Source organism: Arsenophonus endosymbiont of Aphis craccivora (assembly GCF_013460135.1).
Taxonomy (GTDB): Bacteria; Pseudomonadota; Gammaproteobacteria; order Enterobacterales; family Enterobacteriaceae; genus Arsenophonus; species Arsenophonus nilaparvatae.
Map to the genome: position 1 here is coordinate 1,437,170 of NZ_CP038155.1, position 57,671 is coordinate 1,494,840.

40 protein-coding genes and 13 pseudogenes (2 of these 53 running past the window's edge) are annotated in these 57,671 nt (G+C 39.7%); 27 read left to right on the plus strand and 26 right to left on the minus strand.

What is annotated here, in order from left to right; translation table 11 throughout:
• A protein-coding gene (gene clpA / locus E3U36_RS07405) for an ATP-dependent Clp protease ATP-binding subunit ClpA (RefSeq protein ID WP_180816059.1) crosses the window boundary here: on the plus strand, positions 1 to 1,161 show its 3' portion. It extends 1,125 nt beyond the left edge of the window; the window shows 1,161 of its 2,286 coding nt (coding positions 1,126-2,286); its start codon lies off the left edge, out of view; it ends in the stop codon at positions 1,159 to 1,161.
• 68 nt (positions 1,162 to 1,229) lie between these two features.
• Here clpA and infA read toward each other — a convergent pair whose 3' ends face one another.
• The 5 genes from infA to trxB all read right to left on the minus strand — a co-directional run bounded on the left by infA (position 1,230) and on the right by trxB (position 7,152).
• Positions 1,230 to 1,448, minus strand: a complete 219-nt coding sequence (gene infA / locus E3U36_RS07410) for a translation initiation factor IF-1 (protein ID WP_004244560.1) — start codon at positions 1,446 to 1,448, stop codon at positions 1,230 to 1,232.
• A 329-nt stretch (positions 1,449 to 1,777) separates the two neighbouring features.
• Entirely contained in the window at positions 1,778 to 2,494 is a 717-nt protein-coding gene (gene aat, locus E3U36_RS07415) for a leucyl/phenylalanyl-tRNA--protein transferase (protein WP_180816061.1), read from the minus strand.
• Positions 2,495 to 2,522: 28 nt separating this feature from the next.
• On the minus strand, positions 2,523 to 4,256 hold the full coding sequence (gene cydC / locus E3U36_RS07420; RefSeq protein WP_180816063.1) for a heme ABC transporter ATP-binding protein/permease CydC: 1,734 nt from the start codon (positions 4,254 to 4,256) through the stop codon (positions 2,523 to 2,525).
• A gap of 1 nt (position 4,257) precedes the next feature.
• Positions 4,258 to 6,030 carry a heme ABC transporter permease/ATP-binding protein CydD gene (gene cydD, locus E3U36_RS07425; RefSeq protein ID WP_180816064.1) on the minus strand — a complete coding sequence of 591 codons (1,773 nt, stop codon included), beginning with the start codon at positions 6,028 to 6,030 and terminating at the stop codon, positions 4,258 to 4,260.
• 156 nt (positions 6,031 to 6,186) lie between these two features.
• Positions 6,187 to 7,152, minus strand: a complete 966-nt coding sequence (gene trxB / locus E3U36_RS07430) for a thioredoxin-disulfide reductase (RefSeq protein ID WP_180816066.1) — start codon at positions 7,150 to 7,152, stop codon at positions 6,187 to 6,189.
• Between the two features lie 546 nt (positions 7,153 to 7,698).
• On the opposite strand from trxB, the gene lrp reads away from it, so the two are divergent.
• The 6 genes and pseudogenes from lrp (at position 7,699) to E3U36_RS07460 (ending at position 16,062) form a co-directional block, all read left to right on the plus strand.
• Positions 7,699 to 8,193, plus strand: a complete 495-nt coding sequence (gene lrp, locus E3U36_RS07435; protein ID WP_026822393.1) for a leucine-responsive transcriptional regulator Lrp — start codon at positions 7,699 to 7,701, stop codon at positions 8,191 to 8,193.
• Between the two features lie 120 nt (positions 8,194 to 8,313).
• Positions 8,314 to 11,439, plus strand: coding sequence for a DNA translocase FtsK 4TM domain-containing protein (locus E3U36_RS07440; protein ID WP_180817577.1), 3,126 nt, complete (start codon positions 8,314 to 8,316; stop codon positions 11,437 to 11,439).
• Positions 11,440 to 11,454: 15 nt separating this feature from the next.
• Positions 11,455 to 12,072 carry an outer membrane lipoprotein periplasmic chaperone LolA gene (gene lolA, locus E3U36_RS07445; RefSeq protein WP_180816068.1) on the plus strand — a complete coding sequence of 206 codons (618 nt, stop codon included), beginning with the start codon at positions 11,455 to 11,457 and terminating at the stop codon, positions 12,070 to 12,072.
• A gap of 1 nt (position 12,073) precedes the next feature.
• On the plus strand, positions 12,074 to 13,417 hold the full coding sequence (locus E3U36_RS07450) for a replication-associated recombination protein A (protein ID WP_180817578.1): 1,344 nt from the start codon (positions 12,074 to 12,076) through the stop codon (positions 13,415 to 13,417).
• Positions 13,418 to 13,527: 110 nt separating this feature from the next.
• Positions 13,528 to 14,820: a serine--tRNA ligase gene (gene serS, locus E3U36_RS07455; protein WP_180816069.1), complete on the plus strand. Its 1,293-nt coding sequence runs from the start codon at positions 13,528 to 13,530 to the stop codon at positions 14,818 to 14,820.
• Positions 14,821 to 15,207: 387 nt separating this feature from the next.
• Positions 15,208 to 16,062, plus strand: a pseudogene (locus E3U36_RS07460) (IS5 family transposase).
• A 56-nt stretch (positions 16,063 to 16,118) separates the two neighbouring features.
• Here E3U36_RS07460 and E3U36_RS07465 read toward each other — a convergent pair.
• Positions 16,119 to 17,188, minus strand: a pseudogene (locus E3U36_RS07465) (YcaO-like family protein); the annotation flags it as partial.
• 222 nt (positions 17,189 to 17,410) lie between these two features.
• Here E3U36_RS07465 and ansB point away from each other — a divergent pair.
• The 7 genes from ansB (at position 17,411) to E3U36_RS07500 (ending at position 25,503) form a co-directional block, all read left to right on the plus strand.
• The gene (gene ansB / locus E3U36_RS07470; protein ID WP_180817579.1) at positions 17,411 to 18,418 is read left to right on the plus strand and encodes an L-asparaginase 2; all 1,008 of its coding nucleotides are present in this window, start codon (positions 17,411 to 17,413) and stop codon (positions 18,416 to 18,418) included.
• A 125-nt stretch (positions 18,419 to 18,543) separates the two neighbouring features.
• A complete protein-coding gene (gene serC / locus E3U36_RS07475; protein ID WP_180816071.1) occupies positions 18,544 to 19,632 on the plus strand; it encodes a 3-phosphoserine/phosphohydroxythreonine transaminase in 1,089 nt (362 codons plus the stop codon).
• 113 nt (positions 19,633 to 19,745) lie between these two features.
• Entirely contained in the window at positions 19,746 to 21,047 is a 1,302-nt protein-coding gene (gene aroA / locus E3U36_RS07480; protein WP_180816072.1) for a 3-phosphoshikimate 1-carboxyvinyltransferase, read from the plus strand.
• 157 nt (positions 21,048 to 21,204) lie between these two features.
• The gene (gene cmk, locus E3U36_RS07485; protein ID WP_180816074.1) at positions 21,205 to 21,891 is read left to right on the plus strand and encodes a (d)CMP kinase; all 687 of its coding nucleotides are present in this window, start codon (positions 21,205 to 21,207) and stop codon (positions 21,889 to 21,891) included.
• A 168-nt stretch (positions 21,892 to 22,059) separates the two neighbouring features.
• Positions 22,060 to 23,733: a 30S ribosomal protein S1 gene (gene rpsA, locus E3U36_RS07490; RefSeq protein ID WP_180817580.1), complete on the plus strand. Its 1,674-nt coding sequence runs from the start codon at positions 22,060 to 22,062 to the stop codon at positions 23,731 to 23,733.
• A gap of 60 nt (positions 23,734 to 23,793) precedes the next feature.
• On the plus strand, positions 23,794 to 24,078 hold the full coding sequence (gene ihfB / locus E3U36_RS07495) for an integration host factor subunit beta (RefSeq protein ID WP_026822377.1): 285 nt from the start codon (positions 23,794 to 23,796) through the stop codon (positions 24,076 to 24,078).
• Between the two features lie 501 nt (positions 24,079 to 24,579).
• Entirely contained in the window at positions 24,580 to 25,503 is a 924-nt protein-coding gene (locus E3U36_RS07500) for an IS5 family transposase (protein ID WP_180816075.1), read from the plus strand.
• Positions 25,504 to 25,928: 425 nt separating this feature from the next.
• Here E3U36_RS07500 and E3U36_RS07505 read toward each other — a convergent pair whose 3' ends face one another.
• Complete coding sequence (locus tag E3U36_RS07505; protein WP_180816077.1) at positions 25,929 to 26,699, minus strand: ABC transporter permease; 771 nt, start codon at positions 26,697 to 26,699, stop codon at positions 25,929 to 25,931.
• Positions 26,696 to 27,640 (minus strand): ABC transporter ATP-binding protein, encoded by a 945-nt coding sequence (locus tag E3U36_RS07510; protein ID WP_180816079.1) that lies wholly within the window; start codon positions 27,638 to 27,640, stop codon positions 26,696 to 26,698. Before E3U36_RS07510 ends, E3U36_RS07505 begins: the two co-directional genes overlap by 4 nt.
• Before the next feature lie 164 nt (positions 27,641 to 27,804).
• Here E3U36_RS07510 and can point away from each other — a divergent pair.
• Positions 27,805 to 28,429: pseudogene (gene can / locus E3U36_RS07515) on the plus strand (carbonate dehydratase).
• A gap of 88 nt (positions 28,430 to 28,517) precedes the next feature.
• On the opposite strand, the gene hpt reads toward can, so the two are convergent.
• The 3 genes and pseudogenes from hpt to E3U36_RS07530 form a co-directional block, all read right to left on the minus strand.
• Positions 28,518 to 29,054 carry a hypoxanthine phosphoribosyltransferase gene (gene hpt, locus E3U36_RS07520; protein WP_180817581.1) on the minus strand — a complete coding sequence of 179 codons (537 nt, stop codon included), beginning with the start codon at positions 29,052 to 29,054 and terminating at the stop codon, positions 28,518 to 28,520.
• Positions 29,055 to 29,169: 115 nt separating this feature from the next.
• A pseudogene (gene cueO / locus E3U36_RS07525) lies at positions 29,170 to 30,747 on the minus strand (multicopper oxidase CueO).
• A 102-nt stretch (positions 30,748 to 30,849) separates the two neighbouring features.
• Positions 30,850 to 31,773, minus strand: coding sequence for an IS5 family transposase (locus tag E3U36_RS07530; RefSeq protein WP_180816081.1), 924 nt, complete (start codon positions 31,771 to 31,773; stop codon positions 30,850 to 30,852).
• A 264-nt stretch (positions 31,774 to 32,037) separates the two neighbouring features.
• Between E3U36_RS07530 and E3U36_RS07535 the strand changes: the two genes are divergently transcribed.
• The 3 genes from E3U36_RS07535 (at position 32,038) to speD (ending at position 34,214) form a co-directional block, all read left to right on the plus strand.
• Positions 32,038 to 32,418 (plus strand): YacC family pilotin-like protein, encoded by a 381-nt coding sequence (locus E3U36_RS07535; RefSeq protein WP_180816082.1) that lies wholly within the window; start codon positions 32,038 to 32,040, stop codon positions 32,416 to 32,418.
• Between the two features lie 105 nt (positions 32,419 to 32,523).
• The gene (gene speE, locus E3U36_RS07540; RefSeq protein ID WP_180816084.1) at positions 32,524 to 33,387 is read left to right on the plus strand and encodes a polyamine aminopropyltransferase; all 864 of its coding nucleotides are present in this window, start codon (positions 32,524 to 32,526) and stop codon (positions 33,385 to 33,387) included.
• Positions 33,388 to 33,413: 26 nt separating this feature from the next.
• Complete coding sequence (gene speD, locus E3U36_RS07545; protein ID WP_180816086.1) at positions 33,414 to 34,214, plus strand: adenosylmethionine decarboxylase; 801 nt, start codon at positions 33,414 to 33,416, stop codon at positions 34,212 to 34,214.
• Positions 34,215 to 34,345: 131 nt separating this feature from the next.
• Here speD and E3U36_RS07550 read toward each other — a convergent pair whose 3' ends face one another.
• Entirely contained in the window at positions 34,346 to 34,972 is a 627-nt protein-coding gene (locus tag E3U36_RS07550) for a TetR/AcrR family transcriptional regulator (protein WP_180816088.1), read from the minus strand.
• Between the two features lie 218 nt (positions 34,973 to 35,190).
• On the opposite strand from E3U36_RS07550, the pseudogene E3U36_RS07555 reads away from it, so the two are divergent.
• The 3 genes and pseudogenes from E3U36_RS07555 (at position 35,191) to E3U36_RS07565 (ending at position 39,004) form a co-directional block, all read left to right on the plus strand.
• Positions 35,191 to 36,415 (plus strand): annotated as a pseudogene (locus tag E3U36_RS07555) (Tm-1-like ATP-binding domain-containing protein).
• 78 nt (positions 36,416 to 36,493) lie between these two features.
• Positions 36,494 to 37,261, plus strand: a pseudogene (locus tag E3U36_RS07560) (phosphoenolpyruvate hydrolase family protein).
• 402 nt (positions 37,262 to 37,663) lie between these two features.
• Positions 37,664 to 39,004: an MATE family efflux transporter gene (locus tag E3U36_RS07565; protein ID WP_180816090.1), complete on the plus strand. Its 1,341-nt coding sequence runs from the start codon at positions 37,664 to 37,666 to the stop codon at positions 39,002 to 39,004.
• A 54-nt stretch (positions 39,005 to 39,058) separates the two neighbouring features.
• Here E3U36_RS07565 and yjiA read toward each other — a convergent pair whose 3' ends face one another.
• The 4 genes and pseudogenes from yjiA to E3U36_RS07585 all read right to left on the minus strand — a co-directional run bounded on the left by yjiA (position 39,059) and on the right by E3U36_RS07585 (position 42,886).
• Positions 39,059 to 40,027 carry a GTPase gene (gene yjiA, locus E3U36_RS07570; RefSeq protein ID WP_180816091.1) on the minus strand — a complete coding sequence of 323 codons (969 nt, stop codon included), beginning with the start codon at positions 40,025 to 40,027 and terminating at the stop codon, positions 39,059 to 39,061.
• A 35-nt stretch (positions 40,028 to 40,062) separates the two neighbouring features.
• The gene (locus E3U36_RS07575) at positions 40,063 to 40,266 is read right to left on the minus strand and encodes a YbdD/YjiX family protein (protein WP_180816093.1); all 204 of its coding nucleotides are present in this window, start codon (positions 40,264 to 40,266) and stop codon (positions 40,063 to 40,065) included.
• Positions 40,267 to 40,337: 71 nt separating this feature from the next.
• A pseudogene (locus E3U36_RS07580) lies at positions 40,338 to 42,490 on the minus strand (carbon starvation CstA family protein).
• Positions 42,491 to 42,712: 222 nt separating this feature from the next.
• A complete protein-coding gene (locus E3U36_RS07585) occupies positions 42,713 to 42,886 on the minus strand; it encodes a hypothetical protein (protein ID WP_180816094.1) in 174 nt (57 codons plus the stop codon).
• Here E3U36_RS07585 and E3U36_RS07590 point away from each other — a divergent pair.
• Positions 42,880 to 43,803: pseudogene (locus E3U36_RS07590) on the plus strand (IS5 family transposase). The gene E3U36_RS07585 and the pseudogene E3U36_RS07590 overlap by 7 nt on opposite strands.
• 41 nt (positions 43,804 to 43,844) lie before the next feature.
• Here the strand turns inward: E3U36_RS07590 and E3U36_RS07595 are convergent.
• Positions 43,845 to 44,212 (minus strand): annotated as a pseudogene (locus E3U36_RS07595) (hypothetical protein).
• Between the two features lie 227 nt (positions 44,213 to 44,439).
• Between E3U36_RS07595 and aac(6') the strand changes: the two are divergent.
• The 3 genes and pseudogenes from aac(6') to miaE all read left to right on the plus strand — a co-directional run.
• The gene (aac(6'), locus tag E3U36_RS07600; RefSeq protein WP_180816096.1) at positions 44,440 to 44,883 is read left to right on the plus strand and encodes an aminoglycoside 6'-N-acetyltransferase; all 444 of its coding nucleotides are present in this window, start codon (positions 44,440 to 44,442) and stop codon (positions 44,881 to 44,883) included.
• A gap of 334 nt (positions 44,884 to 45,217) precedes the next feature.
• Positions 45,218 to 47,779 (plus strand): DNA mismatch repair protein MutS, encoded by a 2,562-nt coding sequence (gene mutS, locus E3U36_RS07605; protein ID WP_180816097.1) that lies wholly within the window; start codon positions 45,218 to 45,220, stop codon positions 47,777 to 47,779.
• A gap of 2 nt (positions 47,780 to 47,781) precedes the next feature.
• A pseudogene (gene miaE, locus E3U36_RS07610) lies at positions 47,782 to 48,002 on the plus strand (tRNA isopentenyl-2-thiomethyl-A-37 hydroxylase MiaE); the annotation flags it as partial.
• Positions 48,003 to 48,004: 2 nt separating this feature from the next.
• Here miaE and rpoS read toward each other — a convergent pair.
• From rpoS to ftsB, 9 genes and pseudogenes are all read right to left on the minus strand, one after another.
• Positions 48,005 to 48,875, minus strand: a pseudogene (gene rpoS, locus E3U36_RS12675) (RNA polymerase sigma factor RpoS); the annotation flags it as partial.
• A gap of 54 nt (positions 48,876 to 48,929) precedes the next feature.
• Positions 48,930 to 49,994: a murein hydrolase activator NlpD gene (gene nlpD / locus E3U36_RS07620; protein ID WP_180816099.1), complete on the minus strand. Its 1,065-nt coding sequence runs from the start codon at positions 49,992 to 49,994 to the stop codon at positions 48,930 to 48,932.
• 154 nt (positions 49,995 to 50,148) lie between these two features.
• Positions 50,149 to 50,775 carry a protein-L-isoaspartate(D-aspartate) O-methyltransferase gene (locus E3U36_RS07625; protein ID WP_180816101.1) on the minus strand — a complete coding sequence of 209 codons (627 nt, stop codon included), beginning with the start codon at positions 50,773 to 50,775 and terminating at the stop codon, positions 50,149 to 50,151.
• Positions 50,769 to 51,530, minus strand: coding sequence for a 5'/3'-nucleotidase SurE (gene surE / locus E3U36_RS07630; RefSeq protein WP_180817582.1), 762 nt, complete (start codon positions 51,528 to 51,530; stop codon positions 50,769 to 50,771). Before surE ends, E3U36_RS07625 begins: the two co-directional genes overlap by 7 nt.
• A gap of 92 nt (positions 51,531 to 51,622) precedes the next feature.
• Entirely contained in the window at positions 51,623 to 52,546 is a 924-nt protein-coding gene (locus E3U36_RS07635) for an IS5 family transposase (RefSeq protein WP_180816102.1), read from the minus strand.
• Positions 52,547 to 53,423: 877 nt separating this feature from the next.
• A pseudogene (gene truD, locus E3U36_RS07640) lies at positions 53,424 to 54,480 on the minus strand (tRNA pseudouridine(13) synthase TruD).
• A complete protein-coding gene (gene ispF / locus E3U36_RS07645) occupies positions 54,446 to 54,958 on the minus strand; it encodes a 2-C-methyl-D-erythritol 2,4-cyclodiphosphate synthase (protein WP_180816104.1) in 513 nt (170 codons plus the stop codon). Before ispF ends, truD begins: the two are co-directional and overlap by 35 nt.
• A 23-nt stretch (positions 54,959 to 54,981) precedes the next feature.
• Positions 54,982 to 55,710 (minus strand): 2-C-methyl-D-erythritol 4-phosphate cytidylyltransferase, encoded by a 729-nt coding sequence (gene ispD, locus E3U36_RS07650; RefSeq protein ID WP_180816105.1) that lies wholly within the window; start codon positions 55,708 to 55,710, stop codon positions 54,982 to 54,984.
• Positions 55,711 to 55,803: 93 nt separating this feature from the next.
• Positions 55,804 to 56,097 (minus strand): cell division protein FtsB, encoded by a 294-nt coding sequence (gene ftsB, locus E3U36_RS07655; RefSeq protein ID WP_180816107.1) that lies wholly within the window; start codon positions 56,095 to 56,097, stop codon positions 55,804 to 55,806.
• Between the two features lie 480 nt (positions 56,098 to 56,577).
• On the opposite strand from ftsB, the gene E3U36_RS07660 reads away from it, so the two are divergent.
• Together E3U36_RS07660 and queD are read left to right on the plus strand one after the other, a co-directional pair.
• Positions 56,578 to 57,501, plus strand: a complete 924-nt coding sequence (locus tag E3U36_RS07660; protein WP_180816108.1) for an IS5 family transposase — start codon at positions 56,578 to 56,580, stop codon at positions 57,499 to 57,501.
• Positions 57,502 to 57,603: 102 nt separating this feature from the next.
• Positions 57,604 to 57,671: pseudogene (gene queD / locus E3U36_RS07665) on the plus strand (6-carboxytetrahydropterin synthase QueD) (it continues 296 nt past the right edge of the window).

Below are 57,671 nucleotides of genomic sequence, written 5' to 3' on the forward strand. Positions count from 1 at the left end.
AGTCCCAAAGCGATTAAAGCAGCGGTTGATTTATCAGTAAAATATATTACAGATCGCCATTTACCGGATAAAGCAATCGATGTTATTGATGAAGCGGGTGCAAGAACGCGTTTGATGCCACAAAACCGACGTAAAAAAACAATTGGGGTACAGGAGATAGAATCAGTTATTTCCCTCATTGCCCGGATTCCTGAAAAAACAGTTTCTTCTAGCGATAAAGAGCGATTGAAACATTTAGATAATAGATTGAAATTGCTAGTATTTGGCCAAGAGCAAGCTATTCAAACCCTCAGCGAAGCGATTAAAATGAATCGAGCGGGGTTAGGTAGTAGCCACAGACCTATTGGTGCATTTTTATTTGCTGGGCCAACGGGTGTCGGTAAGACAGAAGTCACTGTGCAACTGGCAAAGGCATTAGATATTAAATTGTTGCGTTTTGACATGTCAGAATATATGGAACGTCATACAGTTAGTCGGCTACTTGGTGCCCCACCAGGATATGTAGGCTTTGATCAAGGTGGTTTATTGACAGATGCGGTTATAAAACATCCTTATTCGGTCGTTTTATTAGATGAAATAGAAAAGGCACATTCTGATGTATTCAATCTTTTATTACAAGTGATGGATAATGGTACTTTAACCGATAATAATGGCCGTAAGGCTGATTTTCGTAATGTTGTCTTGGTAATGACCACTAATGCGGGTGTGCAAGAAACACAACGTAAATCGATTGGTTTTACTGAGCAGGATAATAGTACCGATGCATTATCAGAGATAAAACGAATTTTCGCGCCTGAGTTTCGTAATCGATTGGATGGCATAATTTGGTTTAATGGTTTAACACCAGAAGTTATTGCCCAAGTTGTTGATAAGTTTATTGTTGAGTTACAAGCGCAACTTGATGAAAAAGGTGTATCAATTGAAATCAGTAATGCGGCACGTCAATGGCTTTGTGCTACAGGCTATGATAAGGCTATGGGAGCCAGGCCGATGGCAAGAGTGATCCAGGATAATCTAAAGAAACCTTTAGCTAATGAACTTTTATTTGGGCAGTTGAGTTACGGTGGTGCGGTTAAGATCGATCTGAATAAGAAGACGCAAAAATTAACTTATCATTTTGAAGGTATGCATAAAACTAAACCAGAGAATGCAATAATTTAATTACAGATGGTTTATAACCATAGACGATATTCCAATCGTCTATTGCAAGAGCATGAGAGAAGAGGCGATCAACGGCTACGAAAGATGATTCTGCCTTTACTCAGATCATAAGGTGTTAACTCGACAGTCACTTTGTCGCCCGTCAGAATACGGATATAATTTTTACGCATTTTGCCAGAAATATGCGCAGTAACTACGTGTCCATTTTCTAGTTCAACACGGAACATGGTATTGGGCAGAGTATCTAATACTGTACCTTGCATTTCAATATTGTCTTCTTTGGCCATCTAATCCTCTGAGTTAATCACCAAGTTTTTTACGGGCAAGATAATGCCGAAAAACCCTCCTTATGTAAAGGAGTGTCGAGTTTAAAGTCACTTTTTCTTTTTATCAAGATACGAAAATTACAGCATTAAAGCTTAATAGTACAAAAATATACAACAAGTATACGGTTTGAACAACGCGAACGATAAAAAAATAAAATGTAATAATATCATAGCAAACCATCTAACTTAGTTTGCAATAGCATGAATGATTCTGTCACTTATATCTTCAAATTGATGCTAAATCAGCTATCTGTTGCCTTTGTTTAGGTAGAAAAATATTTTCCAGTTAATCATTCAAAATGATTAATTTCTTCTACACTGGGTAAACTTATGGTTTGCTTTAGCCAACATGCTTTATCGATAGGTTGATCGCGATATTGATAGAGATAATTTAAAAACTGTACTCGCGGGAGCTCTTTCACACCTAAAGAGGCGGTATATGCATTAATTATTTGACAATCAAACAGTTTTCCACCGAAACGCAGGAAATGGTGATAAAAAGCAATAAGTGCATATTTAGAACCGTCACTAACACGGCTAAACATCGATTCACCACAAAAAATTTTACCAACATTAACGCCATATAGTCCACCAACTAATTTTGTGTTGTACCAAACTTCAACGGAATGAGCAACGCCCAGTTGATGCAAAGCAGTATAGGCTTCTATTATTGGGTGGGTGATCCAGGTTCCTTCTTGCCGTTGTGCGCAGGCGGCAATAACCTGTTCAAAGTCATGATTTAGCGTAATGGCATAAGCGGTTTTTCTCATTCTTTTTTTAGTTGTTCGGCTAATGTTTATTTCTGCTGGCAAGAGAACTGCACGTGGATCTGGCGACCACCATAATGGAATTTCCGTTGGATTAAACCAAGGGAAAATCCCTTCATAATAGGCAGATTGTAATCTACCAACAGCCAGATCACCGCCGATAGCTAGTAAACCATTGGGTTCATGTAGAGCATATTCGGGCGCTGGAAAGATATAAGATCCATCATCAAGCTGAAACATATAACCGTCCTATTAACTAATTTTGTAATTATGCTAGTACTATTTGAGCTTGATAATATTGAAAATAGCGCCCTTTCAATTGTAATAATTCTGCATGGGTCGCTTGCTCAATAATTTTTCCATCATCCATCACATATATTTGATCCATTTTTTCCAGACCCTGTAAGCGATGGGTAATAACTAACAAGGTTTTGTCCTGGCAGTGCTGTTGCAACTGAATTAGTATCTGTTTTTCAGTTTTTACATCTAATCCTTCAGTCGGCTCATCTAATAAAATTATTGGCGCATCATAAAGTAGGGCTCTTGCGATACCTAATCGCCGTTGTTCGCCACCTGAAAGTTGTCGGCCACCTTCACCGATCCAACTATCGAGCCCTTGATTTTTAATCAGGCTGTCTAAACCGACTTGTTTTATTACTTTTGTCAGTAAGGTATCACTTGCATCATCTTTCGCTATTAGCAGATTATTACGTAAAGTATCACTAAAAATATGTGTTCGCTGTGGAACTACCGCCATTAATTTACGTAATGTTTTCTCATTATAGTGATTAATTGGGTGGCCATTTATCAAGATCTGGCCTGAGCTGACATCCCATGCACGGGTTAATAATTGTAACAGCGTAGATTTACCACAACCTGTCTTACCTAGTAGCGCAACATGTTCACCGGCATTGAGTGTTAAAGAGATATTTTTTAATGTCGGTTGCGGTTGTTGGGGATAACTGAAGTGCACTTTTTGCAATTTGATGTCAACCTGATTATTCGTTGTTATATCTGAAGCGGGAAATGTCACGGCGGGCTTCTGATTAATTAACTCCATTAAGCGATTTGCTGAAGTAACCACTTGCCCTAAATATTGAAATGCAACCGCCACCGGCCCAAGAACTTCAAACGCAGCTAAGGTACAAAAGACGAACAGAGCAATAAGCGCACCGGGTTTATGCTGTTCACCAACACCAGTTGCTGCCATCCACATTAATAGGGTTGCGGTAAGGCCGGAGATAAAAATCATAATAGATTGTGATATCGCGGTTAAGTTAGATTGCTGTTGTTGGCGTTTTAGCCAGTTGGTTTCTAGATCGGTCAATACTTGCCGAAAACGAGGTAATGCCCCAAAAACAGTTAGTTCCGCTTGTGCCTGAATAATATTGATTAAACAAGCACGATATTGGCTGCGAAATATAGTGAGATCGTGTCCAATAGATTTTCCCGCCTGATAAAAAAACCAGGGTAAGGTAATCAGCAAACACAGCATAATTGTGCCCAGAGTAAGGGCAAGAAATGAGTCTAATGTGCTTAATGCCAAAGTGAGTAAAATAGTAATAACCAAAGCAGCAAAAATGGGAGAAAGCACCCGTAGATACAAATGATCAAAGCTTTCGACATCAGCTACCAGACGATTAAGAATATCTCCTTGGCGATAGTGTGCGATACCGCCAGGTGAAAGCGGGAATAGTTTTTGAAATATAAATATCCTTAAATGTGCTAAGACACGAAAAGTTGCATCATGGTTAACCAACCGTTCGGCGTAACGGCTGGCAGTTCGGATAATTGCTGAGCCACGAAAGCCTGCTGCGGGTAGCATATAATTAAAGGTATACAGTCCGGCAGCGCCTGCAAGTGTCGTTCCGGCTAAAAACCACCCTGATAAAGTTAGTAGACTAATACTCGCCAGTACCGCAATAATGGTTAATATAATGTCAAGATTAAGTAGTAACCAATGACGACGATATAGCGCAAGAAAAGGGAGTAGTACACGCATATTATATCTCCTCTGCGTGATAAGTTAGCAGGCGGCTAAAAGCTCCTTTAGTCTGGCTTAGCTTGCTATATGTGCCTTGTTCAATAATTAAACCATTTTCCATCACCCATATTTGATCATATGCGGCAGCTTCTGCTAATAAATGTGTAACCAGCAAGGTTGTTTGTTTAGTCGAGGCCGCATTAAGTGCTGTCATCACCCGTTGCTCACTTTGCATATCAAGACTTGCTGCAGGCTCATCCAATAAAAGCAAAAGACAGGGATTTAATAACGCGCGGGCGACAGCAATTCGTTGTGCTTGTCCAACGGATAAGCGAGCGCCATTTTCGCCAATTTGGGTATCAACCCCCGTGGGTAGATGCTTAATAAACTCGGTTACATAAGCATTTTCCATTGCAATATTGACTGCGGCTGCAGCAGCTTCGGCTGAATAGAGACGTATATTGTCAATGATGGTTTGTGCCGGTAAATGGGGATTTTGGCCAACCCAGCTAAGTTGTTTGCGCCAATCAGCCATATCAAGATCTCTAAGTTCGATTCCATTAACCGTTAGCGATCCACGATAGGGTAGAAAACCCAGTAATGCATTTAATAGTGAACTTTTGCCAGCTCCGCTTTGGCCGACTAACGCGATGCGTTGGTTTGGCAATAGGGTGAAATTTAACGGGCCAGCCAGGCGTACATTGTCATGAGAAAAAATTTCTAGTTGCTGTGCTGTAATAGTTAATGGTTGAGCCGGCGTCATTAGCTGATTGTTTTGCGATAGTGGCGATGGTTGTTCTATGCTGGCTAATAATGTAAATAGAGATTCTGCTGCGCCTACTGCTTGTGCTTTAGCATGGTAATAAGTGCCTAAATCACGTAGTGGCTGAAAAAATTCCGGGGCGAGTATCAAAGCTAAAAAACCAGCAAAAAGGGTAACCGGTATGCCATAAGTACCAAAATGCAATTCGCCTAAATAAGAGAAACCAAAATAAACCGCGACAATGGCGATGGAGATTGACGTGAAGAATTCTAACACTGCCGAAGAGAGAAATGCCATCCGTAAGACTTCCATGGTTCTTTTACGAAACTCTTCGGTTGCTTGTTCAATATCTTTTATTTCTTTGTTGGCACGGAAAAAAAGTCGTAAGGTATCCAGTCCACGTAAACGATCGAGAAATCTGCCGCTTAATCGGGCTAAAGCAACAAAATTTCGTCGATTAACATCAGCGGCGCCCATCCCAACTAATATCATAAATAAGGGGATTAAAGGTGCGGTGATAAATAAAATTAAGCCAGCGGCCCAGTTAAGCGGGAAAATTGCAATCAGAATGATAATCGGGATCATAGCGGCTAAATACATTTGAGGTAAATAGCGAGCGTAATAATCCTGTATGTCCTCAATTTGTTCTAAGATGATAGTAGCCCAACTACCAGCGGGTTTATTTTTAACCCAAATAGGTCCTAATTGGTTAAGTTTATTTAGTACCATGCTACGGATCTGCTGGCGAACAATTTTGCCACAAATAAATCCAACACTTTCTCGTATAAAATTAATTATTGCTCTTACAATAAATACACAAATGAGTAATGAAAATTGAACAAGTAGTTGTTTTCTCGGTACATTGTCTATAATTAATGCTTGTAAAATGGTGGCTAAAAGCCAGGCTTGGGTAACGATAAGTAGGCCACTAATAATTCCCAATAACATGGATAAGCGTAGCCAGTGTTTTGCTGGTGCAGATTGTTGTTTCAACCATTTGACCAGTTCAGTTTGTTTTTGTTTATCCATAGTGATGATTTTATATACCGGCGTTAAGTTAATTATTACAACGGGTTGATGTTAATTTTATCTAATATCAACTTTAGAGGTATGTTACAGCTAAAAAGGCGCTATTTCGACAGCACCTGCTAAAGAACTTTATTAAATTATTATAATTTGTAACATTTATTTGCGGTATAACGCATCTAAATAACGTTCGGCGTCAAGGGCGGCCATACAACCAGTACCTGCTGAGGTAATCGCTTGACGATAGATATGATCCATAACATCACCGGCAGCGAAAACACCTTCAACTGAGGTTTGGGTCGCATTGCCTTTAGTCCCAGATTGCACTTGAATATAGCCATTTTCTAACACTAACTGATCGGCAAAGATACTTGTATTGGGCGTATGGCCAATAGCGATAAATACGCCAGTCACGGAAAGCATCTCTATGTTGTCATTTTGGGTTGAACGTAAATTGATTCCAGTGACACCACTATTGTCACCTAATACTTCATCGAGAGTAAAATTGGTATTTAATACAATATTGCCAGTTTTTACTTTTTCCATCATCCGCTGAATAAGGATTTTTTCGGCTCGAAATGTTTCACGTCGATGAATAACATGGACTTCTGAAGCGATATTTGATAGGTAAAGAGCTTCTTCAATAGCGGTATTCCCACCCCCCACAACAGCAACTTTTTGTTTGCGATAGAAAAAACCATCACAGGTGGCACAGGCTGAAACACCACGACCTTTAAAGGCTTCTTCAGAAGGTAAACCCAGATAGCGAGCTGAGGCGCCGGTAGCGATAATAAGTGCATCGCAGCTATATATTCCGTTATCGCCAGTCAGTTGGAACGGCCGTTGCTGCAGATCAACCTTATGAATTTGATCATTAATAATGTTTTCTTCTGCCGCAAATTTTTTAGTATGTTGCAGCATGCGGTCCATCAACACCGGCCCCATTAATTCGGAATGATCCCCAGGCCAATTTTCAACTTCGGTGGTTGTGGTTAATTGTCCGCCTGGTTGAACGCCGGTGATTAATACCGGACTTAAGTTTGCTCGGGCGGCATAAATTGCTGCTGTATAGCCAGCGGGGCCAGATCCTAGAATAACAACTTTACTATGATTGGTGGTGTTCATAGATGCTCCATTTTTTAAGAATATTTATTCAATGTGGCGATTGTAGGAGATTAGAAAAATTAAAAAAAGTAAATTGAATTAAAAGATGATAAGTAATAGTCATTTTTATTAGCTTGTCTTTAACATTTTATTAAGGCAGCAAGTCATGAAAAAAGATTATTTTTCGTGAAATAACGTTTTAAATTGAGAATTGTCCTTATGTCTTATTGACAATTAGTTAATAATACATTCGTTTCCATATGATGTTCTGATTTTTATTCATAATCTTTGACAATCGGTTGTGTATTTGAGAAAACATCTTGTAGGATTAATTACCTCATTTGATTAATTGAAATTGAACATCATTTAAACAAATAGATAAATATCCTACTTTTCATTATCAAATTGAAAACTAACCAGATGATTTATCTACAAGATGAATTATACTACTAAATACTAATGGTCAGGCCGAGTTTAACCTTATTGCATCTTTTCCAATTCAATCATAAGAAAAGAAAATAGGGAATGTAATGGGTATAAAAAAATAGATAAAAGAGAGATAACGAAATGATTGATAACAAAAAGCGTCCAGGAAAAGATCTTGATCGTATAGATAGGAACATACTGAATGAATTACAAAAGGATGGTCGTATTTCTAATGTAGAGCTTTCTAAGAGAGTAGGGTTATCACCAACACCTTGTTTGGAACGCGTGCGCCGGTTGGAACGTCAAGGTTTTATTTCAGGTTATACTGCTTTATTAAATCCACACTATCTCGATGCATCTTTGTTGGTTTTTGTTGAGATTACCTTGAACCGTGGTGCTGCGGATGTTTTTGAACAGTTTAATGCCGTTGTGCAAAAACTGGAGGGAATTCAGGAATGTCATTTAGTCTCTGGGGATTTTGATTATTTACTTAAAACACGTGTTCCTGATATGTCTGCTTATCGTAAATTGTTAGGAGAGACTTTACTTCGTCTTCCAGGTGTCAATGACACTCGTACTTATGTAGTAATGGAAGAGGTAAAACAGAGTAATCGTTTGGTCATTAAGACACGCTAATCAAATAGATGCAAAACTGGAAAAAGTTAGGTACACTCCTGTTTATGCATACAGTTTCAACGCTGAGCATTACTCAGCGTTGTTCCTTTCAATCAACAGGAAAAACCTGGAGTGTTAGTTTTGGGCCAGGAATATACAGAAGACAAAAATATTAAGTTAAAAAAGAGCAATAATGGCAAGATACTGACAGAGATTATTTTACTTATAATTACTATCTGGGCGATTTTTTTAGTGGTGGCCCTGATAAGTTTTCATCCTTCCGATCCTAGCTGGTCGCAGACCACCTGGAATGAACCGATTAAAAATTTTGCTGGTGGTATTGGTGCTTCGTCAGCGGATATTCTTTTCTCTGTTTTTGGCATTTTAGCCTATGCTATACCATTAGTTATGTTGTTAGGATGTTGGAATGTATTTAAAGATATTGATAACCAGAATTGTCTGAATTTTTTTGTCCTTTCCTTACGTCTGATCGGTGGGTTGGCGCTAATCATTACATCGTGTGCTCTTGCATCACTTAATATTGATGATTTACCTAATTTTTCCTCTGGCGGAATTATTGGTAGTGTTTTTAGTAATGCCATCTTGCCTTGGTTTAATATTTTAGGAACAACCTTAGCGTTACTTTGTATATGGGCAGTTAGTTTCACCTTATTTACCGGTTGGTCATGGTTGATGATTGCGGAAAAGATTGGCGCACTAGTTTTAGCAACCATATCACTAATCACTAATCGTACTCGTAGAAATAACAAGCGTCAGACAACAGAAGCTTATGTTTCACCTCATCCGGCTAAATTGTACGATGGCACCAATGTAGATTATATCGATCCCGATGATGTACTTTTTTCAGCTTCGCCAATTAGTCAGCTAGCGAAAGAGGAATTGAGCAATAATAAAAACCATGAATTGCATGGTGAAAAGGCATCCACTCTGATGCCTGATGAAACTGAAGTTGGTTTTGATATTAAATCAGCAACGCTGGACAAATATGATGAAGATATCTTTAGCAAACCTTCAGATATACCTGTTCCAATGGATGATGATGTTAATCTAAATAAATCGATAGATGCTAATACCGTTACTCAAGTTAGCGAGCAAGATAAAACCGCAAATTTAAGTGAAACATTAATATCATCGGTAACAAAAATAGATGCCGAGGTTGACCCTAGTACTGCTTTCACTCCAGTAAAATCGCAAATTAAAAAGGGAATTGGCCCAGAATTTCCACGTCCTAATCCTGTTCGTTTACCAACGCGACGTGAACTTTACGGCAATCGTTTAACGACACAAAAAGAGCAGGAATTGGCTGCTGAACAAAACGCTTATCAAAATTCAGTAACGCAACCGTATGGTGCTGAGTTTAGTATTGATGATTGGAATGAAGATAAATTACGTGAACAGTTTTTGCAGCAGCAGAATAAACGTTATGACACTGATATAACTAACAATCTTAATCAGCCAACAGATAGAATCGATGACAAAGACAAACCGATTACATCAGATGAGGCAGAATTAAATACATCAGTTGCAAGCCAGCCGCATATAGAGCATAAATGGCCATTGGCAGAAGATAGAGAGGTATCGCAGGAGCAACTAGCAAAAGAGGTCAGCGAAATACCGCTATCTACTAAGGATAAAAAGCAAAACGTCGAACAAACATTACCCGAGCAGGGAAGTCTTTTTCATCCTTTTCTGGTACTTAGTAATCAACCATTACCAAAACCCACGACACCGATGCCATCATTAGATCTACTTGCCAGTCCACCCGCCCAAAATGAGCCTGTTGATATGTTTGCACTGGAGCAAACATCCCGTTTAATTGAAGCGCGTTTAAGCGATTATAGGGTAAAAGCGGAAGTCGTTGGTTTTTCTCCAGGGCCGGTTATTACCCGCTTTGAATTGGAGTTAGCTCCTGGCGTGAAGGCGGCACGTATTTCTAATTTATCAAGGGACTTAGCCCGTTCCTTATCAGCAACTGCCGTACGTATTGTTGAGGTGATACCGGGTAAACCTTATGTAGGATTAGAATTGCCCAATAGAAAGCGTCAGACGGTTTATCTACGCGAAGTGCTTGATTTTGATAAATTTCGGCGCAACCCCTCACCATTAACCATTGTATTAGGTAAAGATATTGAAGGTGAACCGGTTATCGCCGATTTAGAAAAAATGCCCCATTTGTTGGTTGCCGGTACCACTGGTTCGGGTAAATCGGTTGGGGTTAACGCCATGATCCTCAGTATTTTGTATAAAGCAAAGCCTGAGGATGTTCGTTTTATCATGATCGATCCTAAGATGTTGGAACTCTCCATTTATGAGGGCATTCCTCATTTGCTGACCGAGGTTGTCACCGACATGAAAGATGCAGCTAATGCACTGCGTTGGTGTGTTAATGAAATGGAACGTCGCTATAAGCTAATGTCTGCTTTAGGGGTAAGAAATTTAGTGGGCTATAAAGATAAAATTAATGCGGCTGAACGTATGGGGCGCCCGATACCTGATCCATTTTGGAAGCCAGGTGATAGCATGGATAGTAGTCACCCGGTACTAAAAAAAGAGCCTTATATTGTTGTTATGGTTGATGAATTTGCCGATCTCATGATGACCGCTGGCAAGAAAGTTGAAGAGCTAATTGCGCGTTTGGCACAAAAAGCGCGGGCAGCCGGTATTCACCTTGTTTTGGCGACGCAAAGGCCATCGGTTGATATTATTACCGGTTTAATTAAGGCGAATATACCGACTCGGATTGCGTTTACTGTCTCAAGCAAGATAGATTCTCGCACCATCCTTGATCAAGGTGGCGCTGAATCTTTATTAGGCATGGGCGATATGCTTTACTTACCGCCTAACTCCTCTATTCCAATTCGTGTCCATGGCGCGTTTGTTCGCGATCAGGAAGTGCATGATGTGGTTAAAGATTGGAAAGCTAGAGGTAAGCCCGAGTATATTGATAACATTACTAAGGCTAGCGATGAGGGTGATAATGGTAATGGTTATGATGGTGATGAAGAGCTTGATCCACTATTTGATCAAGCGGTTGAATTTGTGACGGAAAAGCAACGCGTCTCAATATCTGGCGTTCAACGACAATTCCGCATTGGTTATAATCGTGCTGCGAGGATTGTTGAACTGATGGAAGCGCAAGGGATCGTTAGTGAACCAGGCCACAATGGTAATCGCGAAGTCTTAACACCACCACCGACGGACATTGATTTAACATATTATCTTAAAACCAATAAATATGATGGATAAAAAGGTCATTACTTAATGAAAAAATTGATAATGCTAGGCTTGTTAGCGATAACTTTTCATATTAGCCAGGTATGGGCAGATGCCGCTTCTGAACTGCAAATGCGCCTAAATAAAATAAATAGTTTTCATGCCAATTTTACACAAAAGGTGACCAGTGCTGATGGTTATTTAATTCAGCAAGGTGAAGGCCAGCTATGGATCAAACGGCCAAATTTATTTAACTGGCATATGTTAGCACCAGATGAAAGTTGGTTAGTTTCTGATGGTACTAATCTTTGGTTTTATAATCCTTTTGTTGAGCAAGTTACGGTAACTTTATTGAGTCAGGCAACGACGGATACACCGTTTATGTTGATAACCCGTAATGATCCGCAGGATTGGAAACGTTATCAGATTAGTCAAAATGATAATGATTTTCTGCTAACAGCTACCCAAAATAAGGGACATTTGAAACATTTTTCCATTACTGTTCAGCCTGATGGCACTATTCAACAATTTACGGCGGTAGAGCAAGATGGCCAAATGAGTTCATATCAGCTCAAAGGCCAGCAAAATAGCCATGTTGATGACAACAAATTTAAATTTGATCCACCACAAGGTGTAACTGTTGATGATCAAAGGTCAAGGAGGTGAGGTGACTAATTTGCCACTTGATTTTTCATCTAATGAATTTCAACCATTGGCCGCAAAAATGCGGCCAATCAACTTAGAGCAATATATTGGCCAGCTCCATTTATTAGCTAAGGACAAGCCACTTGCGCGTGCTATTGGTGCAGACCAACTGCATTCCATGATTTTGTGGGGGCCGCCAGGTACCGGAAAAACGACCCTGGCTGAAATTATCGGTCACTATGCGGATGCCGCCATTGAAAAGATCTCAGCGGTAACCTCAGGTATCAAAGAGATCCGCGAGGCGATTGAAATTGCTCGCCAAAATCGGCAATTAGGGCGAAGAACGATTTTATTTGTTGATGAAGTTCATCGCTTCAATAAAAGTCAACAAGATGCCTTTTTACCTCATATAGAAGATGGTACGGTAACGTTTATTGGCGCCACAACAGAAAATCCTTCTTTTGAGCTCAACTCAGCCTTACTTTCAAGCGCGCGGGTTTATCTACTGAAACTGCTTTCTAATGAAGAAATTGTCATGGTTTTGCAGCCAGCAATCGAGGATAGAGAACGTGGTTATGGTGGCCAGAAAATTATTTTGCCCGATGACACCTGTGACATGATAGCCCAATTAGCCAATGGTGATGCCAGACGAGCATTAAATTTACTGGAAATGATGGTCGATATGGCTGAGATCAATGATAAAGATCAGCGAATATTAGCCGTAAATTTACTAAAAGAAGTTAGTGGTGAAAGAAGCGTTCGTTTTGATAATCAAGGCGATCGTTATTATCATCTCATTTCCGCACTACATAAATCTGTCCGTGGCTCTGCCCCCGATGCAGCGCTTTATTGGTATGCCCGCATTATCACTGCTGGCGGTGACCCTTTATATGTTGCTCGTCGACTGCTGGCTATTGCCTCTGAAGATATAGGCAATGCTGATCCGAGAGCAATGCAAGTTGCGATAGCGGCGTGGGATTGTTTCACCCGTGTTGGCCCAGCGGAAGGAGAGCTAGCCATTGCCCAAGCAATTGTCTATTTAGCTTGTGCTGCTAAAAGTAATGCCGTTTATAAGGCTTTTCAGGCCGCCATAACAGACGCAAAGCAACAGCCAGATTATGATGTCCCTCCTCATTTACGTAATGCACCGACTAAGTTAATGAAAGAGATGGGCTTAGGTCAAGAATATCGCTATGCTCACGATGAGCTCAATGCTTATGCTGCTGGTGAAAATTACTTTCCCGCCGAGATGCAAGAAACACGTTATTATTTGCCATCAAATCGTGGTTTAGAAGGAAAAATTGGCGAAAAATTATCCTGGCTGACTGAATTGGATCAAAATAGCTTAACAAAACGCTATCGTTAAAAAGCTCAATGGGGTAATGTAGCCAGATCAGGCTAAAAAAGTGTTAAGTGTCAGAGAAGACTGGCAGGTTGTTTTTATTTTTAAACCATAATAATGTTACAGGTTTAAGCATGCTCGATCCAAATTTACTGCGTAATGAGCTAGACGTAGTTGCTGAAAAACTGGCTCGTAGGGGATTTATTCTCGATGTAGATATGTTGCGTAAACTAGAGCAAGAACGCAAAGATTTACAAATTACAACAGAAAGCTTGCAGGCAGAACGAAATTCCCGCTCGAAGACCATCGGTTCAGCAAAAGCGCGCGGTGAAGATGTTGAAGCTTTACGTAAGCAAGTTAACCAGTTAGGTGAAGAGCTGGATAGTGCTAAAAGTAAACTAACGCAAATACAGGATGACATTCGTAATATTGCTTTAAGTTTACCCAACTTACCTGATGACAGTGTACCAGACGGCAACGATGAAACCGACAATGTCGAAATAAGTCGTTGGGGTGAGCCGCGTCAATATGATTTTACCATTAAGGATCATGTGGCATTAGGTGAATTAACTGATGGTTTGGATTTTTCGGCTGCGGTAAAAATTACTGGTTCCCGTTTTGTGGTCATGAAAGGCCAAATTGCGCGCTTGAATCGGGCATTGGCGCAATTCATGTTAGATTTACACACCGAACAACATGGTTATACGGAAACTTATGTTCCCTATTTAGTTAATCATGCCACCCTTTATGGCACCGGCCAGCTACCCAAATTCAGTGCAGATCTTTTTCATACCAAACCATTGGAAGAACAGGCATCAAATCAGCAATATGCGTTGATCCCAACCGCTGAAGTGCCGGTGACTAATCTAGTTCGGTATGAAATTTTAGCGGCAGAAAGTTTACCTCTCCGCCTGACAGCGCATACTCCCTGTTTTCGTTCTGAAGCGGGCTCTTATGGCCGCGATACGCGCGGCCTGATCCGTATGCACCAATTTGATAAAGTTGAATTAGTGCATATAGTAGAGCCAGAAAAATCGATGGCAGCACTGGAAGAATTAACCGGCCATGCAGAAAAAGTATTGCAATTGTTAAAATTGCCTTACCGTAAAATTGTTTTATGTACTGGCGATATGGGTTTTGCAGCTTGTAAAACCTACGATCTGGAAGTCTGGCTACCGGCCCAAAATACCTACCGCGAAATCTCTTCTTGTTCAAATACTTGGGACTTCCAGGCACGTCGCATGCAAGCACGTTTCCGTCATAAAGAGGATAAACAACCACAGTTAGTGCATACCTTAAATGGCTCTGGTTTGGCTGTTGGTCGTACCTTGGTGGCGGTCATGGAAAATTATCAGCAAGCTGATGGACGAATTGAAGTGCCTGAAGTTTTACGTCCTTACATGAAGGGGTTAGAGTATATTGGTTAACGCAAGGAGTGATGTTATTGAAATAGCGATGCTTGTGATTAACAAATAAACTTGTCGGTAATATTCAGCGAATATCAGCCAAATGTAATCGGACATAATATAAAGCTACTGTTTAAAAGTAGCTTTATTTATTATTGCAGATCGGCCATGACAAAAGTGCTGAGTAGATATCATATTTTAATCTTGCTGGTGAATTTTCTATTTATTTCCTGTGCCAAATAAGATAATTTTTTCTTACTAATCGCTTCAATTAAGTTTATTGCTATTTATGCTTTAGTTAATAAAAAAATATCAATTGAATATGTTTAAGAAGGCTTTGTTGAATAAATCGAACTTTTAGGTGATTGGCGGAGCTGATCGCTAAATTCGTTTCAACATCAGGTCCCCATGGCAAAGCAAAAGTTTAAAATTACCAACTGGCCCGCGTACAACAAGGCACTCAGACAACGCGGTTCCCTGACGGTCTGGCTTGATGAGTCGGCCATCGCTGGATGGACTGACAGTTCTTCGCCTGAAGGTCGTGGCCGGCCGCTTTACTACAGCGATATGGCTGTTACCACTGTCCTGATGATGAAGCGTGTGTTTAACCTGTCGCTCCGGGCATTACAGGGCTTCGTTGATTCGATTTTTAAACTCATGTCTTAGCCGCTGTGCTGTCCGGATTACTCGCTGGTCAGCAGACGAGCAAAGAGCGTCAACATCAGCATAAAAACGCCAACGCGTGGTGAAATCTCGCATCTGGTCATCGACAGTACCGGTCTGAAGGTCTTTGGCGAAGGTGAATGGAAAGTTAGGCAGCATGGGGCTGACAGACGAAGAGTGTGGCGCAAGCTTCATCTGGCAGCAGACAGTGTGAATCATGAGATTATCTGTGCCGACTTATCGCTCAGCGGAACGACAGATGCGCAGGCACTGCCGGGCCTGATTAACCAAACCCACCGGAAAATCAGGCCCCTTATCCCGCCGCGAAGCGGAGCGAAATACTGGCCGGACAAGTACCATGAACGTAACCATGCGGTGGCGAATCAGCGTCTGAGCAGGAGTAATGATATGTGGAAAAAGAAAGTGGGTTATCACCGGCGTTCAGTGGCAGAAACAGCGATGTTCCGCATAAAAACTTTGCTGGGTGGCCATCTGAGGCTGCGTGACTATGAGGCTCAGGTAGGTGAAGCAATGGCGATGGTCAAAGCGCTGAACCGTATGACGTTGTTGGGTATGCCACACAGCGTCAGGATCGGATAACAGCTGTAGCAGAGGGAGCCATCCTGGCGGCTAATTCTGATTTATTCAACAAAGCCCATCAAAGTAGCAAATTCTGCGTTTGTAGTGCCTTTAAAGTTCCAATCGACAAAGGAATAATCGGCATCACGTTTAAATAGATCCCAACTAATTAAACCGCTTGAATCAATAAAATGGGTTTCCAGATTAGTATGCTCTGCAACTTCATCATCATCAAATGTTGGCATATTAAATACATCCAAATCTTTTAAACTGCGGCCTTGCAGTAATTCGGTAACTGTACGTTCAAGTGCGATACCAAAATCAGGATGGGCACCAAAAGAAGCGAAACAAGTGCCATTACTCGGATTAAAAAGTACCACACAGATAAACGGGTATTTACCACCGAGAAAAGCATCAAAACAGAAAATAGGAAAACCTTCCTCTTCTAATTTAGCAACTGCCTGAACAACGCCAGGATAGCGCTCCATGACATGCTCAGGAATAACAGGCCAACTGATTCGCTCGGCAATAATACGGTTTTTAATATGACGCTCAAAGATCTCTGACAATGCCTGCACCCGCGCTTCATCTTGCGTATTACCGGCTGACATGCCATTCGACACATACAGATTACCAATAATATTCATTGGAATATAAACCGTTTGTTGATCGGATTGGCGGATAAAAGGTAACGTACAAATCCCACGGGCTCTATTACTTGATTGTAAATCAATCAGCATGCTAGCGGACAGATTATTTTCAGGATCGTAGAAAGTACGTAATTTTTCATCCAGCATTCCTTCAGGTAAGTGATCGTCCGATGTTAGAGCAAACCACTTTTCATTGGGATAGTGGACAAAATTACCATTTGCAATTTTAGCGCCTAGATAAAAATCAGCGAAAAAGTAATTGGTTGCTAAACGTTCAAAATATTCCCCCAGTGCAGAGGCCAAGGCGGCTTTTTTACTAGCGCCTTTACCGTTAGTAAAACACATATGGCAGTCTCTATCACGGATATGGATTGACCAGACATTCGGCACTGGATTTAACCAAGAGGCCTCTTCAATATAAAAACCGAGTTTTGCTGAAACGTGGTAATAGAATCTTCTAATGCGGCATCTTTGCCAGGAATAAAAGTTTGGCTCATAAATTGGTTACTTATTCGTTTTTGATAACTAAAAGCAGATAATACGGCATTTTTGTTTGCTTCTCTATTCAATAGGCCACAGTAGCAAAATGCAATATTGAAATTAATAGCTATTTTTGCTGGAAATAATAGAAATATATTTTGCATTTTATATAATTTACCAAATTTTTCAAATGGTATTTTATTATGAAGAAGTGAAATATTTCTTTGTTAGTTGGTGCTATGTTGTTAACTAACAGTGCTGCTTCTGCCTTACCAACCATTACAGTACTAGCCACTGGAGGTACGATAGCTGGTGGCGGTGATTCAGCGACTCAATCCCAATATACAGCCGGTAAAGTGAGTATTGATGCATTAATTAATGCGGTACCTGAAATAAAGAAAATTGCGCATCTTCATGGCGAACAAATTGTTAATATCGGTTCGCAAGATATGAATGATCAGGTATGTTTAACTTTAGCGAAGAAAATTAATGCCGATTGTGACAAAACAGCTGGTTTTATCATTACTCATGGTACTGACACGCTAGAGGAAAGCGCTTATTTTTTAGATTTAACCACCCACTGTCATAAAACAATTGTAATGGTTGGTGCGATGAAGCCAGCCACAGCATTAGGTGCTGATGGGCCGTTAAATCTCTATAACGCCGTTATTGTTGCCACTGATAAAGAGGCTGGCAAACGAGGTGTCTTATTAGCCATGGACGATAAAGTTATTAGTGGTCGTAATGTGGTTAAAATGAATACCAACTTTGTTGAAGCATTTGAAGCTGTTAATGCTGGCGCTGAAGCTTTTATCTACAATGGCAAAGTGCACTATTTAAACGCGGCTCAACCCAGAGCGCAGAACGCAATTTTTGATATTAGTCAGTTAGATAAATTACCTAAAGTTGGCATTGTTTATAACTATTCAAATGCATCGGCACTACCAGCCAAGTCATTGATCTATCATGGCTATCAAGGCATTGTTAGTGCTGGAGTGGGTAACGGCAATATGTATAACAAAATTTTTAATGTATTGGCCGATGCAGTAAAACAAGGCATAGGGGTTGTTCGCGCTAGTCGTGTGCCAACAGGTTTTACAACTCGCGATGCAGCAGTGGATGATAGTAAATATGGATTTGTTGCTGCAGAACGTTTGAATCCGCAGAAGGCTCGGGTTTTACTACAGTTAGCCTTGACTCAAACCCATGACCCAATAAAAATTCAAGCGATGTTTGATAAGTATTAATTAGTTATCAGAAAAATGCTGTTTGCCGGCCAGTTGTTTTATTTACAGCTGTTCAGTGGTAATGTTAAAATCTAACCAGAGATTAAATAATAGTAAAAGCTTAATTAGGTAAATAAGGGTGGGTAATGAGTCAGGTATATAATTTTAGCGCTGGTCCGGCCATGTTACCGGTAGAAGTTTTACATCGTGCACAACAAGAACTTTGTAATTGGAACGGTATGGGTGTTTCGGTGATGGAAATAAGCCATCGCAGTGAAGCTTTTATGGAAATAGTTAGAGAAGCTGAACAAAATCTACGTCAATTACTCAAAATACCCGATAATTATAAAATCCTTTTTTGTCACGGTGGTGCCAGAGGTCAATTTGCCGCCTTGCCACTAAATTTATTTCAACCTGATGAAACCGTTGACTATATTGTTGGTGGCTATTGGGCAAAGTCTGCTGCGCAAGAGGCAGCAAAATATTGTGCTGTCAATGAGATTGATATTCGGCTGGAAAAATCAGCTTATTTAAGCGTGCAACCGATGGATAAATGGTCATTAACGACCAGTGCCAAATACCTTCATTATTGCCCGAATGAAACGATTGATGGTATAGCTATCCACACACTACCTGATTTTTCGGCCGATAAAATTGTTATTGCTGATTACTCCTCAGCTATCTTATCACGGCCACTTGATGTCAGCCGTTTTGGTGTTATTTATGCTGGTGCGCAAAAAAATATTGGGCCAGCAGGCATCACATTGGTTATCATTCGGGAAGATTTGTTAGGTCGGGCGAGAAAGGCTACCCATTCTATCCTTGATTACACCATATTGGCTAAAAATGACTCAATGTACAATACGCCCCCAACTTTTGCCTGGTATCTATCGGATATGGTGTTTAAATGGTTAAAACAGCAGGGTGGCTTGCAAGAAATAGAAAAACGCAATCAACAAAAAGCCCGCTTACTGTATGATGTTATTGATAATAGCCAGTTTTATATTAATCGAATCGATCCAGTTAATCGTTCGGTCATGAATATTCCATTCCAAATGGTAAAACCTAACTTAGATGATAAATTTATCAAAGCGGCAGAGCGGCAAGGGCTACTGTTCCTGAAAGGGCATAAAGCAGCAGGTGGCATGCGTGCTTCAATTTATAATGCTATGCCGCTGGCTGGTGTACAGAAGCTAGTTGATTTTATGATTGATTTTGAACATCAGAATAAATAAATTAAATAATCCTTTATGGTTAGATTGGTAGTGATATCGTCTAACCCTATCAAATGAATATAAATGTGATTTAAATAATTTATCCAACTTCGTTATTGGAGAGTCTACTATTAATGCAAGCCCTGACAATACAACCCATTTCTTACGTTGAAGGTACTATCAATCTTCCTGGCTCGAAAAGTATTTCTAACCGGGTACTATTGTTAGCTGCATTAGCGCAAGGCCAAACCGTTTTAACTAATCTTCTTGCTAGTGATGATATTCTTCATATGCTTAATGCCTTGACAGCATTGGGTGTCGAATATCAATTATCCAAAGATCTCACCACGTGTATTGTAAAAGGTGGCTGGCATTATTTTAGCCATAGAAAAGGTTTAGAAATTTTTCTCGGTAATGCCGGCACGGCTATGCGCCCAGTAACTGCGGTTTTAGCTTTGGCGGACAATGATATTGTCTTAACCGGCGAGCCCAGAATGAAAGAGCGACCTATTGGCCATCTTATTGATGCGCTACAGCAAGGTGGAGCAAATATTGATTATCTTGAGCAAGCTGGTTATCCGCCTATAAGGATAAAAGGTTGCTTTCGCGGTGGGAATATCACAGTAGATGGACGCGTATCTAGCCAATTTTTAACAGCTCTTTTAATGGCCGCACCTTTAGCGCCTAATGATACGACTATTCAGATAAAAGGAGAGCTGGTTTCTAAACCCTATATTGACATTACTCTGGCACTGATGCGTGATTTTGGCGTTGAAGTAGACAATCAACACTATTGTCGATTTCATATTAAAGCCGGACAACACTATATTTCACCAGGGGATTATCTTGTTGAGGGCGACGGCTCTTCTGCCTCTTATTTTTTAGCTGCGGCAGCAATTAAAGGTGGTACTGTTAGGGTAACAGGTATTGGCAAAGATAGCTTGCAAGGCGATACCCAATTCGCTGCTGTACTAGAAAAAATGGGTGCCAAAATACGTTGGGGTAAAGGTTATATTGAATGTCAACGAGGTGAGTTAATTGGTATTGATATGGATATGAATGCGATCCCCGATGCGGCGATGACGGTTGCGACTCTGGCGCTATTTGCTCGTGGTGAAACTATTATTCGTAATATCCATAACTGGCGGGTAAAAGAAACTGACAGATTAACGGCAATGGCGACTGAATTAACAAAAGTTGGCGCAAAAGTGGAAGAAGGTCGTGATTATATACGTATTTTACCGCCTAAATTATTACAGCATGCTGAAATAGCAACTTATAATGATCATCGTATGGCGATGTGCTTTTCACTTGTCGCGCTGTCAGATACGCCGGTTACCATTTTGGATCCAAATTGTACCGCTAAGACTTTTCCAGACTACTTTAATCAACTAGAAAAATTAAGTCATCGGTACTATAGTATGCCTAAAAATTAGTACAATACTGAACGACGAGTATTATGCCTGCAACGCTAAATTTGCTCTAAATATCTCTTTGTTTTCCTTAATAGAATGAATTGAGTATAATAGGGTACTTATTAGCCTGATAGAAAGTAGTTGCTAAATTGCATTTCTATCACAAAGGAGGAGTATAATGGTGGTTTTACCCCCCGTTATCACAGTTGATGGTCCAAGTGGCGCAGGTAAAGGTACATTATGTCAGGCATTGGCAAATAAACTGGGCTGGCAGTTACTTGATTCTGGCGCCATTTACCGTGTTCTGGCTTTAGCAGCATTACATCATCATGTTGATATTACGTCTGAAGAAGCATTAGTTCCATTAGCGGCTAATATTGATGTCCGTTTTGAACCAAGAGAAAACGAATTAGCTGTTATGCTTGAGGGGGAGGATGTTAGTAATACAATTCGTAGCGAAGTTGTTGGTAATACGGCATCTCTTAGCGCAACTTTTCCTCGCGTTAGAGAAGCATTATTGCGTCGGCAAAGAGCATTTCGCACTAAACCGGGTTTGATTGCTGACGGTCGTGACATGGGAACGGTGGTTTTTCCAGACGCACCAGTAAAGATTTTTCTTGATGCCCCACCTGAAGAGCGTGCTAGTAGAAGAATGCAACAGTTGCAGGAAAAGGGCTTTGATGTTAAATTAAGCGATATTTTAACTGATATTAAAGAGCGTGATTATCGTGATCGTAATAGGTTAATTGCGCCATTGGTACCTGCAAAAGATGCGTTGATCCTGGATTCTACAAAGTTATCAATTGAATGGGTCATCGAGCAAGTACTTGCTTATGTGAAAAAAAAGCAAATATTATATATATAATATGCTCAATATTGATATATAATAAGTTAATACACCTATTTGGTGTAGCTGAATTTGTGTTCAGTTAAGTAAAGCTTTGTAACAAGGAGTGTTGCTAGGTATGTGAAATAAACCCATTTGGCAGGATGTTGAATGGCAGTTAAAATTAAAACTTTTGAATATCTTACTATGACAGAATCTTTTGCTCAACTCTTTGAAGAATCTTTACAGAGTATCGAAACCCGTCCAGGGGCTATTGTTCGTGGTGTTGTTGTTGCTATCGACAAAGATGTCGTGTTAGTTGATGCCGGTCTGAAATCAGAATCAGCGATCCCAGTAGAACAATTTCAAAATGTGCAAGGTGAGCTAGAAATTCAGGTTGGTGATGAAATCGATGTTGCTTTAGATGCAGTAGAAGATGGTTTCGGTGAAACTATCCTGTCTCGCGAAAAAGCGAAACGTCATGAAGCTTGGTTGATGCTAGAAAAAGCCTATGAAGATGCCGAAACAGTTATGGGCATCATCAATGGCAAAGTGAAAGGTGGTTTCACAGTAGAATTAAAAGGAATTCGTGCATTTTTACCTGGTTCATTGGTTGATGTTCGCCCAGTTCGTGACACAACTCACCTGGAAGGTAAAGAGCTTGAGTTCCAAGTTATCAAACTGGATCAGAAACGCAATAACGTTGTTGTTTCGCGTCGTGCTGTGATTGAGTCTGAAAGCAGTGCAGAACGTGATCAGTTACTGGAAAACTTGCAGGAAGGCATGGAAGTTAAGGGTATTGTTAAAAACTTAACTGACTATGGTGCATTCGTTGATCTGGGCGGTGTTGATGGCTTATTACACATTACTGACATGGCTTGGAAACGTGTTAAACACCCAAGTGAAATTGTGAATGTTGGTGATGAAATCAATGTTAAAGTATTGAAGTTTGATCGTGATCGTACACGTGTTTCTTTAGGCCTGAAGCAGCTTGGAGAAGATCCATGGGTAGCTATTGCTAAGCGTTATCCAGAAGGCACTAAGTTGACAGGGCGAGTCACTAATCTTACTGATTATGGCTGCTTTGTTGAAATTGAGGAAGGTGTTGAAGGTTTAGTACACGTTTCCGAAATGGATTGGACTAATAAAAATATCCATCCATCTAAAGTTGTTAATGTGGGTGATGTTGTTGAAGTTATGGTTCTAGATATTGACGAAGAGCGTCGTCGTATCTCATTAGGTTTGAAACAGTGTAAACCAAATCCATGGCAGCAATTTGCAGAAACGCACAATAAGAATGATCGGGTAGAAGGTAAAATAAAATCTATTACTGATTTTGGTATCTTCATCGGTTTAGAAGGTGGTATTGATGGTTTAGTTCATCTGTCTGATATTTCTTGGAATGTTGCAGGTGAAGAAGCGGTTCGTGAATACAAAAAAGGCGATGAAATAGCTGCAGTTGTATTGCAAGTTGACGCTAAACGTGAACGTATTTCTTTGGGTATTAAACAGTTAGCGGAAGATCCATTTAATAACTATCTGTCTGCTCATAAGAAAGGTGTCATCGTTACCGGTAAAGTATTGGCTGTTGATGCGAAAGGAGCAACGATTGAGTTGGCTGCTGGTGTTGAAGGTCACTTACGTGCATCTGAAGCTTCGCGTGATCGCGTGGAAGATACTACTCAAGTATTGAACGTTGGCGATACAGTTAAAGCTAAATATACTGGTGTTGATCGTAAAAACCGTATCATTACCTTATCTGTTCGTGCAAAAGATGAAGCAGATGAAAAAGATGCCATTGCTTCTGTGAACAAACAGGAAGATACCAATTTTGCCAATAATGCGATGGCAGAAGCGTTCAAAGCAGCGAAAGGCGAATAATTAAGTTTAATCATAGGGCAACATTTTGTTGCCCCGTAACGGTAGTTTAGGGGAGGTACTATGACCAGGTCTGAATTAATTGAAAGACTTATTAACCAATTAGCTCATATACCAGCAAAACTTATTGAAGAAGCTGTGAAAGAAATGCTTGATCATATGGCAATAACACTTGCTAAGGGAGAGCGTATTGAGATCCGCGGATTCGGCAGTTTTTCTCTTCATTACCGTGCACCGCGCATCGGCCGTAATCCGAAAACGGGTGATAAAGTTGATTTGAAAGGAAAACATGTTCCTCATTTCAAGCCGGGTAAAGAATTACGTGATCGCGTTAACATTTATGCATAAATATTAACAAATTTAATTTATTTATTCTCTTAAAATGGTGCCTTAATTAAGGCGCCATTTTTTATTGCTGCGCTAAGGTCAATTTTTCCAATACAATTTTTTTGAATTATTAAAACTTCTCCTTATTGTTATAAGACATTTAATTATTAAAAAAATAATAAAATTTTATAATCAAAAATAAATTTTCTTAACTTAACATTAGTTGAGAATAATCTCGCAAAAAAATGAAAATAGTAGAAAAGGGATAAATATTATTTTGATCTTTTATATAAAATCTCATTTATTCTTTTGAAAAAATTCAATATTAATACTAATTTTCGTAATATAGATCTGGCCAAGGAAGAGCTATATGAAAAAAATGTCAGCTCATATAAATAGGCGGCAGATAAATATTAATTCAGCGTCAGTGGCTGTAATATTGGGATCGGCTTTGTTGAATAAATCGAACTTTTAGGTGATTGGCAGAGCTGATCGCTAAATTCGTTTCAACATCAGGTCCCCATGGCAAAGCAAAAGTTTAAAATTACCAACTGGCCCGCGTACAACAAGGCACTCAGACAACGCGGTTCCCTGACGGTCTGGCTTGATGAGTCGGCCATCGCTGGATGGACTGACAGTTCTTCGCCTGAAGGTCGTGGCCGGCCGCTTTACTACAGCGATATGGCTGTTACCACTGTCCTGATGATGAAGCGTGTGTTTAACCTGTCGCTCCGGGCATTACAGGGCTTCGTTGATTCGATTTTTAAACTCATGTCTTTGCCGCTGTGCTGTCCGGACTACTCGCTGGTCAGCAGACGAGCAAAGAGCGTCAACATCAGCATAAAAACGCCAACGCGTGGTGAAATCTCGCATCTGGTCATCGACAGTACCGGTCTGAAGGTCTTTGGCGAAGGTGAATGGAAAGTCAGGCAGCATGGGGCTGACAGACGAAGAGTGTGGCGCAAGCTTCATCTGGCAGCAGACAGTGTGACTCATGAGATTATCTGTGCCGACTTATCGCTCAGCGGAACGACAGATGCGCAGGCACTGCCGGGCCTGATTAACCAAACCCACCGGAAAATCAGGGAAGTGTCAGCAGACGGTGCTTATGACGCCTGTTACTGCCACGATGGGTTGCTAAGAAAGAAAATCAGGCCCCTTATCCCGCCGCGAAGCGGAGCGAAATACTGGCCGGACAAGTACCATGAACGTAACCATGCGGTGGCGAATCAGCGTCTGAGCAGGAGTAATGATATGTGGAAAAAGAAAGTGAGTTATCACCGGCGTTCAGTGGCAGAAACAGCGATGTTCCGCATAAAAACTTTGCTGGGTGGCCATCTGAGGCTGCGTGACTATGAGGCTCAGGTAGGTGAAGCAATGGCGATGGTCAAAGCGCTGAACCGTATGACGTTGTTGGGTATGCCACACAGCGTCAGGATCGGATAACAGCTGTAGCAGAGGGAGCCATCCTGTCGGCTAATTCTGATTTATTCAACAAAGCCCAGCTGATAATAAAAAAATTCACAGCATCAAATAAAAAAACAGATAGTTTTTAAAATAAAACCAATAATCGACGTTTATAAACGTTTTACAGTTAAAAAATTAAATTCAAATTATAATAAAAAATAAATTACTATAGAAATAGATAAACTACTATCGGTTTCGACACCTTAAAATTAAACTGAATTTTTTTATTATTTTTATTTACCCCTGCCACACGACTCACCATCATAAACTTTTACGATTATCTATAAAACTAACCAACATTATCAGAAAAAACAAAAACCATGACAGCAACATAAAGATAATGCAGCGGAAGCGCTAAAAAATAGCGCAATTCCTTATATATTTATCGCACTGTGCACTAGTAATTACGTTCTTAATCCTCGTCCTTTTTCAATTAAGTACCAAGTTATGGCATATAAGATAACAATGAAAATCACTAACACCGATAAGGTAATAGATAATTCAACATCGCTAATGCCCAGAAATCCATAACGTAACCCGCTGATCATATAGACAATCGGATTAAGCTTAGATACCATTTGCCAAAATTCAGGCAAAAGTGACAAAGAATAAAAAACACCACCTAAATATGTTAATGGTGTTAAGACAAAGGTAGTAATAATACTAATATCATCGAATGTTTTGGCAAATATCGCGTTCACCAATCCAGCTAATGAAAATAAAATTGCTGTCATTAATAAAGTAATAATTACCACCCATAATGAATAAATATGTAATGGGACAAAAAAGAGCGAAACCAGAGTGACAGAAAGACCAACCAATACCCCTCTAGCAACCCCTCCGCCAACAAAACCAATTATCACAATATGGGTAGGAACTGGTGCAACCAGCAATTCTTCAATGCTTTTTTGGAATTTTGCACCAAAAAAAGAAGAGCAAACATTAGCATAAGCGTTAGTGATCACCGACATCATAATCAAACCAGGAACAATAAACTGCATGTAATTCACGCCATCCATATTGCCAATTCTTGAACCAATTAAACTACCAAAGATAATAAAATAGAGTGACATAGTGATCACTGGTGGTAGTAAAGTTTGTACCCAAATACGCGCAAAACGTGTTATTTCTTTGATCCAGATGGTTTTCATCGCCACCCAGTAGAGCTGAGTCATCTATTTTCCCCTTGCTTTATCGATAGTGGATGCTGTTTATTCATTAAACCAACAAATAATTCCTCCAAACGATTTACCTTATTACGCATACTGGTTATCTGTATTCCTTGCTCAGAAAATTGGCTAAATAAACCATTCAGGCCTTGATCTCGAAATACATCGACTTCTAGTGTTGAAGTATCCACCAGCCTGAATTTATAACCATCTAATGTAGGAATAGGACTCTTTGGCGCCAAATCAAAAATAAACGTCTCTGACTCCAACTGATTGAGTAGTTTTTTCATACTGGTATTCTCAATCAATTCTCCATATTGAATAATACCAATATTACGACATAACATTTCCGCTTCTTCCAGATAATGGGTCGTTAAAATAATGGTGGTGCCTTCCGCATTTAAAGTCTTTAAAAAACTCCACATTGAACGGCGCAGCTCAATATCGACCCCTGCGGTTGGCTCATCCAAAATTAATAACTTTGGTTGATGCATTAATGCGCGAGCAATCATTAAACGCCGTTTCATGCCACCGGAGAGATCTCGCGCAGGCTCATTACTTTTATTCCACAAAGCCAGTTGAGAAAGATACATTTCTGCCCGAGACAAGGCTAAGGAACGCGGAACCCCATAATAACCTGCTTGATTCAGCACTATCTGTAATACCGTTTCAAACGGATTAAAATTAAACTCTTGTGGCACTAGTCCCAATTGACGCTTAACATTCACCACGTCTTTATCGAGATCATAACCAAACACTCTCACTTTACCGCTCGTTTTATTGACTAATGAACTGATAATACCAATTGTCGTTGACTTACCCGCACCATTAGATCCTAATAAGGCATAAAAATCACCTACCTCAACCTGTAAATCAATGCTGGTTAATGCTTTCACACCACCAGGATAGGTTTTTGTAAGCTGAAGCAGTTCTAAAGCATAAGTCATAAAAAACCTTTCTTATCTATTTTTATTCCATACATGATAATAAATCACACCATTTAGCAATCTTTTTCAATTAAACTATAACTAACAGCTAGTAAATATTAAAAAATAAATTGATCTTGTATATGATTATTATCGCAGTTAAACATAACTAATCCACGTGAATTATGATGAAAAAAATTAAACAACTGTTTGAAAACAATCTACAGTGGTCAGAATCGGTAACCAAAGAAAATCCCTCTTTTTTTAAAGAATTAGCAAAATTTCAAAATCCACATTTTCTGTGGATAGGCTGCTCTGACAGCCTGGTTCCGGCCTAAAAATTAATTAAAGCAGCACCAGGCGATCTATTTGTCCATCGCAATGTCGCTAATTTGGTGATATATACTGATTTAAATTGCCTATCTGTTATCCAATATGCTGTTGACGTACTAAAGGTTGAACACATTATCATTTGTGGTCACTATGGTTGTGGTGGTATTGAAACTGCAATTGATAATACTGAACAGGGCCTAATTAATAACTGGCTACTGCATGTGCGTGATATCTTGTTTAAACATAGCTCAATTTTAGGTGAACTGGCTCCGCAAGAACGGGCAAATCGTTTATGTGAACTCAATGTCATCGAGCAAGTTTATAATCTTGGTCATTCAACAATAATACAATCTGCCTGGCGACGCAGCCAAAATGTCATCATTCATGGCTGGGTCTATGGTATAAATAATGGCAGACATCAATGATCTTGATGTGACCGCTAATAGCCGTGAACAACTTGAACTCACTTATCGATAAGCTATTGCTAAATTAAACCAGCAAAAATAAACACCGCAAAAAATCGAACGTTAGTTCGATTTTTTCAGCCAATAAATAACACTACTGTTTAATCGTCTAGTAAAATAACATGCCCGATATAGGGTAAATGTCGATATTGCTGCGCATAGTCGATACCATAACCAACAACAAATTCATCTTGAATAGAATAACCAGTCCATTCAACAGGAACCTCTACTTCACGTCGAGAAGGTTTGTCTAATAACGTACAAATAGCGACAGATTTAGGACCACGTAATTCTAAAATTTCACGGACTTTTTTGAGTGTATTACCCGAATCAATAATATCCTCAACAATCAGAACATGCTTGCCGCGAATATCTTCATCCAGATCCTTAATAATTTGCACATCGCGAGTTGAAGTCATTCCATTGCCATAACTTGATACCGTCATAAAATCGACTTCATGCGGGATATCAATTTTACGACATAAATCAGCCATAAAAATAAAAGAGCCTTTCAAAAGACCAACCAACACCAACTCATCTTGCAATGATTTATAATGTTTAACAATCTCTTTTGCCATCTCATCAATACGTTGTTTAACATCCGCTTCTGAGATCATGACTTCTACAATTTGTTTCATAACTTTAGGCATTCATGGAAATAAAAACCGTAGATTCTAACATAAGGACAATAAAGACGCGATAAAATGCCCTCACTCAATATTGATTAACAACATAAATAAAATAGTTAATATCTTAGATAACCGAGAAACTGACCATCATGCCCGTATCTTCATGTTCTAACAAATGACAATGTGCCATATAAGGATGTGCCTGGGTTGCTAAATGATCAAATTTTACTAGCACCTCACTGATATCGCCATCAACTCGTACAGTATCTTTCCACCCTTGTCGGTGAGGAGCCACTGCTTGACCATTCTCGCTAAGGATCCGAAATTGGGTTCCATGAATATGAAAAGGATGTAACATCATGTCACCACGACCAGAAATGAGCCAGCGTTCATATTGACCTTTAACGACATTAAATGCCAATTCATGCATTGAAAAAGGTCGGCCATTAATACTGTTGGCATGCTGAAAATCGAAGGGTTGATTCATGACTTTGCCTTGCTGATGACTATTATGCATAGGATGATCGCCGTTGCTATTCATCATATTGTGATGGCCCTGCATATTCATACCCGCCAAAGCCTGCTCACCATACTGTTTTCTAAGCGCCATCATCCCTTGCATATCTAAACGGGCATCCATCATTAAATGCAATTGACGCTGTTTAATACCAGCCAAATCAGGCAATGAGGCAATAGAAGCTAAGCTATCAGGTAAAAAAGTGGCTCTCGCGTTCAATCCGGGCTCAATATGCAATAAGGCCAGAGGTTGATTAAAAGGTGCGAGTGTTATAGCCATTTGTTTGACTGGCAATGTAACAATATCAAACGCTTTACCATTTGAGGCATCTATCAGTACCTCAAAGCATTCGGCACTTATCATCGGTAATTTATCGACTGCAACAGGTTCATTTAGCAATCCACCATCACTAGCAATAACATACATTTTACATCCATCACTAGTTGCCAAATTTAAACTTTTGGCATTACAACCATTAAGAAAACGTAAACAACCATTAGGTGCTATATGTCTAGGTAATACAACGCCATTAGTCAACATAGTGTTAACAAACCAGCCAACAGCGGCACTCATTACATCAAGCTGATAATCTATCTGCCCGGCGCTATTTAAACGTTTATCCTGCAAAATGACCGGAATATCATCAATGCCCCATTGATTTGGCAATTTGAGTGATTGGCTGTTCTCATCCTCAATTAATACTAAACCCGCCAACCCCATGGCAACTTGATAACCCGTTTTGCCATGAGGATGCGGATGAAACCAACAAGTTGCCTCAGGCTGGTTAACCATAAAATTAACCCTCCTCACCGCATTTGGTTTAATTATTGAATGAGGGCCACCATCAACCTCGCCGGGGATCTTTAGTCCGTGCCAATGCAATGAGGTAGCCTCGGATAACTGATTATCAATATCAATAGTGACACGCTGGCCTGATTTAAGCTTAATAGCTGGTCCTAATAACGATCCATTATAACCCCATGTTAGCGCTGATTTTGCTGGTAAAAATTACGTTTTACCTTGCGTAACCCGGATCTTAATTTTGCCATGATTATCAGGCCATAATAATGGTGGAATAGGTAAAGAAGGATATTGAGTTGCAGATAATGCAGCGCGACTCCAGGTTGGTAATAAGCTTACTGAACCGATTGCCGCTGCCAGTTTCATAAAATCCCGACGCAACATAGCTTGCTCCTTTATTATGAGACCCTAATAAGATAAGGTATAGAATGGCTTTGTTGAATAAATCAGAATTAGCCGCCAGGATGGCTCCCTCTGCTACACCTGTTATCCGATCCTGACGCTGTGTGGCATACCCAACAACGTCATACGGTTCAGCGCTTTGACCATCGCCATTGCTTCACCTACCTGAGCCTCATAGTCACGCAGCCTCAGATGGCCACCCAGCAAAGTTTTTATGCGGAACATCGCTGTTTCTGCCACTGAACGCCGGTGATAACCCACTTTCTTTTTCCACATATCATTACTCCTGCTCAGACGCTGATTCGCCACCGCATGGTTACGTTCATGGTACTTGTCCGGCCAGTATTTCGCTCCGCTTCGCGGCGGGATAAGGGGCCTGATTTTCTTTCTTAGCAACGCATCTTGGCAGTAACAGGCGTCATAAGCACCGTCTGCTGACACTTCCCTGATTTTCCGGTGGTTTTGGTTAATCAGGCCCGGCAGTGCCTGCGCATCTGTCGTTCCGCTGAGCGATAAGTCGGCACAGATAATCTCATGAGTCACACTGTCTGCTGCCAGATGAAGCTTGCGCCACACTCTTCGTCTGTCAGCCCCATGCTGCCTGACTTTCCATTCACCTTCGCCAAAGACCTTCAGACCGGTACTGTCGATGACCAGATGCGAGATTTCACCACGCGTTGGCGTTTTTATGCTGATGTTGACGCTCTTTGCTCGTCTGCTGACCAGCGAGTAGTCCGGACAGCACAGCGGCAAAGACATGAGTTTAAAAATCGAATCAACGAAGCCCTGTAATGCCCGGAGCGACAGGTTAAACACACGCTTCATCATCAGGACAGTGGTAACAGTCATATCGCTGTAGTAAAGCGGCCGGCCACGACCTTCAGGCGAAGAACTGTCAGTCCATCCAGCGATGGCCGACTCATCAAGCCAGACCGTCAGGGAACCGCGTTGTCTGAGTGCCTTGTTGTACGCGGGCCAGTTGGTAATTTTAAACTTTTGCTTTGCCATGGGGACCTGATGTTGAAACGAATTTAGCGATCAGCTCCGCCAATCACCTAAAAGTTCGATTTATTCAACAAAGCCGTATAGAAGTTAAATGGTAGAAAATAGATAATTTCACTAAAATATAGAGGTTCCACTTACTGGAAGGTCAAGCCAATATTTTTATCTACTATGACAATATATTTATCTAGTTTTGCTAAAAAAAGTATACTTAATAGTGCTATAACTATTAATAGAATAAATTGATATTTAAATTATACAAATAACTGAATGCGTAAAATTATTTTTATTTCACATATAACTCTGCTTTTTTGGTTTGCTTTTTCAACCAAAGCATTTTCCCTATCAATCAATGAAACAGAAAATCTAGCTGATTTAACAGCTGTTTATATATTTTTAAAGCATGATTGTGGTTACTCACAAATTCCTGATCGTGAAATTGAAAGAGCAATCTTCTATTTTGCCCAGAGTAATCATTGGGATATAAGTAATTACGACAAAAGTGCCATGGCAAAATTAAATGAAGAGCGTTATGATGACTTAAAAAAAATCCCTATCCCTCGTAAAAAGAAATGCCGGGTGCTTGCCAATGACGCTTTAGCACTATTTGCCTATGTAGACGCTTTAGCACTATTTGCCTATGTAAAATAAATACTTTCTTTCGTTCATTTAGATAAGAAATTTCTAGCTGACCATTGAAACGAAACAAATTATTAGCTGCGCTTTTTTAACTCTGTTAGAAAGGAAAAGACAAGTATGTCAAAAAAAGAAATTTGGCTCGAAACACTCCACCATAATGTAGGTCAATATTTTACTATCGATAATATACTGTACCATAATAAAACAGCTCACCAAAATCTGATTATTTTTGAGAATGCTGAGATGGGGCGGATTATGGCTCTTGATGGCGTAGTACAAACAACTGAACGGGATGAATTTATATATCACGAAATGATGACTCATGCCCCTCTATTTACCCATGGTTGCGCTAAAAAAGTACTAATAATTGGCGGTGGTGATGGAGGAATGTTACGTGAAGTATGTCGCCATCAATATTTAGAAAACATTACTATGGTTGAAATTGATGCGGGTGTAGTGGAATTTTGTCGCCAATATCTACCCAATCATAATGCAGGGGCTTATAACGATCCGCGTTTTAAATTGGTCATTGATGATGGCGTCAATTTCGTTAAGACAACCCAGCAAAAATTTGACCTTATTATTTCTGATTGCACCGATCCTATCGGACCAGGAGAAGGGCTATTTACCTCAGATTTTTACAAAGGATGTGTCAACTGCCTGAATGAAAATGGCATTTTAGTTGCGCAAAATGGTGTTTGTTTCTTGCAACAAGATGAAGTAATTAATAGTCATCAAAAACTATCTAATTACTTTAATGATTGCAGCTTTTATCAAGCCGCTATACCGTCTTACTATGGCGGCATGATGACCTTTGCCTGGGCAAGTCAAACAGAAAAATTACGTCAAATACCCTTGCAAATATTGGAAAACCGTTTTAAAAAAGCAGAAATTATTTGTCGCTATTATACACCAGCACTGCATCTAGCCAGCTTCGCTTTACCACAGTACTTACTGGATTTACTCGCTAAAAAAGTTTAGTTTTACTCAATAGGAGGTGAAATAAATTGCAAAAATTGAAATTACATGGCTTTAACAATTTAACTAAAAGCCTAAGTTTCTGTATATATGATATCTGTTATGCCAAAACAGCAGCAGATCGCCATAGTTATTTGGCTTATATTGATGAACAATATAATGCAACACGCCTGACTGAAATCCTTACCGAAACCTGCTCTATCATTGACGCCAATATCTTGAATATTGCCCGACAAGATTATGAGCCTCAAGGTGCCAGCGTTACCATTTTGATCAGTGAAAATTCAACCAATCCCAAAGATGTAGACAACACCGAAAATCCGGGGCCATTACCAGATTCTATTGTTGCTCATCTGGATAAAAGTCATATTTGTGTTCACACTTACCCAGAAAGCCATCCAGAGTATGGTATATGCACTTTTAGAGCTGATATCGAAGTTTCCACTTGTGGCGTAATTTCGCCATTAAAAACTCTTAACTATCTTATCCATCAACTTGAATCAGATATTGTTACTATTGATTATCGTGTTCGTGGTTTTACGCGCGATGTTAATGGCATCAAACTCTATATTGATCACGAAATTAATTCCATCCAAAATTATATGCCAGAAGAATTTCAGTTTCAGTACCATATGATAGATGTTAACCTCTATCAGGAAAATCTTTTCCATACTAAAATGATGCTAAAAAACTTTGAGCTTAATCTGAATAATTATTTATTTAATACAATCGCAGAACAGCTGGCTGTTGAGGAAAAAAAACAGATTACTTATCTGTTGAAAAAAGAGATGCAAGAGATTTATTACGGCCGTAATTTGCCAGAATTATAATTTATAACGATTAGTGGATCGAGAGTAGATTCTTATCCACTAATCATACGACTCCATTCAGTGTTGATATCAATTTTTTACTTTAGCAACTTCTGGCACACTAAATGAACGTTACTTGCTAACAAACAGACCTATTGGCTTTTTTCATTATCTTTTATGGATTGATTATAAATCGCTGTTGCTATCCATTGGTTAATTTTTATTACCTCAGTATTGTCCATATTCCAGATATCTTTCATTACCAAAAAGACTTCAGAACCATAAATAAGGGAAAACGATCTCTTCACTTTCTCAATAATTTCAGGGGAAAAATCATCCTTCATAGGTTCAACTATCATCGCAAAAATATCTTTCCGATGTCCCCGAACTAAACGTTTTTCTACTTTTACTGTTGATGAGCGAGCTGCCGCCCATTGCTGCAAAGAAACTTGTAATGCTGCCCTAAGCGCCACTTCATATTGAAACATCCTCGGATAGGCAAATAACAATAATTCTTGGATCCGTTCTTCAGTTTTTTGGCTATCAGGCAAACAAGTTAAAATAGGCCCCAAGCTTTCACTCACAATGGCGGAAACTAGATCACTGTGAGTTGGAAAATAACGATAAGCTGTCGCTCTCGAAACATCAGCATGCGAGGCAACTTCAGAAACAGGAGGCAATTGTCCATCTTCAAACAAGCTCAATGCGGTAGAAATTAATCGGTTAAAAGTGCGTTTCCTGGTGCCAGTATAGTGTGAAGGAAAAGCAATTGACGTCATAAAATTTATCCTTTATTACTAACCAAAATGGATTTAAACGTCACCTTTACGATAACTTTTATAATTAGAATTTACTGCATAAAAAAACAATATAATGCTAAAGAGTTAAAAATAAATTGAGACTAATATCTCAATTTATAAAAAGCATAAATGATCGCTTACTTTTTTTTGCGCCTAGAATACTCCCATCCAAATCAGAAAACAATCAAGGATTTATTATGAAGGAACAGCAAAGTTATATCTACATTGCCGCAACACTAGATACCAAGGCAATCGAAACTTATTATGTTAGTCAACTTATAAAAAAAACTGGCTTAGCGGTACGTATTATTGATTTAAGTACTAATCCTAACAATTTGAATAATAAAACGGATATTAGTGCTGAAACTATTGCCAGCTATCATCCTTTAGGAAGAGAAGCTATCTTTAGCCAAGATAGAGTAAAAGCTATCGCAGCTATGGCAATCGCATTTGAGAAATATCTCTCACAACAAAAAGATGTTTTAGCTATTCTTGGATTAGGTGGTTCAGGTGGAACAGCGCTTATTACACCCGCAATTCAGTCTCTTGCCATCTGTATTCCAAAATTAATGCTCTCGGCGATGGCATCTGGTGATGTTTCAGGCTATATCGGTGCCAGTGATATCTCCATAATGTACTCAGTTACAGATATTTCTGGCCTGAATACTATCCCCGTAAAATTTTAAAAAATGCCGCTGCGCAAATCGCAGGTGCGGTGCTTTTTAATTCTGCTGATGAAGATGAAAACAAAAATAAACCAAATCTGGCGCTAACTATGTTTGGGGTAACAACACCCTGTGTCCAACAGTTAACCCAAAAATTAGATAATCATTATGATTGTTTAGTGTTTCATGCTACCGGAAGTGGTGGCAAAGCAATGGAAAAACTAGTTGATAGCCAATTATTGGATTGCGTGCTTGATATAACAACCACGGAAGTTTGTGATTACCTTTTTGACGGCATAATTGCCTGTGATGAAGATCGCTTTGGTGCCATCATGCGTACCCAAACACCCTATATCATCTCTTGTGGTGCATTAGATATGGTTAACTTTGGTCGTCCAACCGTCCAACCACCATCCCTGACAAATATAAAGATCGTCATTTTTATCATCATAATAGCCAAGTTACATTAATGCGCACCACAGCCGAGGAAAATTATCAGATGTGAGTCTGGATTGCGCATAAGCTGAATCAATGTCAAGGCGATGTTACTTTTATCATTCCAACCGGGGGATTTTCCGCCTGAGATATTGAAGATGGCGTTTTTTGGTCACCACAAGCTAATCAAGCCTTCATTGATGCGTTTAAATCAACCTACCAAACCACAGCTAACAGAAAACTGATAATCATTCCTTATCATATCAATTCAGCAGAATTTGGTCATAAAGTGATAGAATTGCACCAAGAACTAATGAATTAATTTGGAGTTATGAAAATTAAACAAACACGCGCATCATTATTAGCAAAATTCCAAATGATGATCTAACATGGTCAACCAATTATCGGTGGCGGTGCCGTCACAGGTTTATCAGCAAGATGTGCAGAAAAAGGAGGGATGAATCTGATTGTGATTTACAACTCTGGCCGCTATCGCATGGCTGGTAGAGGTTCATTGGCGGGTTTACTTGCTTATGGTAACGCCAACGATATTGTTATGGAAATGGCAAAAGAAGTTTTACCCGTGGTTAAAAATACTCCGGTATTAGCGGGTGTTAATGGTACCGACCCATTTTGCCAATTCGATACCTATCTTGACTCTTTAAAAATAATGGGATTTGCCGGTATACAAAATTTTCCTACTGTTGGTTTGATCGATGGTAATTTCCGAGCTAACCTTGAAGAAACAGGCATGGGATATGCGTTAGAAGTTGATGTGATCCGTCAAGCCCATAAAAAAGATTTATTAACAACGCCTTACGTTTTTAGTGCCATCGATGCGAAAAACATGACAGAAGCTGGTGCTGATATTATCGTCACGCATATGTGATTAACAACAGGTGGTTATATTGGTGGCAAAACAACTCACACGTTAGAGGATTGCGTAAAACTGATTAACGATTGGGCGGCAGCGGCAAAGTCTGTTCGTAAAGATATTATTGTACTTTGCCATGGCGGTCCTATTGCGACACCTGAAGATTCAAAATATATTTTACAAAATTGCCCTGATTGCCACGGTTTTTATGGCGCAAGTTCTATGGAACGTTTACCGGCAGAAACTGCCATTACTGAAACTACAAAAATATTTAAAACGATAAAACGAAAATAATTTTTAATACATTTTAGGTTGTAAAATCAACCAAACTTTTGATCGCTAACGCCAGGAGCCTGTGGTATTTACCACAGGCTTATTTTTATTAATTATTATTTAATTAATACCCAGCCTATAAAATGGACTCTTGCAACAAATTAATGATTGTTAATAATAAGTTACTATAGATTTGTTAATATTAATATCATCACTTAATTTGTTAATGCAAAACAACAAATTATAAAATAAAGAAAATTCTTAAGCATTCTATTTAATCTAACTAATAAAATTTAAATAAAAAAGACCGATATATAATAAATAGTTATATCATCTATCATACAAAAATAAAATGTGTAAAATATTTAACTGTTTTTTGTCTATTTTGCCAAAAATCTTCTTGTATATTTAAAAAGGTGCATAATGCATTCATCTGATGTTACTAAGCGCTCACTTTATTCGCTAAGTTGGCCAATTTTTATTGATATTTTGCTACATTTTGCGACATTACTTATCAATACTTATATGGTTAGTCACGTCTCCACCGCTTATCTAGCCGCAATGGGAGTAGGCAACCAAGTTTTTGATCTTTTTATCACCATATTTAACTTTATCAGTGTAGGATGCAGCGTTGTTATCGCCCAATATTTAGGGGCAGGTAAAAAAGAAAAGGCTAGTCATGCCATTCATATCTCTATTGCTTTTAATGTCCTATTAGGCTTTATCAGTGCCGCCATTATTCTACTCTTTGGCTATAAGATACTGGGTATCATGAATACACCAGCACATTTGCTGGATTATGGTTACGCTTATTTACATATTCTTGGTTTATGTTTAATACCAGAAGCAATTTCAATCATATTAGCGGCTTGCTTGCGTGTTTATTGCAAATCACAACCGGCAATGTGGGTAACATTTATTGCCAATCTGATCACCATCCTCGGTAATATGATCGTTTTATATGGTTTTTTTGGTTTACCACAATATGGCTTAACTGGCGTTGCCTGGTCTACAGCGATTGGTCGTATAGTCACTATAATATTACTTTTCTTCTTATTATTCAGTGGACTAAGGATCAAATTTGTACCCTCTTTGCTGTTACACTGGTCAAAAAATACGTTGAATAAAATATTAAATATCGGACTCCCTTCTGCAGGAGAAAATTTAGTCTGGATCTTACACTATATGGTTGCTTCTGCTTTCATCGGTTTAATGGGAGAAACCTCTCTTGCTGCTCAAACCCTCTATTTCCAACTTTCACTATTTATTATGCTATTTGGTATTTCTCTTAGTATTGGTAATGAAATCATGGTAGGTCATTTAGTCGGCGCCAAGCGTTTTGAAGATGCATACCAACGAGGCTTGAAAAGCTTAAAATGGGGATTTTTTATTACCATTGGTATTGTATTTTGCTTCTGGTTATTTCGTATACCTCTATTGGATGCAATTACTGAAGATCACAATATTATAAAGTTATTACTTCCGCTTTTCTTACTTTCTGTTTTTCTCGAGCCTGGCAGAACACTAAATATTATCATGGTAAATGCCTTACGTGCTGCTGGCGATGCCCGCTTTCCGTTTTGCACCGCACTTATTTCTATGTGGGGTATTGCGCTGCCAATCAGCTATTTTTTAGGTTTAAAAATGGAAATGGGATTATTAGGAATATGGCTTGGATTTCTATGTGATGAATGGCTACGAGGTTTAACCAATGCCTGGCGTTGGCACTCTAAGCGTTGGCAAACAAAACGGCTGGATATCTAATATTATTGCTACCTTTATTGTCTTTAAGTAACGAAGGTAGCCCAAAATAACTGATCAATTAACGCGTTCGGTTAATAATGCAAATTGTTGCCGAATTTCCTCTTCAGGTAAATGTAAACCAATAAAAACCATTACCCCTTGACGCTCCTCGCCATTTTGCCACTCACGATCCCAATCAGCACTATATAAACGCTGAACTCCTTGAAATATTAATCGGCAGGGCTGATGTTTAATCGCCAATATTCCTTTATAACGTAAGAGATTATCAGCATGGCGACATAATAACTTCTCCATCACTTTTGATCGTTCCGACAATTCAACTAATTGATCAAGATAGACAACGATTGATTGAATGGCATTTTGGGTGCTGGACATAAAAAGAAAAATAGGCTTTGAAATAGTTAAATTATCGTTAAGCATAAATCCATTTATGTTAAATAATGACTGTATCGCCATATCACCATGGGTGACTTGATAAATAGGTGCTCGGGTATTAATACGCTGTAAACGGGCTATTAATGCGGTATTATTTGCTTGAATATCGGTTTTAGTTAGCAAGATACAATCCGAATAACCAATCTGCACTTGAGCAATAATAAATTGATTAAGCTGTTTCTCAGCATGTACCGCATCCACAACCGCAATAATGCCATCTAACAAAAAACGTTGGCATAAAACTTTATGTGAAAAGAAAGTTTGCGTAATAGGGCCAGGATCAGCCATTCCAGTACACTCAATAATCAGGCGATAAAAAGCTAATTGCTTGTTATCTATAGAATTAAGTAAATCTAATAGCGTATTTTCCAATTCATTCGAACGATTATAACAAATACAACCATTGCTTAAGGTTGTTATCTGAGTGGCATTATCACCGATCAGCTCACTATCAATCGACTCTGCTCCAAATTCATTTTCAATAACTGCAATTTTATAACCATGTTCTTCATTGAGAATATGACGAAGCAATGTTGTTTTGCCTGCTCCCAGAAAGCCGGTCAATATTGTTACTGATATTGATGTCATGCTAAGCCTCAGTTATCACATCCATTGAATAATGGCTAGCAACGGCGAAAACCACCGTTATCACTACTAGCATAGCGCTCTGCCTGACGTTGCCGAAAAAATTCTTCATAACTCATGATCGATTGCTCAGGATGAGTATTACGCATATGCTGAACATAATTATCATAGTCAGGAATACCAATTAGCATAAGTGCCGCCTGCCCCAAATATTTACCTGCTTGTCCAAGATTATTAAACATATTTATTACCTCAAAAATACCCCACCTAAGCTTATAACCTACTTTGTGGAGAACAATGGATTTAATATTAATTAATGTGAGGAGGAAATTTTAATATCACTTTCAGCGACAGAAACATATGGTGTTTCAATATCTGAACGTTTAGCTGTTCTCCAGGCGTTTATCGCTATTTTAAGCCCAGAGAATATAATGCTATACACCACTAGTAAGAATAAAATACTTAATCCTGCATTGGTGTAGTTATTGATCACAATATGATGCATATCAGACAGTTTTTGAGCTGTTGTTACCGCAGTTGCCGTCGCTATTTTGTCTTTATATGAATGAGCCAAATAGATAAACCCTTCCAGCTGAGGATCAGAGCTAAATAACTTCAAACCTAACGCCCATGTCGTACATATTAATAGCAATATTGCTGGGACAAGCGTTACCCAAATATACTTAGTGCGCTTCATTTTAATCAAAATAACGCTACTTAATACTAACGCAACAGCGGCCAACATTTGATTAGAGATACCAAATAATGGCCATCAACTTTTAACCCCGCCTAGCGGGTCAACAACCCCTTGATAAAGTAGATATCCCCATAAACCAACAGAACCAGCAGTAGCAATAAAGCCAGCAATTAATGAATCTGTTTTTTTCAATACAGGAATAAAATTAGCCAAAAGATCTTGTAACATGAATCGACCAGAACGTGTGCCAGCATCCAAAGCAGTCAAAATAAATAAAGCTTCAAAAAGAATACCAAAGTGATACCAAAATCCCATATCAGCGGCAGGAATAATTTGCTGGAACACATAAGCAATACCTACCGCAAGTGTAGGAGCGCCACCGGCAAGATTCAAAATAGAATGTTCACCGATATCTTTAGCTGTTTGTACGATTTCCGCTGGCGAAATAATAAATCCCCAAGAGCTGACTGTTGCCGCAGCATGTACTGTAGCTGCTTTCAATTGCGCCATAATCATAGCTGCATCGGAGCCGCTTAATTCATGCAAATTAGGCATGGTAAAACCTAACGCTGCCGGTGGAGTATTCATGGCAAAATAGAGGCCAGGTTCAATGATAGAGGCAGCAACTAGTGCCATGATAGCCACAAATGATTCCATTAACATAGCGCCATAACCGATGTAACGCGCATCGGTTTCATTGGCTAATAATTTAGGCGTTGTTCCCGAAGCAATTAAAGCATGAAAACCAGACACGGCACCGCAAGCAATAGTAATAAATAGAAAAGGAAATAATGTCCCTTTCCAAACCGGACCGTTCCATCAACAAATTGGGTTACCGCTGGCATTTTTAAATCTGGATTCAGAATAATAATACCGATTGCTAAACCAACAATGACGCCTATTTTTAAAAAGGTCGCCAAATAATCTCGTGGCGCTAAAATCAACCACACTGGCAATAACGCTGAAATAAAAGCATAACCAATTAAGACATAAGTAATGGTGGTATCTTTAAAGGTTAACGCTGGTCCCCAATAAGGATCATGAGCAATCACACCACCAAACCAAATAGCCGCAATTAGCAGAATAATACCGATAATCGAGACTTCTGCAACACAACCAGGCCGAATATAGCGCATGTAAATACCCATAAAAAATGCAATCGGTACTGTTGAACAGACGGTAAACACTCCCCATGGACTTTCGGCCAATGCTTTTACTACAATTAACGCCAATACAGCTAATATGATAATCATAATCAAAAAGCAGCCGAATAATGCAATTGAACCTGGCACCACGCCCATCTCTTTTTTTACGATTTCCCCCAAAGAAATCGCATTGCGGCGCGATGAAATAAATAACACCATAAAATCCTGTACAGCACCGGCCAGCACCACCCCCGCTAACAGCCAAAGTGTACCGGGCAAATAACCAACCTGTGCCTCCAATACGGGCCCTACTAATGGGCCAGCGCCGGCAATGGCGGCAAAATGATGGCCAAATAAAACATTGCGATTGGTTGGCACATAATTTAATCCATCATTATTAAGAACTGCGGGTGTTGAGCGAGTTGGGTCAAGCTGTAATACTTGTTTGGCAATATACAAGCTGTAATAACGATATGAAATTAAATAAACGGCAATGGAAGTAACAATGATCCATAAAGCGCTAATATGTTCTCCACGTCTAAGGGCAACGACACCTAAACAAATAGCACCAATGATCCCTAATATTAGCCAAGGGATATGCCTTAATATATTATTCTTATTCATTTAAGAAACTCTTCCTAGGTTAAATAAATATGTCAAATGAGAATAATTTTTATTTATTCTTTTTAGCATTTGTTTTTTAATTCATGACAGTTAAAAATATCCTTTGTCATGCTCAATATAATAAATTGGAAGAGGTAGTGGTTGATTTTGTTCTATGTAAACGGTCAAATAAAATATTAAACGGTTAAATAACTCCAATGAGTGGTTATAAATAAAAAAGAGCTATTTTTTTGTGACAAAGCTAACAACACAATTGTTAACTATTAATATGTAATTTATTGTCGACAGGTTAAAAATGTTATTATTGTAAAATGGGCTTTGTTGAATAAATCGAACTTTTAGGTGATTGGCGGAGCTGATCGCTAAATTCGTTTCAACATCAGGTCCCCATGGCAAAGCAAAAGTTTAAAATTACCAACTGGCCCGCGTACAACAAGGCACTCAGACAACGCGGTTCCCTGACGGTCTGGCTTGATGAGTCGGCCATCGCTGGATGGACTGACAGTTCTTCGCCTGAAGGTCGTGGCCGGCCGCTTTACTACAGCGATATGGCTGTTACCACTGTCCTGATGATGAAGCGTGTGTTTAACCTGTCGCTCCGGGCATTACAGGGCTTCGTTGATTCGATTTTTAAACTCATGTCTTAGCCGCTGTGCTGTCCGGACTACTCGCTGGTCAGCAGACGAGAAAAGAGCGTCAACATCAGCATAAAAACGCCAACGCGTGGTGAAATCTCGCATCTGGTCATCGACAGTACCGGTCTGAAGGTCTTTGGCGAAGGTGAATGGAAAGTCAGGCAGCATGGGGCTGACAGACGAAGAGTGTGGCGCAAGCTTCATCTGGCAGCAGACAGTGTGACTCATGAGATTATCTGTGCCGACTTATCGCTCAGCGGAACGACAGATGCGCAGGCACTGCCGGGCCTGATTAACCAAACCCACCGGAAAATCAGGGAAGTGTCAGCAGACGGTGCTTATGACGCCTGTTACTGCCACGACGCGTTGCTAAGAAAGAAAATCAGGCCCCTTATCCCGCCTCGAAGCGGAGCGAAATACTGGCCGGACAAGCACCATGAACGTAACCATGCGGTGGCGAATCAGCGTCTGAGCAGGAGTAATGATATGTGGAAAAAGAAAGTGGGTTATCACCGGCGTTCAGTGGCAGAAACAGCGATGTTCCGCATAAAAACTTTGCTGGGTGGCCATCTGAGGCTGCGTGACTATGAGGCTCAGGTAGGTGAAGCAATGGCGATGGTCAAAGCGCTAAACCGTATGACGTTGTTGGGTATGCCACACAGCGTCAGGATCGGATAACAGCTGTAGCAGAGGGAGCCATCCTGGCGGCTAATTCTGATTTATTCAACAAAGCCCATACCACCATTAAATGGGTCAACAATTAACCAACCTATTAATCCACCAAAGAAAAAATTACCAGCAACATACCATCCATTAGCACTAGCTTTTAACGGTAAGGTAACCGGTTTTAATCCTTCCTTTGTCAAAGTAATTTCATAACTTTTTTTACCAAAATAGCCACCCTCAGATTTTTCTAATGTAATTCCCTGAGGTGTTTTTCCTTGAGCAATGATTGATCCCTTTTCATCTTTGACGGAAAATTCAGCGCCATGCTATTAATCTGTATACACTGAGTTTTTTCACCCACTATCGTTGCACAACCACTCATCATTCCCATTGCAATTAAAGCTAAAACTAATTTTTTCATTATCATCCCTGTGATAGGTAAAGTTAAATAATTTTAACTAAAACAAGGTGTAAAATAAATATGAGGTTATTTATTTTATAGCCCCAATAAAACCAATTTGATTTAGCTATATATCGCGATTAAATAATATTGTTATAAAATAAGGAACCAATAAAGCCGTTTAAATTCGGCGTAACTTTTATCCAGCTAAAAAATAATTTTGTCGCTGTTAAAAAATAGGAAACGGTATGTCAATAATGATTAGAAATATGGAGAAAAATGACCGTACGGTTTGGGCAACTATGCGTCTGCAACTATGGGATCGACATGCCCATGATGCCCATCTTAGTGACATAGATAAAATGCTAAGTAGTAAGCAAAATGCAGGATATATCGCTATGTTAAACCATCAGGCAGTCGGTTTTGCCGAAATTTGCCTACGGGAATATGCCAACGGCTGCACCAAACAACCGGTTCCCTTTTTGGAAGGTATCTGGGTTAAGCCTGAATACCGTCAACAAGGTATTGGTCAGGCATTGATCAATAAAATAACCACCGATCTGATTGCAAAGGGATTTGAAGAACTCTGTTCCTATGCCGAAATTGACAATAAACTATCACATAAAGCTCATCAAAATTGGGGCTTTAATGAAACAGAACGCGTTATCTGTTTTCGTAAAGAGCTTATCTGATAGCAATTCTCACTGCTATGACGCAAGCAACTAAATAACAGTTACATATGTTTTCTCCACTCCGCTCGCAATGTAGTCAATAAATTTGCCATAGAACCTTTATGAGGCTAATTTTGTGAGCACTATTTTTTCATCGCCGTGACTTCTGGTTATTGCTTATCCATAGTATAGTGAAGAAAATTTTTCATAAGTGGCTAGATTTTGCTAACAAGCGGACAATCTATTTTAAAACCAATCCCTTACACAGCAAATTGTTCGGGTTTAATTAAAATAGCATTCAGCAAGCAAGTCTTACCGGCAATATTACAACTCAAAGAGTTAAAAAATAAAAACTATGACTAATTCCCAAAACTTCGCTTCCCATACCCCAATGATGCAGCAATATTTACGCCTTAAGGCACAACATGCTGATATTTTGTTATTTTATCGGATGGGTGATTTTTATGAATTATTCTTTGATGATGCTAAAAAAGCAGCCCAATTACTTGATATTTCATTAACTAAGCGTGGGCAATCGGCTGGCCAACCCATTCCGATGGCTGGCGTACCTCATCATGCCGTAGAGAGTTATTTAGCCAAATTAGTTCAGTTAGGTGAGTCGGTTGCTATCTGTGAACAAATCGGTGATCCCGCCACCAGCAAAGGCCCCGTCGAACGTAAAGTTGTTCGCATCGTAACGCCGGGAACCGTTACCGATGAAGCATTACTACAAGAACGTCAGGACAATCTATTAGCTGCGATTTGGCAAGAAGGTAATGGTTATGGCTATGCCACTTTAGATATCACTTCCGGCCGTTTTATTATCAGTGAAATGGCTGATATCAACACCATAAGCGCTGAATTACAACGTACCCGACCGGCAGAACTGCTCTATCCAGAGAATTTTGTCGATGTTGCACTATTTGAAAATAATAAAGGACTACGTCGTCGCCCATTATGGGAGTTCGAATTAGACACCGCTAGACAACAATTGAATCTACAATTTGGTACCCAGGATCTGATGGGTTTTGGTGTTGAAAAGGCGACATTGTCATTGCGCGCAGCTGGTTGCTTACTGCAATATGTTAAAGATACCCAACGTACAGCATTGCCCCATATCCATAGTATTACCATGGAGCAGCAAAAAGAGACCATTATCCTTGATGCCGCTACGCGTGGTAATCTTGAATTGACACAAAATTTATCAGGTGGTAGCGAGAATACGGTAGCTGCGATACTGGATCAGTGCGTAACGCCTATGGGTAGCCGGATGCTAAAACGTTGGCTACATAGTCCGTTGCGCAATCTAAATAAATTATTCAATCGTCAACAAGCGATAGCCGGACTCCAATCTTATTATTTCGAATTACAACCTTTTCTACGCCAAATTGGTGACTTAGAACGGATACTTGCTCGTTTAGCACTCCGTTCAGCCCGGCCTCGGGATCTGGTTCGCATGCGTCATGCTTTCCAACAATTTGCCGATATTCACGCGATATTAGATAAGATTGAATTTCCCTATTTGAAAAACTTGCAGTCACGCATTAGCTCCTTTGCATCACTGCAAACACTATTGGAAGAAGCCATTGTTGACACACCACCGGTGTTAATGCGAGACGGAGGAGTGATCGCAACCGGATATCATAGCGAACTTGATGAATGGCGTGCATTGGCCGATGGTGCCAGTGATTACTTGGAAAAACTTGAATTGCGGGAAAAAGAGAAATTAGGTATTGATAGCCTAAAAGTCGGCTTTAATGCGGTGCATGGCTATTACCTGCAAGTTAGTCGTGGACAAAGTCATTTGGTACCTATCCATTATGTTCGTCGCCAAACTCTAAAAAATGCCGAACGGTATATTATCCCTGAGTTGAAAGAATATGAAGACAAGGTGCTAACTTCTAAAAGTAAAGCATTAGCAATTGAGAAAAAGCTTTATGAAGAACTGTTTGATCTGTTATTACCCCATGTATCAGCATTGCAAACTAGCGCCGAAGCGTTAGCAGAATTAGATGTACTCAATAATTTGGCAGAGCGCGCCGAGACTTTGGACTATCGCTGCCCAATATTAAATGATAAACCTGGCATAGAAATTGTTGCTGGACGCCATCCAGTCGTTGAGCAGGTACTTAGTGAGCCATTTATTTCTAATCCACTGCATCTGTCACCACAACGTCGGTTGTTAATTATTACTGGCCCCAATATGGGCGGCAAAAGTACTTATATGCGTCAAGCAGCCTTAATTACACTGCTTGCTTATATAGGTAGCTTTGTGCCAGCAGAAAAAGCGATTATTGGCCCAATTGATCGGATCTTCACTCGGGTTGGTGCGTCGGATGATCTTGCTGCCGGTCGGTCAACTTTTATGGTGGAAATGATAGAAACCGCTAATATCCTTCATAATGCGACAGAACAAAGTCTGGTATTAATGGATGAAATTGGTCGCGGTACTTCAACCTATGATGGCCTTTCACTTGCCTGGGCTTGTGCGGAAAATCTGGTTAGCCAGATTAAAGCTATGACGTTATTTGCTACGCATTATTTTGAATTAACCAATTTGGCAGATAAGCAGGAAGGTGCGGTTAATATCCATCTGGATGCAATAGAGCATGACAACACGATTGCGTTTATGCATAACGTTCAAGAAGGCGCTGCCAGTAAAAGCTATGGCATAGCGGTGGCTTCATTGGCGGGTGTCCCCGCCAAGGTTATTCAACGAGCAAAACAGAAATTAATCGAGCTAGAAACGCTCTCCACGCTGCCAGCAAATAAATCTATTGATAATTCACAACTAGCAAAAGTAGTGGAAAAGACGGTTTCACCAGCCATTGAAACTCTCGCAAAGTTAAATCCTGATACATTAACACCTCGTCAAGCGCTAGAATTGATTTATCGGTTAAAAGAAATGGTGAAATAGTTATGTTATATGATGCAAAATTACTTGATCCAATTCACCATTTTTAGCCTGCAAAACACCGCAAGCGTGGATAGACAAAGCCAGTCAGCCAGAAAACTTAGCGATTATTTTATGCGATCACCTGTTGTGTGAACTAAAAGCCGCGCAAAGTGCTATGCTACTGTTGCGAAAATATGCCGTTGATGAACAGAGCAGTGATACACTCTTACAATGGTTACAACCTTCTACCTCTTCTAACGTTTCCGATTCATAACCTAATAAACCAAAGCGGCGTGCTAATACTTCACGCTGTTTTGCATTCAGTTCAAACAGCCATTTAACAATACTTTCTTTCATATTGTTAGCTTGGATAGTTCCTTCTGGCCCTGAATCATTATCATCAGATAACACATCAAGTAACGCTTTATCTGAATCACCACCGATTGGAGTATCAACAGAAGAGATCCGCTCATTTAGCCGCAACATCCGGCTAACATCATCCACCGGTTTGTCTAAGCGTTCTGCAATTTCTTCGGCGCTTGGCTCATGATCAAGTTTCTGAGCCAATTCTCTTGCAATACGCAAATAAACATTTAACTCTTTAACGGATATGAATCGGTAAGCGGATAGTACGCGTCTGATTCATAATTGCTCGTTCAATAGTTTGGCGGATCCACCATGTTGCATAAGTTGAAAAACGAAAACCCTTTTCTGGATCAAATTTTTCAACCGCCCGAATTAATCCAAGGTTGCCTTCTTCTATCAGATCCAGTAGGGCAAGATCACGATTACTATAGCGACGAGAAATTTTTACAACCAAAAGTAAATTACTCTCAATCATACGCTGACGTGATGCTACATCACCACGTAAAGCGCGCCTCGCATAAAATACTTCTTCTTCCACTATCAGAAGAGGTGAATATCCAATCTCACCAAGATAAAGCTGAGTTGCATCTAGAACACGTTGATTAATATTTTGAAATATATCTGAATCATCATCTTGCTCTAAATTTAAGTCCTCTTCTTTTAGCAAGCTTTCATCGAAAGCTTCCGCATCCATGCTAGTTTCGTCTAAATCGTCATATAACTCGTTAACTTTTAGCGAATTTTGGCTCATCAGTCACTCCTACCCTTGATAATGCAGACAGCATTGACAAGCAATCTGTCCAAGTTATCGTTGCGAAAGATAACGCAACGGGTTTACTGATGTTCCCTTGTAACGAATTTCAAAATGAACTCTTACCGAACTTGTACCTGTGCTACCCATAGTGGCAATCTTTTGCCCTGCCTGAACCTCCTGTTGATCACGAACTAATATAGTATCATTGTGAGCATAGGCACTCAGATAGTCATCGTTATGTTTTATTATTATAAGATTTCCATATCCACGTAATGCATTTCCAGAATAAACCACTTTTCCTGCTGTAGTTGCAAAAACAGGTTGACCGCGCGATCCAGCAATATCAACACCTTTATTTCCGCCCTTTACATCAGAGAAAGATTCAATCACTTTCCCTTCGGCCGGCCAGCGCCACTTACCTACTGTATTGACTACGCTGTTACTATTTAAGCCCGAAGATGCTGTTGTTGCAGGCGGCGTAGAAGGTGTTAGTGGCTTGGATGCTCTCGGTAACATCTTTCCTGAATTTTGCTCACTGACAGATGAAGCATACGCATTAGTTGACTGAGAATCAACATTTGTATTGTTAGTATTCGGAGTACGATTAGCAACTACCATTTCTGAGTCGGTAGAACTACTACCAATATTAAGTACTTGCCCAATATTTAAACTATAATGTTCTGCAATTTTATTACGTTGCGCTAGATCACGATAATCATTGCCTGTTATCCAAGCAATATAAAACAGCGTATCACCTCGTTTAACAGTATAGGTGTTACCACTATAGCTTCCTTTTTGGATATTATCATAATTTCGGTTATAAATTATTCGGCCATCGGTGTTAGTCTTAGGTGCTGGTATCACTGGCTGATATACCGGCTTGTTTATACTATTATTTTGATTACTAACAGAAATATTTTTAGGAGAAGAGGGTATTGGCGTATTTTTTGATGATGTATTGAAAGCAGGATAAGTATCAATTGGGCGGCTACTATCTTGGACACTACTAATTGGAGCTGCTGGATGATATGGTGTCGAGCACCCTATTAACATTGTGCCTGTTATTATACAGATAGTTGCCCATCTAATCGCAAATTTTGGGCTGTTAAAATTCATACTTCTTCTCCCATGAAGATAAATCTTGAATAAAAATCGATAATGTAAGTCATGATAGACAATTTATCGCAATAACTAAATAATAAATTATTATGCTTATTAAAGCAGAGATTAATAAAACATTAAATTATCTATCGCTAAAATATTACCTATTTCATGCCAAACTTCCAGGAATTAAAGGAACAAATCGCACTGACTCTACCGTTGTAGCATGAAAATCATTACCCTGACGTTTAATGACTTTTAACATCTGTTTTTTCTCACCGACAGGTAATACCATGCGGCCACCATCTTTCAATTGTTCAAGCAACACGAGTGGGAGTTCTGCCGGCGCCGCGGTGACAATGATTCCATCAAAAGGCCCCTTTGAAGCCCATCCCATCCAGCCATCTCCATGACGGGTTGAAATATTATGGAGATCAAGTTGTTTTAATCTACGTTTAGCATTCCATTGTAGCCCCTTAATCCGTTCTACCGAAAAAACCCGCGCGACAAGATGAGCTAAAATGGCTGTTTGATAACCCGACCCTGTGCCTATCTCTAAAACATGATCCGAAAGAGAAAGCGTAAGTAATTTTGTCATCCGAGCAACAATATAAGGTTGCGAAATAGTCTGAGAAAAACCTATAGGTAAAGGAATATTTTCATAAGCTTTATGTGAAAGTGCTTCATCGACAAAACGCTCACGAGGAACTTTTGCAATAGCTGCCAATAGACCTTCATCTTTAATCCCTTGATGGCGTAGTTGTGTCAATAAATCTCTCATTGACCGTTTTAGCATTCCTCACTTGCCTCTGCTTTTAATAACCAATCTTTAACAACTTGCTGATCTTTATAAGCGGTTAAATCCACTTGTAATGGCGTAATAGAAACATAACCCGCCGCTACTGCAGCAAAATCAGTATCTGGACCCGCATCAGATATTCCGCCAACTGGCCCTAACCAATAGACCGTATCGCCCCTTGGATCTTTAGATGGATCAACTTTTTGAGCTGCATGACGACTACCACAGCGTGTCACTTTGTAACCTTTAATTTCCGATAAAGGAATATCAGGAACATTAATATTAAGAATATTACCCGCTTTTAATGGCGTTTTCTGTAATAATTTTAATAAATGACAAGTTACTTCTGCTGCTGTTTGGAAGTGTGTTTCATCATTCAATGAAACCGCAAGTGCAGGTAAACCAAGATGACGTCCTTCTGTCGCCGCTGCAACGGTACCTGAATAAATAACATCGTCACCCAGGTTGGGTCCATGATTAATACCCGAAACGACGATTTCAGGAGAGGGTAGAATAAGCTGATTAACGCCTAAATAAACACAATCCGTTGGCGTTCCCTGTACTGAGATGTCGCCATTGGCTAACTTAGCTATTCGTAATGGTTTATGAAGTGTTAATGCGTTTGATGCCCCACTTCGGTTTCTATCAGGTGCAACAACCTGAACGAAATAATGTTTACGTAATGCAGTAGCAAGCGTTTGGATGCCAGTTGCTGTTACACCATCATCATTACTTAGCAATATCCTTAGCATTATTGTATCCCGTTGATTGATATTGAACATTATATTGGCTTTGTTGAATAAATCAGAATTAGCCGACAGGATGGCTCCCTCTGCTACAGCTGTTATCCGATCCTGACGCTGTGTGGCATACCCAACAACGTCATACGGTTCAGCGCTTTGACCATCGCCATTGCTTCACCTACCTGAGCCTCATAGTCACGCAGCCTCAGATGGCCACCCAGCAAAGTTTTTATGCGGAACATCGCTGTTTCTGCCACTGAACGCCGGTGATAACCCACTTTCTTTTTCCACATATCATTACTCCTGCTCAGACGCTGATTCGCCACCGCATGGTTACGTTCATGGTACTTGTCCGGCCAGTATTTCGCTCCGCTTCGCGGCGGGATAAGGGGCCTGATTTTCTTTCTTAGCAACGCATCTTGGCAGTAACAGGCGTCATAAGCACCGTCTGCTGACACTTCCCTGATTTTCCGGTGGGTTTGGTTAATCAGGCCCGGCAGTGCCTGCGCATCTGTCGTTCCGCTGAGCGATAAGTCGGCACAGATAATCTCATGATTCACACTGTCTGCTGCCAGATGAAGCTTGCGCCACACTCTTCGTCTGTCAGCCCCATGCTGCCTGACTTTCCATTCACCTTCGCCAAAGACCTTCAGACCGGTACTGTCGATGACCAGATGCGAGATTTCACCACGCGTTGGCGTTTTTATGCTGATGTTGACGCTCTTTGCTCGTCTGCTGACCAGCGAGTAGTCCGGACAGCACAGCGGCAAAGACATGAGTTTAAAAATCGAATCAACGAAGCCCTGTAATGCCCGGAGCGACAGGTTAAACACACGCTTCATCATCAGGACAGTGGTAACAGCCATATCGCTGTAGTAAAGCGGCCGGCCACGACCTTCAGGCGAAGAACTGTCAGTCCATCCAGCGATGGCCGACTCATCAAGCCAGACCGTCAGGGAACCGCGTTGTCTGAGTGCCTTGTTGTACGCGGGCCAGTTGGTAATTTTAAACTTTTGCTTTGCCATGGGGACCTGATGTTGAAACGAATTTAGCGATCAGCTCCGCCAATCACCTAAAAGTTCGATTTATTCAACAAAGCCCATTATATTAAGAACCAGGCTATTTTATCCAACTATTATCATCTATGATAAAAAAGATTATGGGTTGAAAATAGCGTCAATAATAGATTACAGCAAGAATATCATTAAGTAACAATAAAACACATCAAATTACGATAGAAAAATGAAGGTCTAATATTAGTGGATGTGAATGTAATAAAATAACAATATAATTTTTTTGTTTTACCAACTACCTGAAAAATAATAAAATATCTAATTACAATTATCATTTTTTAAATAACATCAATAAGATACGCCAAAATAATATCCAGTGAAAATACTATCTTAACCAAATATCTAACTAGCAATACATCAATCAATAAAAAAAAATTTCTAATAAATATTAAAAATGTATAAAGAGTTGTTGACTAAATACTATCAACACTACCAGTCAATAACGAACAAAATAAGCAAGTTAACTTTTTACAACAACAGAAATAACACTTGCCCAATGTATTAACCGCTAATTTTTTATTAAAATTTTGTCTGTTGAATTCTAATATTTTCATGTAATCTTAAAATCTATTGGGCAAATTTGAGTAGCTATTTTCAGCCTCTTTTATTTTGACTTTAGTTAATAACAGAATTTATCAATTAAGAGTTGCAAGCAATCGGTTACATCTGACTGATAATAGCAAAATCACAATTTTACCTTAATGGCGCTTATTACAAAAGAAGGCTTAATACCTTTAAAAACAAACTGACAACATAATTGTTAAATTTTAAATCTTATTATATTTATATAATAAGATTTATCATCAACAACATTATTTTTAACAGAATACTATTCAGCAATATCAATAATATTTTCAGTAGATTTATTAATTAATTCTCGTATCACACTAGTGGCAAAACTACCCTTAGGTAATGAAAAAGACAAGACAATCTCAAGGTTTGCTGCTCTAACCATTTCCAATGCATATTACTAGGAACAACAATGATCGCTCGTCGAACCAAATTTGTTCGTTCAGCTTCCAGCAGCGGCAATAAAACAGAAAAATGAGTTAAGCACTGCTGTTCAAACAGTTTAGCTTCTGATTGAGTTCCTAATTCTTTTTCACCATATAGCGGAGCGGTAATTTGAATTTCGCCAGCCTGCAATCTTAGTTGTAATTGAGATAACTCTTCACTCTTGGCAACGAACCAACTACCACTGCCGGTTAATTGCATAACATCACCGTCCATTACCTGACGTACTTTATTATTAAGCATACGTTCGCTGACGATAAAATTAAATATAACACTGTGAACGGCAGAAAGATAAAAACTATGTTTATTACGCTGCTTAACTTCAATTTCACCTTTTGCCCAACGCTCAGCTTGCAAGAGATTATTACCCGCTCGAACAAAGCGCTGCTCACCAAAATAGTGAGCTACCCCGAATGTTCTGATTTGCTGCAAACGTGTTTCCACTGCTTGCTGATCACTAATATGTCGAATAGTTAACTCAAAATCATTGACTTTTAATGAACCAATACGCAATTTACGTTTCTGTCGTTTCTTCACTAGCAAAATTTCACATCCTGCAAGTGAAAACTGGCTAAAATCGGGATCTTCCTTTCCCGGCAAATGAAGACAAAACCACTGTTCTGTCACTGCTTGCCTATCTTTTATCCAGCATAGCTGACGCTACGTGGAGAAATACCAACAAATCGGGCCAACTGGTCGGCTACAAATAGAGTATTACAGCCCTTTTTTCTAACATACACCATCAAGTGTTCACCCTCACCTTCAGGTGAAAATCCCAGATCTTCACGTACAATAAAATCTTCAGCCGTTAATTTTATTGCTCCGCTTGCTACTGGTTTACCATGCAGCCACTGAAGTGCTGTCACCATCATGACTATTATCCTTTACTAATAAAACCACTGCTTCGCAAGCAATGCCTTCTTTTCTACCAATCAATCCAAGTTTCTCCGTTGTGGTAGCCTTAACATTGACATCATCAATATGGCAACCTAGATCATCCGCTATATTTTTGCGCATATCAGCAATATATGGCAGCATTTTGGGTACTTGAGCAATAATTGTGATATCAAGATTACTAATACAATATCCTTTTTTCAGCACCTGCGAATACGCCTCACGTAACAAACCGCGACTATCGGCATCTTTAAAAGCCGGATCGGTATCAGGAAAAAGTTTACCGATATCGCCTAATGCTGCTGCTCCAAGAATAGCATCTGTCACTGCATGTAAGGCGACATCACCATCAGAATGCGCTATTAATCCTTGTTCATAGGGAATTTTCACTCCACACATTGTAATTGGGCCATCTCCACCAAATTTATGTACATCAAATCCATGTCCAATCCGCATGAACGATACTCCTAACAATAGTCTTATAAAGCGCGAGAAAGGTAGAATTCTGCTAACATCAAATCTTCTGGTTGAGTAACCTTTAAATTATCCACTCTACCTTCCAGCAATTGAGGATGGTAACCGCAATATTCAAGCGCCGAAGCATCATCGGTAATTACCGCTTTTTGCGCTAATGCTTGAGTCAAACAGTTTTTGATTAATGCTAAAGGAAAAAATTGTGGCGTCAGTGCATGCCAAAGTTCACTTCGTTCAACAGTATGACTAATATCTATTTTTCCTTGAACTGAACGTTTCATTGTATCTCTTACTGGCGCTGCCAAAATACCACCATAAGAAGACTGTTTACTATCAATAAAACGAATAATACTATTTAAATCAGTTTGATGTAAGCAAGGTCGAGCTGCATCATGAACTAAAACCCAACAGGGATCTAGCTGTAAATTGTCTGATAAATAATTCAGTCCAGCCAAAACTGAATCAGCCCTTTGACAACCACCAACGACTGTTTTAATTTTTGCATTTTTAGCAATCGCTAATTGATGAAAAAAGATATCATCCTGATTTAACGAAACAATAATTTGGGAAATTCTTGGCTGCTTAAGTAAGGCATATATGGTATGCTCAATAATCGTTTTTCCAGCTACTTTCAAATATTGCTTGGGACAATCCGATTTAATACGATTGCCAATACCAGCGGCAGGTATTAAAGCAGCAATTTGCACTTTATGATTAGATATAAATTTATTCATTGTTTTAGACTGTTTTCTTATGAATTACTACTTTTTCGTCATAATATTTGTAAATAATTTTGTGGCCGGAAAAAATATTATTAATTACAAATTTTATTTATGGTTTGGAAAAGCGTTCTCATTCACTATTCGATAAAAAGACTCTCCAGGTCTAATCATACCAAGCTCAAAGCGGGATCGCTCCTCAATAGCTTCGCGTCCCCCATTCAAATCGTCTATTTCAGCAAATAAACGTTCATTGCGTACTTTAAATTTCGTATTCAACGTTTCTAGCGCTGCAACTTCACTTTTTATACGCAAATAGTCATGGACACCATTTTTACCAAACCATAGTGAATATTGTAACCAGCAACACACCGCCAACAATATCAGCGCTAATTTACGCATCGCAGCCCCCTGCAAGACTCACTTATCATCCCACAACTTACCCTATGACGCTACCTATCACAGATAAGTTATTAATAAAAAATTTATAAATAAATATGAAATAGAGTCAAACGGGTCTTTTTATTATTGACAAAGTATAGCTTAGCTATATGTCAAAAAAAAGTTTGTTTTTACCATCTAATAAGTTGATCAATTTAAAATATTTTGTTGGTTAACTGTTTTTTTATTTAAAGTAAAAAATTATGCTGAAAAATTCTTTCATTCTATTTTATATTCATTAAGTTATCACACAAGGTCAAGATAATATAACCATATCTCATTTTTAAAATGATTAAATTATTTTTAACTCACATAATGAGATTAATTAATCAAAAGTTTCTAATATAAAAAATGCACTCATTCAGAGGCTTTGTTGAATAAATCGAACTTTTAGGTGATTGGAGGAGCTGATCGCTAAATTCGTTTCAACATCAGGTCCCCATGTCAAAGCAAAAGTTTAAAATTACCAACTGGCCCGCGTACAACAAGGCACTCAGACAACGCGGTTCCCTGACGGTCTGGCTTGATGAGTCGGCCATCGCTGGATGGACTGACAGTTCTTCGCCTGAAGGTCGTGGCCGGCCTCTTTACTACAGCGATATGGCTGTTACCACTGTCCTGATGATGAAGCGTGTGTTTAACCTGTCGCTCCGGGCATTACAGGGCTTCGTTGATTCGATTTTTAAACTCATGTCTTTGCCGCTGTGCTGTCCGGACTACTCGCTGGTCAGCAGACGAGCAAAGAGCGTCAACATCAGCATAAAAACGCCAACGCGTGGTGAAATCTCGCATCTGGTCATCGACAGTACCGGTCTGAAGGTCTTTGGCGAAGGTGAATGGAAAGTCAGGCAGCATGGGGCTGACAGACGAAGAGTGTGGCGCAAGCTTCATCTGGCAGCAGACAGTGTGAATCATGAGATTATCTGTGCCGACTTATCGCTCAGCGGAACGACAGATGCGCAGGCACTGCCGGGCCTGATTAACCAAACCCACCGGAAAATCAGGGAAGTGTCAGCAGACGGTGCTTATGACGCCTGTTACTGCCAAGATGCGTTGCTAAGAAAGAAAATCAGGCCCCTTATCCCGCCGCGAAGCGGAGCGAAATACTGGCCGGACAAGTACCATGAACGTAACCATGCGGTGGCGAATCAGCGTCTGAGCAGGAGTAATGATATGTGGAAAAAGAAAGTGGGTTATCACCGGCGTTCAGTGGCAGAAACAGCGATGTTCCGCATAAAAACTTTGCTGGGTGGCCATCTGAGGCTGCGTGACTATGAGCCTCAGGTAGGTGAAGCAATGGCGATGGTCAAAGCGCTGAACCGTATGACGTTGTTGGGTATGCCACACAGCGTCAGGATCGGATAACAGCTGTAGCAGAGGGAGCCATCCTGGCGGCTAATTCTGATTTATTCAACAAAGCCTCATTCAGATAAAATGTTTGCATTAATATAATTGATATGTGCCACAATGAGCGCAACAATTTTTAAAGACTTTCAGTTTGAGGCTGCCCATCGACTACCCCATGTTCCCGTAGG

Coding starts and splice junctions, on each gene's coding strand:
- infA (WP_004244560.1), bottom strand. CDS start 1,448: ATGGCCAAAGAAGACAATATTGAAATGCAAGGTACAGTATTAGATACT.
- aat (WP_180816061.1), bottom strand. CDS start 2,494: ATGTTTCAGCTTGATGATGGATCTTATATCTTTCCAGCGCCCGAATAT.
- cydC (WP_180816063.1), bottom strand. CDS start 4,256: ATGCGTGTACTACTCCCTTTTCTTGCGCTATATCGTCGTCATTGGTTA.
- cydD (WP_180816064.1), bottom strand. CDS start 6,030: ATGGATAAACAAAAACAAACTGAACTGGTCAAATGGTTGAAACAACAA.
- trxB (WP_180816066.1), bottom strand. CDS start 7,152: ATGAACACCACCAATCATAGTAAAGTTGTTATTCTAGGATCTGGCCCC.
- lrp (WP_026822393.1), top strand. CDS start 7,699: ATGATTGATAACAAAAAGCGTCCAGGAAAAGATCTTGATCGTATAGAT.
- lolA (WP_180816068.1), top strand. CDS start 11,455: ATGAAAAAATTGATAATGCTAGGCTTGTTAGCGATAACTTTTCATATT.
- serS (WP_180816069.1), top strand. CDS start 13,528: ATGCTCGATCCAAATTTACTGCGTAATGAGCTAGACGTAGTTGCTGAA.
- ansB (WP_180817579.1), top strand. CDS start 17,411: ATGTTGTTAACTAACAGTGCTGCTTCTGCCTTACCAACCATTACAGTA.
- serC (WP_180816071.1), top strand. CDS start 18,544: ATGAGTCAGGTATATAATTTTAGCGCTGGTCCGGCCATGTTACCGGTA.
- aroA (WP_180816072.1), top strand. CDS start 19,746: ATGCAAGCCCTGACAATACAACCCATTTCTTACGTTGAAGGTACTATC.
- cmk (WP_180816074.1), top strand. CDS start 21,205: ATGGTGGTTTTACCCCCCGTTATCACAGTTGATGGTCCAAGTGGCGCA.
- rpsA (WP_180817580.1), top strand. CDS start 22,060: ATGACAGAATCTTTTGCTCAACTCTTTGAAGAATCTTTACAGAGTATC.
- ihfB (WP_026822377.1), top strand. CDS start 23,794: ATGACCAGGTCTGAATTAATTGAAAGACTTATTAACCAATTAGCTCAT.
- E3U36_RS07500 (WP_180816075.1), top strand. CDS start 24,580: ATGGCAAAGCAAAAGTTTAAAATTACCAACTGGCCCGCGTACAACAAG.
- E3U36_RS07505 (WP_180816077.1), bottom strand. CDS start 26,699: ATGACTCAGCTCTACTGGGTGGCGATGAAAACCATCTGGATCAAAGAA.
- E3U36_RS07510 (WP_180816079.1), bottom strand. CDS start 27,640: ATGACTTATGCTTTAGAACTGCTTCAGCTTACAAAAACCTATCCTGGT.
- hpt (WP_180817581.1), bottom strand. CDS start 29,054: ATGAAACAAATTGTAGAAGTCATGATCTCAGAAGCGGATGTTAAACAA.
- E3U36_RS07530 (WP_180816081.1), bottom strand. CDS start 31,773: ATGGCAAAGCAAAAGTTTAAAATTACCAACTGGCCCGCGTACAACAAG.
- E3U36_RS07535 (WP_180816082.1), top strand. CDS start 32,038: ATGCGTAAAATTATTTTTATTTCACATATAACTCTGCTTTTTTGGTTT.
- speE (WP_180816084.1), top strand. CDS start 32,524: ATGTCAAAAAAAGAAATTTGGCTCGAAACACTCCACCATAATGTAGGT.
- E3U36_RS07550 (WP_180816088.1), bottom strand. CDS start 34,972: ATGACGTCAATTGCTTTTCCTTCACACTATACTGGCACCAGGAAACGC.
- E3U36_RS07565 (WP_180816090.1), top strand. CDS start 37,664: ATGCATTCATCTGATGTTACTAAGCGCTCACTTTATTCGCTAAGTTGG.
- yjiA (WP_180816091.1), bottom strand. CDS start 40,027: ATGACATCAATATCAGTAACAATATTGACCGGCTTTCTGGGAGCAGGC.
- E3U36_RS07575 (WP_180816093.1), bottom strand. CDS start 40,266: ATGTTTAATAATCTTGGACAAGCAGGTAAATATTTGGGGCAGGCGGCA.
- mutS (WP_180816097.1), top strand. CDS start 45,218: ATGACTAATTCCCAAAACTTCGCTTCCCATACCCCAATGATGCAGCAA.
- nlpD (WP_180816099.1), bottom strand. CDS start 49,994: ATGAATTTTAACAGCCCAAAATTTGCGATTAGATGGGCAACTATCTGT.
- E3U36_RS07625 (WP_180816101.1), bottom strand. CDS start 50,775: ATGCTAAAACGGTCAATGAGAGATTTATTGACACAACTACGCCATCAA.
- surE (WP_180817582.1), bottom strand. CDS start 51,530: ATGCTAAGGATATTGCTAAGTAATGATGATGGTGTAACAGCAACTGGC.
- E3U36_RS07635 (WP_180816102.1), bottom strand. CDS start 52,546: ATGGCAAAGCAAAAGTTTAAAATTACCAACTGGCCCGCGTACAACAAG.
- ispF (WP_180816104.1), bottom strand. CDS start 54,958: ATGCGGATTGGACATGGATTTGATGTACATAAATTTGGTGGAGATGGC.
- ispD (WP_180816105.1), bottom strand. CDS start 55,710: ATGAATAAATTTATATCTAATCATAAAGTGCAAATTGCTGCTTTAATA.
- ftsB (WP_180816107.1), bottom strand. CDS start 56,097: ATGCGTAAATTAGCGCTGATATTGTTGGCGGTGTGTTGCTGGTTACAA.
- E3U36_RS07660 (WP_180816108.1), top strand. CDS start 56,578: ATGTCAAAGCAAAAGTTTAAAATTACCAACTGGCCCGCGTACAACAAG.